This is a genomic window from Aquimarina sp. KJ22-3 (genome assembly GCF_055808215.1).
In genome coordinates this window covers 519,043-576,713 of sequence record NZ_CM147859.1, presented here as the reverse complement: position 1 = coordinate 576,713, position 57,671 = coordinate 519,043, and the positions used below count along the sequence as shown (strand labels likewise).

Annotated in this window: 46 protein-coding genes and 3 pseudogenes (2 of these 49 only partly in view); 17 read left to right on the top strand and 32 right to left on the bottom strand. The window is 38.1% G+C overall.

Annotated elements, in window-relative coordinates; translation table 11 throughout:
* Together AC0L3Q_RS02545 and AC0L3Q_RS02540 are read right to left on the bottom strand one after the other, a co-directional pair.
* Positions 1-162, bottom strand: the 5' portion of a protein-coding gene (locus AC0L3Q_RS02545) for a fumarate reductase/succinate dehydrogenase flavoprotein subunit (protein ID WP_473284834.1). Its footprint begins 1,854 nt before the window's first position; the window shows 162 of its 2,016 coding nt (coding positions 1-162); the start codon lies at positions 160-162; its stop codon lies off the left edge, out of view.
* Positions 163-175: 13 nt separating this feature from the next.
* Entirely contained in the window at positions 176-841 is a 666-nt protein-coding gene (locus AC0L3Q_RS02540) for a succinate dehydrogenase cytochrome b subunit (RefSeq protein WP_073320201.1), read from the bottom strand.
* A 205-nt stretch (positions 842-1,046) separates the two neighbouring features.
* Between AC0L3Q_RS02540 and AC0L3Q_RS02535 the strand changes: the two genes are divergently transcribed.
* Positions 1,047-2,192 carry a methionine aminotransferase gene (locus tag AC0L3Q_RS02535; protein ID WP_473284832.1) on the top strand — a complete coding sequence of 382 codons (1,146 nt, stop codon included), beginning with the start codon at positions 1,047-1,049 and terminating at the stop codon, positions 2,190-2,192.
* Between the two features lies 1 nt (position 2,193).
* On the opposite strand, the gene dinB is transcribed toward AC0L3Q_RS02535, so the two are convergent.
* Positions 2,194-3,300, bottom strand: a complete 1,107-nt coding sequence (dinB, locus tag AC0L3Q_RS02530) for a DNA polymerase IV (protein WP_473284830.1) — start codon at positions 3,298-3,300, stop codon at positions 2,194-2,196.
* A gap of 40 nt (positions 3,301-3,340) precedes the next feature.
* Positions 3,341-4,081, bottom strand: a complete 741-nt coding sequence (locus tag AC0L3Q_RS02525) for a hypothetical protein (protein WP_473284828.1) — start codon at positions 4,079-4,081, stop codon at positions 3,341-3,343.
* A gap of 121 nt (positions 4,082-4,202) precedes the next feature.
* Between AC0L3Q_RS02525 and AC0L3Q_RS02520 the strand changes: the two genes are divergently transcribed.
* The 8 genes and pseudogenes from AC0L3Q_RS02520 to AC0L3Q_RS02485 all read left to right on the top strand — a co-directional run bounded on the left by AC0L3Q_RS02520 (position 4,203) and on the right by AC0L3Q_RS02485 (position 11,000).
* Complete coding sequence (locus tag AC0L3Q_RS02520; RefSeq protein WP_473284826.1) at positions 4,203-4,865, top strand: NAD-dependent epimerase/dehydratase family protein; 663 nt, start codon at positions 4,203-4,205, stop codon at positions 4,863-4,865.
* 108 nt (positions 4,866-4,973) lie between these two features.
* Positions 4,974-5,669 carry a hypothetical protein gene (locus tag AC0L3Q_RS02515; RefSeq protein WP_473284824.1) on the top strand — a complete coding sequence of 232 codons (696 nt, stop codon included), beginning with the start codon at positions 4,974-4,976 and terminating at the stop codon, positions 5,667-5,669.
* A gap of 138 nt (positions 5,670-5,807) precedes the next feature.
* A complete protein-coding gene (locus AC0L3Q_RS02510; protein ID WP_473284822.1) occupies positions 5,808-6,800 on the top strand; it encodes an AraC family transcriptional regulator in 993 nt (330 codons plus the stop codon).
* Positions 6,801-6,820: 20 nt separating this feature from the next.
* Positions 6,821-7,579 carry a DUF2911 domain-containing protein gene (locus AC0L3Q_RS02505; protein ID WP_473284820.1) on the top strand — a complete coding sequence of 253 codons (759 nt, stop codon included), beginning with the start codon at positions 6,821-6,823 and terminating at the stop codon, positions 7,577-7,579.
* 161 nt (positions 7,580-7,740) lie between these two features.
* Positions 7,741-8,208: a CYTH domain-containing protein gene (locus tag AC0L3Q_RS02500; protein WP_473284818.1), complete on the top strand. Its 468-nt coding sequence runs from the start codon at positions 7,741-7,743 to the stop codon at positions 8,206-8,208.
* A gap of 126 nt (positions 8,209-8,334) precedes the next feature.
* Positions 8,335-9,240 (top strand): hypothetical protein, encoded by a 906-nt coding sequence (locus tag AC0L3Q_RS02495; protein ID WP_473284816.1) that lies wholly within the window; start codon positions 8,335-8,337, stop codon positions 9,238-9,240.
* 275 nt (positions 9,241-9,515) lie between these two features.
* Positions 9,516-10,391: a transporter gene (locus tag AC0L3Q_RS02490; RefSeq protein WP_473284814.1), complete on the top strand. Its 876-nt coding sequence runs from the start codon at positions 9,516-9,518 to the stop codon at positions 10,389-10,391.
* 85 nt (positions 10,392-10,476) lie between these two features.
* Positions 10,477-11,000, top strand: a pseudogene (locus AC0L3Q_RS02485) (YciI family protein).
* A 28-nt stretch (positions 11,001-11,028) separates the two neighbouring features.
* Here AC0L3Q_RS02485 and AC0L3Q_RS02480 read toward each other — a convergent pair.
* The 13 genes and pseudogenes from AC0L3Q_RS02480 to pbpC form a co-directional block, all read right to left on the bottom strand.
* Positions 11,029-12,450, bottom strand: a complete 1,422-nt coding sequence (locus tag AC0L3Q_RS02480) for an aldehyde dehydrogenase family protein (RefSeq protein WP_473284812.1) — start codon at positions 12,448-12,450, stop codon at positions 11,029-11,031.
* 18 nt (positions 12,451-12,468) lie between these two features.
* Positions 12,469-13,968: an acyl-CoA dehydrogenase family protein gene (locus AC0L3Q_RS02475; protein WP_473284811.1), complete on the bottom strand. Its 1,500-nt coding sequence runs from the start codon at positions 13,966-13,968 to the stop codon at positions 12,469-12,471.
* Positions 13,969-13,979: 11 nt separating this feature from the next.
* Positions 13,980-15,758, bottom strand: a complete 1,779-nt coding sequence (locus AC0L3Q_RS02470; protein ID WP_473284809.1) for an acyl-CoA dehydrogenase family protein — start codon at positions 15,756-15,758, stop codon at positions 13,980-13,982.
* A gap of 3 nt (positions 15,759-15,761) precedes the next feature.
* Entirely contained in the window at positions 15,762-16,568 is an 807-nt protein-coding gene (locus tag AC0L3Q_RS02465) for an SDR family oxidoreductase (protein ID WP_473284808.1), read from the bottom strand.
* A 2-nt stretch (positions 16,569-16,570) separates the two neighbouring features.
* On the bottom strand, positions 16,571-17,440 hold the full coding sequence (locus AC0L3Q_RS02460) for a beta-keto acid cleavage family enzyme (RefSeq protein ID WP_473284807.1): 870 nt from the start codon (positions 17,438-17,440) through the stop codon (positions 16,571-16,573).
* Positions 17,441-17,462: 22 nt separating this feature from the next.
* Positions 17,463-17,873 (bottom strand): enoyl-CoA hydratase-related protein, encoded by a 411-nt coding sequence (locus AC0L3Q_RS02455; protein ID WP_473284806.1) that lies wholly within the window; start codon positions 17,871-17,873, stop codon positions 17,463-17,465.
* A complete protein-coding gene (locus tag AC0L3Q_RS02450) occupies positions 17,831-18,280 on the bottom strand; it encodes an enoyl-CoA hydratase/isomerase family protein (protein ID WP_473284805.1) in 450 nt (149 codons plus the stop codon). Before AC0L3Q_RS02450 ends, AC0L3Q_RS02455 begins: the two co-directional genes overlap by 43 nt.
* Positions 18,281-18,282: 2 nt before the next feature.
* Positions 18,283-20,262: an acetyl/propionyl/methylcrotonyl-CoA carboxylase subunit alpha gene (locus AC0L3Q_RS02445; RefSeq protein WP_473284803.1), complete on the bottom strand. Its 1,980-nt coding sequence runs from the start codon at positions 20,260-20,262 to the stop codon at positions 18,283-18,285.
* Between the two features lie 21 nt (positions 20,263-20,283).
* Positions 20,284-21,885, bottom strand: coding sequence for an acyl-CoA carboxylase subunit beta (locus AC0L3Q_RS02440; RefSeq protein ID WP_473284801.1), 1,602 nt, complete (start codon positions 21,883-21,885; stop codon positions 20,284-20,286).
* Entirely contained in the window at positions 21,885-22,679 is a 795-nt protein-coding gene (locus AC0L3Q_RS02435; RefSeq protein WP_473284799.1) for an SDR family NAD(P)-dependent oxidoreductase, read from the bottom strand. The genes AC0L3Q_RS02440 and AC0L3Q_RS02435 overlap by 1 nt, the downstream gene beginning before the upstream one ends.
* Positions 22,672-24,360: an AMP-binding protein gene (locus tag AC0L3Q_RS02430; protein ID WP_473284797.1), complete on the bottom strand. Its 1,689-nt coding sequence runs from the start codon at positions 24,358-24,360 to the stop codon at positions 22,672-22,674. Before AC0L3Q_RS02430 ends, AC0L3Q_RS02435 begins: the two co-directional genes overlap by 8 nt.
* 9 nt (positions 24,361-24,369) lie before the next feature.
* Entirely contained in the window at positions 24,370-25,023 is a 654-nt protein-coding gene (locus tag AC0L3Q_RS02425; protein WP_473284796.1) for a TetR/AcrR family transcriptional regulator, read from the bottom strand.
* A gap of 108 nt (positions 25,024-25,131) precedes the next feature.
* Positions 25,132-27,482 (bottom strand): annotated as a pseudogene (pbpC, locus tag AC0L3Q_RS02420) (penicillin-binding protein 1C).
* A 301-nt stretch (positions 27,483-27,783) separates the two neighbouring features.
* Here pbpC and AC0L3Q_RS02415 point away from each other — a divergent pair.
* On the top strand, positions 27,784-28,377 hold the full coding sequence (locus tag AC0L3Q_RS02415; protein ID WP_473284794.1) for a hypothetical protein: 594 nt from the start codon (positions 27,784-27,786) through the stop codon (positions 28,375-28,377).
* Complete coding sequence (locus AC0L3Q_RS02410) at positions 28,269-30,005, top strand: ATP-binding protein (protein ID WP_473284792.1); 1,737 nt, start codon at positions 28,269-28,271, stop codon at positions 30,003-30,005. The genes AC0L3Q_RS02415 and AC0L3Q_RS02410 overlap by 109 nt, the downstream gene beginning before the upstream one ends.
* 12 nt (positions 30,006-30,017) lie before the next feature.
* Here AC0L3Q_RS02410 and AC0L3Q_RS02405 read toward each other — a convergent pair whose 3' ends face one another.
* The 8 genes and pseudogenes from AC0L3Q_RS02405 to AC0L3Q_RS02370 form a co-directional block, all read right to left on the bottom strand.
* Positions 30,018-30,935: a bifunctional metallophosphatase/5'-nucleotidase gene (locus tag AC0L3Q_RS02405; RefSeq protein ID WP_473284790.1), complete on the bottom strand. Its 918-nt coding sequence runs from the start codon at positions 30,933-30,935 to the stop codon at positions 30,018-30,020.
* Positions 30,925-31,689, bottom strand: a complete 765-nt coding sequence (locus AC0L3Q_RS02400; protein WP_473284788.1) for a 5'-nucleotidase C-terminal domain-containing protein — start codon at positions 31,687-31,689, stop codon at positions 30,925-30,927. Before AC0L3Q_RS02400 ends, AC0L3Q_RS02405 begins: the two co-directional genes overlap by 11 nt.
* A 149-nt stretch (positions 31,690-31,838) precedes the next feature.
* The gene (locus tag AC0L3Q_RS02395) at positions 31,839-33,212 is read right to left on the bottom strand and encodes an SH3 domain-containing protein (RefSeq protein ID WP_473284786.1); all 1,374 of its coding nucleotides are present in this window, start codon (positions 33,210-33,212) and stop codon (positions 31,839-31,841) included.
* Positions 33,213-33,265: 53 nt separating this feature from the next.
* Positions 33,266-38,794, bottom strand: coding sequence for an alpha-2-macroglobulin family protein (locus AC0L3Q_RS02390; protein ID WP_473284785.1), 5,529 nt, complete (start codon positions 38,792-38,794; stop codon positions 33,266-33,268).
* Positions 38,795-38,882: 88 nt separating this feature from the next.
* Positions 38,883-39,812, bottom strand: a complete 930-nt coding sequence (locus AC0L3Q_RS02385) for a hypothetical protein (RefSeq protein WP_473284783.1) — start codon at positions 39,810-39,812, stop codon at positions 38,883-38,885.
* Between the two features lie 166 nt (positions 39,813-39,978).
* Positions 39,979-41,048 (bottom strand): annotated as a pseudogene (locus AC0L3Q_RS02380) (isoaspartyl peptidase/L-asparaginase family protein).
* 13 nt (positions 41,049-41,061) lie between these two features.
* The gene (locus AC0L3Q_RS02375) at positions 41,062-41,586 is read right to left on the bottom strand and encodes a hypothetical protein (RefSeq protein ID WP_473284782.1); all 525 of its coding nucleotides are present in this window, start codon (positions 41,584-41,586) and stop codon (positions 41,062-41,064) included.
* 47 nt (positions 41,587-41,633) lie between these two features.
* Positions 41,634-42,044, bottom strand: coding sequence for a toll/interleukin-1 receptor domain-containing protein (locus AC0L3Q_RS02370; protein ID WP_473284780.1), 411 nt, complete (start codon positions 42,042-42,044; stop codon positions 41,634-41,636).
* A 149-nt stretch (positions 42,045-42,193) separates the two neighbouring features.
* On the opposite strand from AC0L3Q_RS02370, the gene AC0L3Q_RS02365 reads away from it, so the two are divergent.
* The 3 genes from AC0L3Q_RS02365 (at position 42,194) to AC0L3Q_RS02355 (ending at position 49,076) form a co-directional block, all read left to right on the top strand.
* Positions 42,194-43,267, top strand: a complete 1,074-nt coding sequence (locus AC0L3Q_RS02365) for a PA0069 family radical SAM protein (protein WP_473284779.1) — start codon at positions 42,194-42,196, stop codon at positions 43,265-43,267.
* A 461-nt stretch (positions 43,268-43,728) separates the two neighbouring features.
* Positions 43,729-45,720, top strand: a complete 1,992-nt coding sequence (locus AC0L3Q_RS02360; protein WP_473284777.1) for a M12 family metallo-peptidase — start codon at positions 43,729-43,731, stop codon at positions 45,718-45,720.
* 74 nt (positions 45,721-45,794) lie between these two features.
* Complete coding sequence (locus AC0L3Q_RS02355) at positions 45,795-49,076, top strand: discoidin domain-containing protein (RefSeq protein ID WP_473284775.1); 3,282 nt, start codon at positions 45,795-45,797, stop codon at positions 49,074-49,076.
* An 82-nt stretch (positions 49,077-49,158) separates the two neighbouring features.
* Here the strand turns inward: AC0L3Q_RS02355 and AC0L3Q_RS02350 are convergent, their stop codons facing one another.
* The 4 genes from AC0L3Q_RS02350 to AC0L3Q_RS02335 all read right to left on the bottom strand — a co-directional run bounded on the left by AC0L3Q_RS02350 (position 49,159) and on the right by AC0L3Q_RS02335 (position 52,159).
* Entirely contained in the window at positions 49,159-49,812 is a 654-nt protein-coding gene (locus AC0L3Q_RS02350) for an HD domain-containing protein (RefSeq protein WP_473284773.1), read from the bottom strand.
* A 12-nt stretch (positions 49,813-49,824) separates the two neighbouring features.
* Positions 49,825-50,820 carry an acyl-ACP desaturase gene (locus AC0L3Q_RS02345; RefSeq protein WP_473284771.1) on the bottom strand — a complete coding sequence of 332 codons (996 nt, stop codon included), beginning with the start codon at positions 50,818-50,820 and terminating at the stop codon, positions 49,825-49,827.
* Positions 50,821-50,833: 13 nt separating this feature from the next.
* Positions 50,834-51,574, bottom strand: a complete 741-nt coding sequence (locus AC0L3Q_RS02340; protein ID WP_473284769.1) for a lysophospholipid acyltransferase family protein — start codon at positions 51,572-51,574, stop codon at positions 50,834-50,836.
* A gap of 174 nt (positions 51,575-51,748) precedes the next feature.
* Positions 51,749-52,159 (bottom strand): BrxA/BrxB family bacilliredoxin, encoded by a 411-nt coding sequence (locus AC0L3Q_RS02335; protein WP_073320105.1) that lies wholly within the window; start codon positions 52,157-52,159, stop codon positions 51,749-51,751.
* A gap of 215 nt (positions 52,160-52,374) precedes the next feature.
* Here AC0L3Q_RS02335 and AC0L3Q_RS02330 point away from each other — a divergent pair, with 215 nt between their 5' ends.
* Complete coding sequence (locus tag AC0L3Q_RS02330; protein WP_473284766.1) at positions 52,375-53,106, top strand: TerB family tellurite resistance protein; 732 nt, start codon at positions 52,375-52,377, stop codon at positions 53,104-53,106.
* Positions 53,107-53,109: 3 nt separating this feature from the next.
* Here the strand turns inward: AC0L3Q_RS02330 and AC0L3Q_RS02325 are convergent, their stop codons facing one another.
* The 3 genes from AC0L3Q_RS02325 to crtD are packed head-to-tail and all read right to left on the bottom strand — an operon-like array spanning position 53,110 to position 56,363.
* On the bottom strand, positions 53,110-54,249 hold the full coding sequence (locus AC0L3Q_RS02325) for a lycopene cyclase family protein (RefSeq protein WP_473284764.1): 1,140 nt from the start codon (positions 54,247-54,249) through the stop codon (positions 53,110-53,112).
* On the bottom strand, positions 54,250-54,885 hold the full coding sequence (locus AC0L3Q_RS02320; RefSeq protein ID WP_473284762.1) for a carotenoid biosynthesis protein: 636 nt from the start codon (positions 54,883-54,885) through the stop codon (positions 54,250-54,252).
* Positions 54,882-56,363, bottom strand: a complete 1,482-nt coding sequence (gene crtD / locus AC0L3Q_RS02315) for a 1-hydroxycarotenoid 3,4-desaturase CrtD (RefSeq protein ID WP_473284760.1) — start codon at positions 56,361-56,363, stop codon at positions 54,882-54,884. Before crtD ends, AC0L3Q_RS02320 begins: the two co-directional genes overlap by 4 nt.
* Positions 56,364-56,460: 97 nt before the next feature.
* Between crtD and AC0L3Q_RS02310 the strand changes: the two genes are divergently transcribed.
* Both AC0L3Q_RS02310 and AC0L3Q_RS02305 read left to right on the top strand, forming a co-directional pair.
* Positions 56,461-56,880, top strand: a complete 420-nt coding sequence (locus tag AC0L3Q_RS02310) for a hypothetical protein (protein WP_473284758.1) — start codon at positions 56,461-56,463, stop codon at positions 56,878-56,880.
* A 45-nt stretch (positions 56,881-56,925) separates the two neighbouring features.
* Positions 56,926-57,671, top strand: partial view of a DMT family transporter gene (locus AC0L3Q_RS02305; RefSeq protein ID WP_473284756.1) — the 5' portion only. The gene runs 181 nt beyond the window's last position; 746 of the gene's 927 nt are visible here — the first part of the coding sequence; its start codon is at positions 56,926-56,928; the stop codon falls past the right edge of the window.

Genomic DNA, 57,671 nt, shown 5'->3' with positions numbered 1-57,671 from the left:
TGCTAAGGTTGCAGCAGCACTACCTCCTGCTAATCCGGTTCCTACTACAATAACATCTATATTACGTTTATTGGCAGGGTTAACCAGGTTGATCGTATTTTTATGTTTTGTCCACTTATCTGCCAGTGGCCCTTCAGGTATTTTAGAATCTAAAATTGACATACTCGTGGTGTTTTTAGTGATTGTGATTAAAATGAAGTACTAATGAAATAATGATAAATCCTAATGGAATCACTATCGCAAAAGCTTTGGCAAATTTGGTCAATCCAACAGAATATTTGTTGTTAAACCCAACAGATTGGAAAGATGAAGCAAATCCGTGCCATAAGTGTAATGCTAAAAACACAAACGAAACTACATATAATCCCGTTCTAACCGGGCTTACAAATTTTTCTAATAACTCATGATAGTATCTTGTTGGATCTTCAGGAGCAAATTCTACATATTTATGAACCATTTCAGGAATCCAAAAATCATAGAAATGCAATCCTAAGAACGCTAAGATCACTAATCCAGAATAAATCATATTTCTAGACATCCAGGAAGCATTAGCGCCTCCATTATATTTTGCATACTTTACCGCTCTTGCGTTTTTATTTTTGATTTCTAACACAAATCCCATCACAAAGTGAAAAACCACTCCAAAAATCAAAACAGGTTGCAATGCGAATTGTACCACCGGATTTGTTCCCATGAAATGTGATAATTCGTTGAATGTATCTGCGCTAAAAATTGAAGTAAAATTGATAGTAAAGTGCTGTAATAAAAAGAAAACTAAGAAAAGTCCCGAAAGTGCCATGGCAACTTTTCTAGCTATTGAAGATTTTATCAATCCACCCATTATGTATAACGTTTAAATAGTTGAGCAACAAAAATAGGGCTCAGGCTTATTTTAGCCAAGCTTTGCCAAGGGTATTTGCTTATTTATAATGAATTTAAAGTAGCTTTTTTTCTTTGTTTACGGTTTCCAACGAAATCGTTTGAAATTTATACTAAACTTTAAACAAAAAAGAAGCTGTTTTTTGTAAATATTATAATTTTAGGGCATGCAAAATATCAATTCCAAACTTCCAAACGTTTCCACAACAATTTTTACGGTGATGAGTCAGATGGCAAATTCTTATAACGCCATTAATCTTTCTCAAGGTTTTCCCAATTTTGAGGCCCATCCCAAATTAATCGAACTCGTTTCACAGGCCATGCAAAAAGGATATAACCAATATGCTCCCATGCCGGGTTTACCATCTTTGAGATCGATCATTGCTGAAAAAACAAGCGCCTTATACGGTTACGATTATCATCCAGAAAGTGAAGTTACCATCACCTCTGGTGCTACCCAGGCGATTTTCACCATCATCTCTGCTTTTGTTGCCCCTGGAGACGAAGTAATTATCTTTAAACCTGCCTATGATTCTTACGAACCTTCTATCGAATTATTTGGAGGAACGGTCATTCCAGTTCAGCTGTCAGCTCCTGACTTTACAGTAAACTGGAAGGAAGTGGCTTCAAAAATATCGAAGAGAACAAAAATGGTGATTATCAACACTCCTCATAATCCGAGTGGTACTGTACTCTCCAAAAACGACATGCTTCAACTAGAGAAGTTATTGAAAGGAACTGATATTATTTTGCTGAGCGACGAGGTTTACGAACATATCATATTCGACCAACAAGAACACGAAAGCGCTTGCAAATATCCCGGATTGGCAGAGCGAGCATTTATTACCGCATCTTTTGGAAAAACCTTTCATACCACCGGTTGGAAAATGGGCTATTGCATGGCTCCCGCAGCTTTGATGCAAGAGTTTCGAAAAGTGCATCAATTCAATGTGTTTTGTAGCAATCATCCCATACAATATGCGCTTGCAGAGTATTTAAAGACCCCGGAGAATTATTTGTCCTTATCTAATTTTTATCAGCAAAAACGAGATTTGTTTTTATCACTCATCAAGGATTCGCGATTTTCATATACTCCCGCTTCTGGCACTTATTTTCAGCTATTGGATTATTCTGACATCACCAACGAAACTGATGTAGATTTTGCAGAACGACTTACCAAAGAACATGGTATCGCATCTATACCCATTTCCGTATTTAATCTAAACCAAAAAGACGATCATGTACTCCGTTTTTGTTTTGCGAAGACTGAGGATACTTTGAAAAGGGCTGCGGAGATTCTATGTAAGGTTTAAACTAAAAATCAAACTTCAACTGAATCACTTCAAATTCCTTTTCTTCTTTCTTTTTGGGTTTGTCTTTTCCAGTATTCAAATTAGATAAAGAAATCCCGAGCAGACGGACAGAGTTTTTCATTTTTTCCTGATACAGTAGTTCCTTTGCTGTTTCAAGTAAAATGGCAGCGTCACTTACATAATACGGCAAGGTTTTGCTTCGGGTTTGCAGGGTAAAGTCGCTATACTTGATTTTTAAGGTCACAGTTCTACCTGCCACCTTACTTCGTTGCAATCGCCGTTGCAACTCTTCGGCAATACTCTCTAAGCGCTCTAACATATAAATTTCAGAAGATATATTTTCGCTAAAGGTCCTTTCTGCTGCCAAGGATTTGCGTTCCCTATTAGGTTTTACCTCACTAAGATGAATTCCTCGTACAATACGGTAATAATGGCGTCCAGACTTGCCAAAATGTTGGGTAAGAAACTCTTCTGATTTTGATTTCAAGTCTTTCCCGGTATAGATGCCCATTTGGTACATCTTGGCTTGGGTAACCTTTCCTACTCCGTAGAACTTTTTCACATCCAGATTTTCCAAAAATTCTATAACTTCTTCAGGATTTACTGTTTTTTGCCCATTGGGTTTATTGTAGTCACTAGCTACTTTGGCTATAAACTTATTAATAGATATGCCCGCAGATGCAGTAAGACCCACCTCGTCAAAAATTCGCTGTCGTATTTCTTGCGCCAGCAATGAGGCACTTGGATTTCCTTTTTTGTTTTGAGTCACATCCAGATAAGCTTCATCCAGAGATAATGGTTCTACCAGATCTGTATACTCAAAAAATATCTTTCTGATTTTGACCGATATTTCTTTGTATCGATCAAACCGGGGTTTCACAAAAATAAGATCCGGGCATAATTTTCGGGCTTTAAAACCAGCCATAGCAGATCGCACACCAAAGACTCGGGCTTCGTAACTGGCCGCACTAACTACTCCTCGTTTTGAGCCTCCACCAACAGCCAATGGTTTCCCCTTTAACTCTGGGTTATCCATTTGCTCTACGGAAGCGTAAAACGCGTCCATATCTACATGAATAATTTTTCTATGCGCAACCAATTCTTCCACAATACAAAAATAGTGGTTATTCTAACGTCTACTGTTATAATTAACGATATGCGGTGTAGATCACAATGATGCCTTCGTTATTAATATCGGTCGGAAGTACATTTTGCCCAGCATTAGTGATATCTCCATTAGTATAGGTAACGTCAATGGTAAAACCGTTGGAAGTGAATGTAGTCACATTTCCCGTAATACTCCCCAAAAAATTGCCATTTTGATCTCCATATCGTAATCCTATGGCATTGGTATTAGATGCAAATCGAGCAATATCGTTAATTGAGTTTCCATGGGCGCCTATGTAGATTACCTGCTGATTAATCGTGGCTCCGTTTTGTCTGGCAAAGCCATTCATACTACCAAAAGAGTTTCGGATTCCCCTATCATTATTTACCGTACCGTTATCACTATTCAGATTAAAACTTTCCACATTTGCATGGGCAACAAAAGCAACTGAAGTAGGTTGAAATGGTACATCGATAACATTTACCGTACCTGCAGCAGATATTTGGAAAGCACCCACAAAAACATTACCCGTCTGTCGTAATTCTTGCCAGCCTGTATTGGTATATACAAATACACTATTTGCATCGGTATCATAGACCAGTGAACCAATTTGTACTCCTGTAATTGCATTTCGTTCTACGGTAGATGCCGTTGGAAGTCCCTGTAATGCATTGGCATCGATTTGGGCAACACTAATCTTATAAAAAAAGGTGAAGAATAGCAGCAAGGATAACATACGAATTGACCAAAAGCAATTCGCAGTTCGTAGTAGTTCTTTCATAGCAGGGGGAGCATTTTGTAAGCTTGTAAAGCCAAAGTATTTTTATTTCATTTTCACTATTAGGGTTTTACATTTTGACGTTTAAATATACTAATTTTGAGAGATTTTTAATCTATGACTTATGAAAACGGCAATAATACTGGGCGCTACAGGACTTACGGGAGGCATTTTACTACAACACCTCATCGAAGATATGAGGTATTCCAAAGTTATTCTTTTCTCTAGGAAAACAACTGGGAATTCACATCCAAAAGTAGAAGAGCATATTATAGATCTACTCGCCCTAGCTGATCATCAAGATAAATTTATTGCCGACGAAGTGTTTTGTTGTATTGGGACCACCAAGGCCAAAACTCCGGATAAAAATCTCTATCACAAAATTGACTATGGCATCCCGGTAAATGCCGCTCAACTTTGCAAAGCGAACAACATCCCTACCTATATTGTGGTATCTGCATTGGGTGCGAACCCAAACAGTAATGTATTTTATAATCGGACAAAAGGAGAAATGGAAAGAGACGTGTTGCAATGTCAAATTCCTAAAACGCATCTCTTACAACCCTCACTTATTGGAGGTCAAAGAACTGAAAAACGTCCTGGAGAATATTTTTTCAAACAACTCATGAAGGTGGTCAATCCCCTACTGATTGGAGGGCTTAAGAAGTACCAAACTATCGTTCCTGAAACGATCGTTCTGGCAATGATTTGGTTAGCTAATCATGAATTTGCCGATCACATTATTATTTCTGATCATATCAAAGAAATCGCACAAAAACAAGAGTAAAAGTAGTGCGTTTACCGTATCCGTATCTTTTGGAGCGCGTTTGTTTACGGGAATCTGAATGCAGTTTCTACATTTGTTTGAAATTAATAATCTCAAAAATCAAAAATCATGAAACTGTTAAAAATTATCATATTACTAGTTATCTTTATAGGTAACACTTCTCTTTTTGCTCAGGCCAATATTAAATCTGTTAACTTAAAGAAAGGAGAAATATTGGATATTCTTATGTTAACTACAAAACCGGAAACCGAAAAGGCTTTTGAAAAATATAAAAAAACAGTTTTCCCCGTAGGCTTCAAACGATCCTATAAACCTCTACCCGGCTTTAGAATTGTAGAAACCACACAAGGAAACATCCAACCTACCAGTTTTATATTCGGGCAGTGGAACGATCTAAACAACCGAGAACAGTTTATCTCAGAAATTGAAACGGTTGTCCCTGATTTTCATGAGCAACGAAGAACGATTTGGTCCATTTTTAATTTGGTGTATTATGAAATGCCCGAAGATCTTTCGTTTAGCATGGACAAAAACAAGTATAATGTAGTAACCGCCTATTGGAAAAAAGACAACTCTTCTTTTGATGCCTTTACCAAACAATGGTTTCAAAAATCTGCTGCCACGGGAGGAAAAACAGTTTTGAAGCTAACCGACGGGAAATCACCTGCAGGATATTATTATAATCCTGATTTGTTAGTGGTAACAGAATGGGAAAGCAAAAAAGAATTCGAATCCTTTATGAAGGATAAGGGTATTCATAAAAATGAAAGTGTATTGCATGTAAATCAATTTGTGATAAACTAGTATATTCAATCAAAAATTTGATAGTAGACCCATGCAAGCACTACTTAATCAGCTGGTACATTTCGCGTATTTTCAGAGTTTGTTTCTGATCTTCATTTATTTCTTTTCCAAAAAAATAGGAATATAAATAAGTACATCGTGATATTAGTCTTCGTTTTAGCCATCGGGTTAACAGGTAGGGTATTCTATATTTCAGGCTTCTTTACTGATAACTATCGCTGGGTGATTTTTTCAGAATTTGCCACCTTATTATTTGGAGCCACGATCTATCTGTTTACCCGGTCCAGCTTGATTAAAAAACCATTTTCAAAGAAAGAGCTTATCCATTACTTGCCTGCACTGGTATATAATACCTTGGCAACCATCTATTTTATTTTGCCTTCAGATGAAGTACTACAAGAAAGAGCCGCCAGCGGACTTACCTCAAAGGTTACCTTAGCATTTATAGCAATTGGGTTATCCTTTAATATTACCTATTGGGTACTCAGCCTTCGGATCTTTTTACAGTTTAAAAAAGATATTCAGCAAGAATTAAGTTATAGTGTTCAATCCAGATTCTTTTTCAGCTTTTTGATAGCTATAGGGATATGTTTACTCTGTTGGTTTACCATGTTCTTGAACTGGGCAGTAGGATACTCTTTTTTCACCAAAATAAACTGGCAAATAATATGGATAAGCATTGCTATCATGACTCTTTTTATTGCTTTTTATAGTATAAAAGAACCACAGCTGTTTAAAATCGACGCTTTTGTCTCTTCCAAGAAATATGCACAATCCAAGTTTTCTAACCAACAGTTGGATACGCTAAAAAAGCAATTAGAACAACTCATGGAAGATAAAAAACCCTATTTGAACAGAAAACTGCTAAAATCAGAATTAGCAGAAATGCTTGGGGTAAGTAATCCCGAAATGGCACGTCTGCTCAATGAGCGTATTGGCATGAATTTCTTTGAATACATTAACTACTATCGAATCAAAGAGTTTATCGCTTTATCCCAAACCGAAAACGCTAAGCATATGACCTTTTTTGGGGTTGCGCAAGAGGCCGGTTTTAATTCCAAAACCACATTCAACAAATCCTTTAAGGATCTTATGGGAGCTACTCCCAAAGAGTATTTCTCAAACTTATAATCTTTCAAAATCAAAACATCATGTTCAAAACATTCATAATTTGTATGCTGTCGGTATGTGCCGTTCAAGCACAGCTTACTATTCCCGCATTAAGTCCGTCTTCAAAAACCATACAGACTATCGGAATCACCGATATAGAGTTAGAATATTCCAGACCTAGTCAAAGAGGAAGAGCTCTTTTTGGTCCAGAAGGCTTACTTCCTTATGGTACTTTTTGGAGAACAGGCGCCAATGCTACTACAAAGATCACGGTGAGTGATGATATTACCATACAAGGAAACGCATTAAAAAAAGGAACGTATGCCATACTCTCCAAACCAAACAGCACCTATTGGAATATCTATTTCTACACGTATGATACTGGAAACTGGAATACCTATACCTCTAGAACCCCCGTATTAAAATTAAAGGCAAACGTAACCAACCAACAAGATACCGTAGAATCATTCTTGATGTATCTGGATCAGATTGAGCTGGATAGTGCAGATTTGGTATTTGCCTGGGGGAATGTAAGAGCTTCCTTACCAATCAAAGTAGAAGTGCATGAAAAAACTATGGCCAATATCAAAAAAGTATTATCTGGACCTACAGATTTCGATTACTTTCTGGCCGCATTATATTTGCATGAAGCAAATACAGATTTGGAACAAGCTCTGCAGTATATCCAAATAGTCACGAAAAGTGAGAAAGCACTATTCTTTCAGGTATATCGGGAAGCTTTAATATTAGGAGATCTGGGAAGAAAAAAGAAGCTCTGGCCGCTGCCAAAAGATCCTTAGTACTTTCGGAAAAGGCGAAAAACGAAGATCTTATCCGACTGAACCAAAAATTGATTCAAGAATGGTCGAAGTAATTCCTACGAAAATATCCCAAAATGTAATACATTAGAGTAAATTTCCCTGGATCGATTATAGATTCAGGGATTGTTTATTACAACAACATGACAGAAATAGAACGAAAATTCCTCGTAACCTCTGAAGCATTCAAAAAAGAATCAACCACGCAATACCGAATCGTACAGGCATTTCTGAATACCCATCCCGAACGAACAGTACGGATTCGCATTAAAGGGCAACAGGCATTCATTACCGTAAAAGGTATTGGAAACGCAACAGGTACTTCCCGGTTTGAATGGGAAAAACCCATTTCTATAGAAGATGCAGAAGCTCTTCTACCCCTTTGCGAACCGGGAATGATCGAAAAAACCCGCTACGAAATAAAATCAGGCAAACACATTATTGAGGTAGACGAGTTTTTTGGACAGAATCAAGGGTTAATTCTTGCTGAAATCGAATTAGAAGAAGAAAATCAACCTTTTTTAAAACCCAATTGGCTGGGAAAAGAAGTAACAGGAGAAAACAGATACTATAACTCACAATTAAGCCAAAATCCATTCATTTTATGGTAAAATCGTAACTCAAAAACGGCTTAATTCTCCTTTTAATTTGGTTAACCAAAAGATAACATATGATCGTGTAAGGTAAGTAATTGCCCGTCGTCTAAGCAGGCCAATTATTAACCAAAATTGAAAATTATGTTACACAATTTCAGAAGATCCCTAATTGGGATCACGACCCTCTTATGCTTTTTTTGTAATGTTTCTGCACAGATCCCTGTCAACGGTTTTTATCCCGAAAAAAACACCATTACCGTTGCTCCAAGTTATTCTTACAAAAGCTATGATCAGTTTTACAGAGGTTCTTCATTATCTGATGGAAATCCCGCTGGATTGGGTGAGATTTCCTCATCAATCGTTTCCTTTTATGGACAATACGCCATTTCAAACTGGTTGTCATCAACCATTACCTTACCCTACATACAGGTAGAAAGTGAAGATGGAGCTCTGGACCCTGTTCAGCAGGTTGCAAAAGTAGATGGTATTCAAGATCTGGGAGTTTTTATGAAAGCAAGGATTTTGGAAAAGCAATTTCAAAACAATTCTAGAATAACTTTGGGTGGTGCTACAGGGGTGACTCTTCCTGTTGGAGATTACGAAGGTGCTGGAGTACTTTCCTTAGGAAATCAAGCCACCACCATCAATGGTTCGGCAATTGTTCAATACTCATTACCCTTCAACATATTCAGTGAAGTGCAATTGGGGTACAGCCAAAGAAGCAGTGATGATTTCGACATCCCAAATGCGATGATGTATAGCGCAAAAATTGGTTTTCATAATGAGCTCTTGTATGTACATGCCAAATTGGATATACAAGACTCTATGTCTGGCCTGGATATAGGAACTCCTGAATTTGGCGAAGCGGGTGGTGCTGCAATTTTACCAGAAACTGAAGTAGATTTCACCAATCTATCTTTCGATTTTTATGTGCCCGTATACCAACAGACTCTTGGCGTATCTGCAAGTTATGGAGCTACTATAAGTGGTAGAAATCACAGTAAAGAATCGGGGCTAGCCTTTGGACTAGTATATACGGCCAGGTAAGATATCTCAATCATATATTTGATCGCCTTCAGGGTATTTTTGAAGGCGATTTTTTTGTCCTCGTATTACAAAAACAGCTCAAAAACCAACCTCTCTTACAATTGAGCATTTTTCAATATAAAAATGCATTTTGTCGGTGATATTTGCTTTTTATAGAATTATTTTCTAATTTACCTACCCCAATCTTAAAATTTTTAACAATATTACCTCAATCCTACCAACGTAAATAAACAACTGCCTATGATATGACAATTACTATTAAAAACCCCAAAATGATGATGCTGATATTATATTTATCGATATCCTCACTATCGGCACAAACCCTTATTAATGGTTTTTTCCCGAAACAAAATGACCTAACCATTGCTTCTTCCTATTCCTATAAAACATTTGATAATTTCTATAGAGGAGAAACCTTGACTGAAGCCAATCCTATGAATATGGGAGAAATCACTTCTTCGATCATAAGTATCTATGGAGAATATGGTTTTTCAAATTGGCTTTCAACTACAGTAACTGTACCCTATGTATCTACCAGTAATGAGATGGGTGTAGATGATCCGATCATTGGTGAGAGCCAGGTAGAAGGTGTACAGGACCTCAGTGTATTTTTGAAAGCTAAAATCTTGGAAACCAAATTTAATAATGCGTCAAAACTAGCTGTTGGTGGAGCAACGGGAGTAACATTACCTGTTGGCGGATATGAAGCTGCGGGAGTATTAGCGCTGGGTAATGGTGCAACTGCCTACGAGGGATGTGGCTTTGTGCAATTTACAGCGTCTGCTAATGTGTTTGTAGAATTACAAGCCGCATATAGTTTAAGAAACAGTTCGGACTTTGAAGTCCCTAACGCTATGATCTATAGCGCAAAATTAGGATACTATAACAAATGGTTTTATGCGCATGCCAAAGTCGGAGTACAAAATTCCTTAAGTGGTTTTGATATCGGATCGCCAGAATTTATTGCAGCTGGTGGTGCAGCAGCTTTACCAGAAACTGAGGTAGATTTTGCAAACTTATATTTGGATCTCTATGTACCCGTATACAAGAACAATTTTGGAATCTCTACTGGTTATGCAGTAACTATGGAGGGCCAGAATTACAATAAAGCATCGTCCTTTTCATTAGGACTTGTTTACAAAACCAATTAATCTGACGTTAAATTGGTTAAGGTAGATTTAAGCAATGCACTTTCAAATGTTTATCTTTGGAAGTGCATTTTATATTATCCACCTTATGAAATCCAATAAACAACCATCCAACATTGCCCTAATTATCGGTCTTTTGCTTTTGCTTGTTACCACAGGGTGTCAAAAACAAAAAGAAGCTATTTCTGATCCGGTCAAAAACAATGAAGAGATCGTGGAAAAACCTTCATTAAAATCCATCAAAGAAAGATTGGAAAAACAAGGATATCAACTCTTTGATTATGTGGATCAGGAAACAGGTGATACTACTATTATGCAACAATACTTCATTGCTTTCTTAAAAGAGGTCCAAACCGTTCCCAAACCAAAGAAGCCGCTGATAGTTTACAAAAATTACATTTACAGCATTTGGGAAGAATGTATAAAGAAGGCTATGCAGATATTTCTGGACCCTTTGGAGATGACGGAGATATTAGAGGAATCACCGTCTATAATACACCTACTCAAAAAATGGCGGATAGTCTTGCCAATATGGATCCAATGGTCAAAGCAGGTCGATTAGTGATTGAAATACATCCCTGGTGGGCTGCAAAAGGATTCCCATTACGATGACCCAAAGTTACTTTCAAACGTCGTACGCTTAGAAATACTTAATCGTCAAATCAATCAATTTTTGTTTGAACGCTGTATAAGGAGGTGTCATCAACTCGATTGCACTAGGTAATCGTTGTTTAAACATCGCACGTTCGTTGGTAAATTCGATAAATCCGTAATGCCCCCTGGATTTACCAATACCACTATTATTTACTCCCCCAAATGGCAAATTAGGATTACCTACATGTACCGAAGACATATTGATACAAGTAGCTCCTGCAGTAGTATTCTCTATAAAATAGTTGATATTCTTTTTATTACTGCTATAAATGTAAAGGGCCAAAGGCTTTTCTTTATTATTCACAAAATCAACTACTTCTTCTTTATTCCGATAGGAAAGTATAGGAAGAATCGGACCAAAAATCTCATGCTTCAACACATCAGAATCCACGGACATATCAGTAACGATGGTAGGTTCTATATAATTTTGAGTTTCATCCATTGTTCCTCCGTAAATTACCTTTGCACCACCAAGTACTGCATTTTCAAGATATCCTTTCAATCTTAAAAAATGCTTTTGATTAATGATACGTAAATAATCTGGAGAATCTATGGGGTCTTTCCCATATTGCTTTTGAATTTGGGCGCTAAGATGCTGTATAAATTCTGCTTTCTTGCTTTCATGTATCAACACATAATCCGGAGCGATACATACCTGCCCTGCATTCACATATTTTGCCCACGCAATCCTTGAAACGATCGTTTTGATATTGGCTGTTTCATCAATAATAGTAGGAGATTTACCGCCTAGCTCAAGGGTTACACTACAAAGATGTTTGGAAGCGGCAGCCATTACAATTTTACCAATTTCGGGTGCTCCGGTAAAGAAAATATGATGGAACTTTTTGGCTAACAAAGCTTTTGATACTTCAACACCTCCTTCTACAATGGCTATTTCATGTTCTTCAAAACAATCTGCAATGATTTGTTTCATTACCTCTACAGTGTTTGAGGTAAACTCTGAAGGTTTAAGCATCACCACATTCCCTGCCGCAATAGCAGAGACCAAAGGAGCAAAGAGCAATTGCATCGGGTAGTTCCAGGGTGCTATAATCAGGCTCATTCCCTTAGGTTCATACCGCACCCAGGAGGATGAGCCTATCATAGGTATTGGATGCGGAACTTTTTTGGGACGCATCCAATCTTTTAGATGTTTGATCGCAAATCGTATTTCAGAAAGTACTGGATAAATCTCAGTAAGATCCACCTCAGCAGCAGGCTTATGAAAATCTTTTTTCATAGCCTCTTGTAAGTCCACTCGAAAACGTAAAATGGTCTTTTCAAGCGCTTTTAGCTTTCGAATTCGCTCTCGTGCAGTTGTCTTTCCTACTTGCCTGTAATTTGCTTTTTGTTGATCATAAATAGCATCAATTACAGCGATATCGGTTTCATTAAATGAAGTAACCATGATTCGCGATGTAAAACATTATGAGAACAGGGATTGGAGTTTCATAGCCACTCCCATGTCACCTTTAATTTTTATTTTTCCACCCATAACAGCCGCCATCGGGTTAAGTTCTCCTTTGATCAACGACATAAAATCATCAAATCCGACATCTACCTGGCAATCTGCATCTTTATCTTCTGCAGTTACCACATTGGTATCTCCCGTACCATCGATATATAGCTGTTCATCTCCAAAGTTGAATTTTAAAGTATTATTTAGGCTATCGGCCTTTGCTGCTCTTTCCTGAATCGTCTGCAGGATACTGTCTATATTACTCATAATATTAGTATTGGTATTATTAATTAAATCATTCTTTTCTGCTTGTTTGTAAGATACGTCGTCGATCACCATTTTTGCAATAATCTCTCTCATAATCTCTGAGGTCCCACCTCCAATTGTTCCTATTCTACTGTCTCTGAACATTCTTGCTATCTTAAACTCTTCCATATATCCGTAACCCCCAAAAGATTGCAAACATTGGGTCATGGTTTTATCAGACAACTCTGTTGCCAAAAGCTTAGCCATAGAACATTCTTTTACGGCGTATTTCTTATCGTTATTTAACCGCGAACAGTACAATACAAACTGCTTACAGGATTCGATTTCTGAAGCCAACTGCGCCATTCGATGCCGCAGTACCTGAAACTTATTAATCGGCCTTCCAAAAGCAGACCTTTCAGACATATATTGCAAGGTATATTGCATTGCAGCCTCACAAGCACCATACCCCATTATCGCACCTACCAGTCGTTCAACCTGTAAGCCACCCATCAGATAATAAAATCCTTGTCCCTCTTCACCAATCAGATTTTCTTTAGGAATTTTTACATTATCAAAGGCCAGTTCTGCGGTATCAGAGGCATGCCATCCCAGTTTTTTGAGCTTTGTTCTACTTACTCCTTCTCTATCCAAATCTACGATCAATAAGCTTACTCCCTCTGGACCAGCTTTGGGATCTGTTTTAACCACACACACCACAAAATCCCCATATACCGCATTTGTAATAAAGGTTTTAGAACCATTCACTACATAGTGATCTCCTTGCAAAATTGCGGTAGTTTTAATATTGGCCACATCAGAGCCTGCAGTAGGTTCTGAAATACCGATACAACTAATTGTTTCTCCCGAAATGATTCCAGGAAGGTATTTTTCTTTTAATCGTTGTGACCCATATTTCAAAATATAAGGCCCCGACATGTATTGTACCACCGCCTGGGTAATCGCAAATCCTCCTGAAAATACTTTTGCAATCTCTTCACAAAAGATCACATCATAAAAGAAATCAAGATTTGCACCTCCAAACTCTTGGGGATAGGATAATCCTAAAAATCCCATGTCTCCCATTTTTTGCCATACTTCTCTGGGAATACGACGATCCTCTTCCCATTGATCGATATTTGGCACTACTTCTTTCTGTAGAAACGCTTTCAGGCTCTCCCGAAACAAAGTATGTCCTTCATCAAAATAATAACTGTTCATGATGTAATGGTTTAGATTTTATATTGATTTTCCTGAATAAAATGAGATGCAATTTTCCTACGTAGGGCTATAATATCAACAACCGGTAACTGCAGTAATTGATCTGTCGCTGCTATTGTTTTTTGCACCATTTCTTTATCTGCAGCTTTATAGGCAACTTCTTTGAGCGCTATCTTAATCTTATCCGCAGCTTCGTTCATAAAAACAACAGATATTGCTTCTTTAATTTCCTGATGTTGTCCATTACCTTTAAGTGTTCTGAGTAACACCGCCTCCATCATATAAATCTGAATAATCATATCGGCAAGTCGGGACAGCACTTCTTGTTCTTCCTGAATTTCTTGCTGAAACTTTTGCATCGCCAATCCACTGATCAGTAAGATTGATTTTTTACAATGTTCGAGAAAACCAATGGCAAATTCTTTTAATGGTAAGTCAGGATCAATAGGAGTATTGTTTCCTGATTGCACCTCTTGAAATGCCTGCATGGCTGCTTGCATCAATGGCAACTTTCCTTTTAAAGCATATTTAAGTATCGTTCCAGGGATTACTAATCGATTGATCTCATTAGTCCCTTCATAAATCCGATTACCACGTATATTTCTATAGTGCATAGAGATTTCACTTTCTCCAGAAAAGCCCATCCCTCCATGAATTTGCAGTGCTTCGTCTACCACAAACTGTTCGATTTCGGATCCAAAGACTTTTATAATGGCACATTCTGCTGCAAACTCCTGTGCAACTTGTTGTTTAGCTTTTAGTGGTGGTGTTCCCGTATCTATAAACTGATTATAGAGCACATCCATATCTCCTCCCAATCGATTCCAACCGGATTCTAACGCATAGATATTAATCCCCATTTTGGCTATTTTTTCCTGAATAGCACCAAACGAAGCGATGGTTTGTTTAAACTGAACACGTTGATTGGCATACTGAACCCCTAGACGAAATGCTCTTTTGGATATGGCAGATCCTGCAACCCCAATCATTAACCGCCCCATATTAAGGGCATTCATGGCTATTTTGAAGCCTTTATTGCGTTCTCCCAATAAATTCTCTACGGGGACTTTTACATTTTCAAAGAAGACCTGTTTAGTAGAAGATCCATGAATTCCTAACTTGTTTTCTTCGACTCCCAATTGTACTCCCCAATCTTTTTCTACCAGCAAACAAGATAGGTTTTCATCATCTTCGATTTTACAGAATACCGAAAACACATCTGCAAAACCCGCATTCGTGATCCACATTTTCTGTCCATTTAGGATGTAGTGTTTTTGGTCATCACTAATTGTGGCATGTGTTTTTCCCGAGTTCGCATCAGACCCGGCATTTGGCTCGGTTAAACAATAGGAACATTTTAATTTTCCGGTTAGAATACCGTCTAGATATTTAGTTTTTTGCTGATCCGTACCATAAAACAAAATGGTATTGACCCCTAACCCTCTTTGTACACCAAGTGTTTGAGAAAAAGAATAGCTATCAGACATGACTTCTGAAGCCGCTAGATCGGTTTTGATATCGCATCCCATACCTCCAGATTCTTCAGGCACCGAAATGGCCAAAAACCCCAATTCACCTAATTTCTCCAGCTTTTCCGGAGCTAATTTTGTTCCTTCTTTGCTATCGAATGCTTCTTTTAAAGGTTCTATTTCCTTATTTATAAAGTCACGAATTGCTTCTCGCAGCATCTGATGTTCTTCAGAATACTCTTCTGGAGTAAAAACCGTTTCAGGTTCGGCTCCCTTGATTAAAAACTCTCCCCCTTTGATCATGGTTACTTTTGATTCCATCGGTTATGAGATAAATGATTTTAAGACATTTGCTAATCCCATCTTATCAAAATTGAGATGCTGCGCACCATCTACATATAATGAGATTCCGGTAATATATTCAGCCATAGGGCTTGATAAAAAGGTCACGGCATTCGACACGTCCTCCACCTTTCCGAAACGTTTTAAAGGGATCGCTTTTTGCGCCTCTTCAAACATATCTTGTATTTGTTTTGGATACGTATCTAATCCACTGGATTCTATAATTCCTGGAGCCACACAATTGATTCTGATGTTAAAATCGCTCCATTCCATAGCAAGAGTTTTGGTCAAATTCTCAACTCCGGCTCTAGCTGCTCCTGTATGCGCCATACCCGGAAATCCACGAAATACATCTACGATAATATTAATAATCACTCCACTTCTTTGAGGAATAAAAAATGCATTTGCCATTTCTCGAATCATAGAGAACGTTCCATTCAGGTTATTGTTGATGACCGCATTCCACCCTTTGTCATTGATATATTCTGCCAGTGCAGGAAACTGCCCTCCTGCATTATTAATCAGGATATCCAATCGCCCATATTTTTCTTTAATCATTTGGGCCAGTTGTTGTATCTCTTCGGTTTTTCGAATATCACAAGCCTGATGAGTAACTTCTCCAAAGTTTGATAATTCTTTGGCTGCCTTTTGTAGCTGTTCTTCTTTACGAGAACAAATGATCACCTTAGCACCCAGTTTTAAAAAGTCCTTTGTAATCTGATAACCAATGCCTGATCTTCCTCCGGTTACCAATACGATTTTATTGTTGAATGTGTCTGATCTAAGCATAATTATGAGTTGATTTTTTTCGGAATGTTCAATAGTTCTCTGGTCTCTTCGATACTGGCGATCTCTCTACCGATCATTTGGGCCAACGTAGCTCCTGCTTCTACCAATTCTCCATTCGATTTGGCCATCTCTCCATTGGGTAAATAAAAATTATCCTCTAATCCAACTCTGAAATTCCCGCCCATAGCAGCTGCAATAGCAGAGAGTTGCCATTGCTTGCGGCTAATCACGATAGATTGCCAAAAAGCACCTTCAGGGATTTGCTTGATTTGATGTATTAAATTCTCTGGGGTTGCAGGAATTCCCCCCATAACTCCCATAACCAAACTATAGCATGCATTATCTGGCAACAAACCCATTTCGCGAAGCGGTTCTGCATTTCGAATATGTCCTGTATCAAAACACTCCATCTCTGGACAGATATTATGTTCGTTCATAGTAGTGACCACTTTGATCATATCATCGAATGAATTTTCGAACACACCATTCCAGATAAACTGCTTATTTCGTTTGGAGAATATAGCGTAGTTCATACTACCCATATTAAAAGCCGCCATATCAGGCTGAGTAGCTGGCAAATGTTTTAATCGATCTTCGATAGACAATCCGATGGCCCCCGTAGAGTAATTGATAATTACATCTGGGCAATGCTTACGTACTTCGGCAGTGATTTCTTCAAATACTTCTGTTCTCCAACTAGGTAGTCCATTATCTTCTCTTGCATGGATGTGTACTATCGCTGCTCCAGCATCAACTGCTCTTTTGGCCTCCAATCCCAACTCTTCGGGAGTATAAGGAATGTGAGAGCAATGAGACCTGTTGGTCGCTGCACCTGTTAGTGCCGCAGAAAGAATCATTTTTTGTAAAGCCATATCTTTTTCATTTCGTTATACGTTATTCTCCGGTCCATTCGGGTTTTCTTTTTTGTCTAAAGGCTAATAACCCTTCCTGACCATCTTTAGAACCTATAGTTTTCTGTAGCATTTCCATCAAATACTGATGCTTAGATTCGTGTTGTGTAATAGTATCCAAAGCTTCCAAACCATGCCGAATTGCAGTTGGAGAATTTTCTTTGATATCATTAATGATGCCATTCGCAATCTGAACTGCAGATTCTTGATTTGCTATATGCGTGATCAAACCATAGTTTTTGGCATCCTGTACACCTAGATTATACCCTCTTATACACCAATCCATGACGATGCGCTTTGGCATGACCTCTAGCAACGAAGCCATTACTTGGAAGGGAAATAATCCTCTCTTTACTTCTGGTAAACCCAATATAACTTCTGGGTTACATACCACATAGTGTGCCCCGGTAAGAAAAAGAAACCTCCGGCCATTACCCTACCTTCTACCAAAGTAATTATGGGTTTATGAGTTTTGGCAAAAAGTTCTCCCAAGAGCACTTCTCCCTTGGCTTCGGGGATTGAGGAATCAAACTCACCCACCATACCCATAAAAGCCTTCAAATCTGCTCCTGAACAAAAGACATCTCCGGCTGCTCGAATCATAACCACCCATATCTCTTTGGTTTGGTTGGCATATTGCAGTGCAAAGGCAATTTCGTGAATCATATGTGGATGCAATGCATTCTTCTTTTCTGGGCGACTCAGTGTTAACGTCATTACATGATCTTCGACCGTTACCAGGATAAATGCAAATTTTTGCGCTAATGCCTTTTCTACGAGTTCCTTTTCAAAAAAATCCATGATTATTCTTCATTAATTTTCAGTAATAAAAATCCAGCTTCTACATTCTGTCCTTCGGCTACATATATCTTTTCTACTTTACCATCCTGATTAGCTACCAAAACATTTTCCATCTTCATCGAAGACAATATGATAAGTGGATCACCTTCTTTGATAACATCTCCTGATTGGATATTAATTTTAACCACTTGAGAAGGAATTGGGGATTCATACCCACCACTTACCTTTTCCTTTTCTTTGATCGGAAATCGATCTTCTTGAGTAATTTTCACATTACCTATGGTAGGTGAATGCACAAAATAATCCTCACCAGCTTGCACCACAGTATATGTCTTTCGCAATCCATCTATATCTATGCACAAGGTGGTTTTATCAATACTTATCATTGATACCTTTCTTTCCTTCTCTTCAAAAAGAAATACAAAACCATCTTCTACATACTGATACTGCAATTGAACAGCCTGTTCACCAATATGAAAAACTTCCCTTTGATATTGGTAGCAATTATTTCTCCATCCAGAAGGAAGGCTTCGAAGTGTCTTCCTGGATTGCTCTCGCTTATTCCAATCATATAGCGTTGCGACTATAGCCACTTCCTGTATATGTTGATCTGATATTTTATTGATCTGAGAAAGGTCTATCTTTTCCTGAACGAAATGCGTATTGTAGTTTCCCTTCTGAAATTCTTCGTGTTGCAACAGTGTTTTCAAGAAAGGTAAATTGGTTACAATACCCTGACATATGAATTGCTGAAGCACATACAACAACTTAGTATGCGCATTGGTTCTATTGGTATCTTTTACAATGATCTTTGCGATCATTGGATCATAGAATATTGATATTTCTGAACCTGACTCAATAGCAGACTCTACCCGTAATCCATCTACACCTGGGAATTGGTAATTGTGAATTTTCCCGGTTACAGGGGCATAATTATTTGCTGCATCTTCTGCATACAATCGCGCTTCAATGGCATAGCCATTTCCTATCACTTCTTCTTGATTGATTTGTAATGGAATTCCTTGTGCAGATTGAATTTGCATTTGCACTAAATCCAGTCCGGTTATAGCTTCGGTAACAGGGTGTTCTACTTGTAATCTGGTATTGACCTCTAAAAAGTAGAATGCTCCAGAGGTATCATCATAAATAAATTCTACAGTTCCTGCATTATCATAATCCATAGCTTGGGCTGCAAGTACAGCAGCATCACCCATAGACTTCCGCAGAGCTTCTGTCATTATCGGAGAAGGGCTTTCTTCGATCACTTTTTGATAACGCCTTTGGATAGAACATTCTCTTTCCAACAGATGAATGACATTCTTATGCTGATCTCCAAAAATCTGAAATTCGATATGTCTTCCAGAGGCAATGTATTTTTCGATGAGTAATTCATCATCTCCAAAGGCATTTTTGGCTTCTCTTTTTGCCGAAGCAATGGCTGTCGTTATTTCTTTTTCTTCATGAACAATTCTCATCCCTTTACCTCCACCTCCTGCGGTGGCTTTCAGTAATACCGGAAATCCTATTTTTAAAGCTTCGGTCTTTAATGTAGCTTCCGATTGATCTTCTCCATCATAACCGGGTACAACAGGTACTCCTGCTCGTTTCATCATTGCTTTAGCCTTGGATTTTGATCCCATTGCTGCTATAGCCTCTGGGTTGGGACCGATAAAAATGATTCCTTCGGTTTTACATAACCTAGCAAAATCTGCATTTTCAGATAAAAAACCGTAACCTGCATGGATGGCATCGGCACCAGTACGTTTTGCAGCAGCAATTATTTTATGTTGATCGAGATAGGATTGTGACGGTTCTGAAGCTCCGATATGTACTGCTAAATCTGCTTGTCTAACGAATGGGGCATTTTTATCGGCATCAGCATAGACCGCTACACTAGTAATTCCCATTTTTTTGCAGGTACGTATCACTCTTGAAGCGATTTCTCCCCGATTAGCAATCAATATGGTGTTTATACTTTTCATATATAATACGTTCCTTTTTTCTTAATGTCTCCAGACACCATAACTATTTGACCCCTTTATTTCTTGGTTGTATAAAACCGCTAGTGAAAACCCTAAATAGTTGCGGGTTTCTTTAGGATTAATAATCCCATCATCCCATAATTCTGAAGTAGAATGCCATGCAGAAGATTTGGCTTCGGCTTCTGCGATTAACATATTTTCGATCATTTTAGCTTGCTCTTCGTCATAGGGTATTCCTTTGGCTTTTGCCGATGCTTTTTGAATGATCCGCATTACCCCAGCTAATTGTTGCGAACCCATGACTCCTATTTTTGCATTGGGATAAGAAAAGAGAAAATTAGGCTCATAGGATCTTCCGTTCATCCCATAATTACCTGCTCCAAATGAAGACCCGATCATTAAGGTTATAGATGGTACTTTGCTATTAGAAACTGCATTAATCAGCTTAGCCCCATTTTTAATGATTCCTCCTTCTTCATAAGCTTTACCCACCATATATCCAGTGGTATTCTGCAAGAACAATAAGGGTATGTTTTTTTGGTTGGATAGTTGTATAAATTGTGCCGCTTTGTTGGCCGACTCTGAAAAAATAACACCGTTATTGCCTAAAATCCCCACGGGGTATCCATGAATTTTTGTCCACCCACAGACCATTGTATTTCCGTACTCAGATTTGAACTCTGCAAATTCGGATCCATCTGTAATTCGCATGATCAATTCTCTTACATCAAATGGTGTTTTACTATCTTCAGGCACTATACCCAAAATCTCATCGGCATCAAAAAGCGGTGCTTTGACGGGCAATTCTGGGATCATATGAGGATTGGATGCTGGTATAAATTCCATAATCTCTCTGGCGATTCGGATAGCATCTTTTTCATCTTCGGCCAGATAATCTGAAACTCCAGATACTCTGCTGTGCATTTCGGCACCACCTAGTTCTTCGTCAGTTGCAATCTCATTGGTTGCCATTTTTACTAGTGGAGGTCCCGCCAAGAATACTTTTGCTGCTTGCTTTTGGAAAATGGCATAGTCGGACATCCCTGGCACATACGCTCCCCCTGCCGTAGCGTTACCAAATACTACGGATATGGTTGGAATGCCCATTTCAGATCGTCTGGTAATCTCTCTGAAGGCTTCACCTCCATAATTGAATATTTTGGCCTGATCTGGCAGATTGGCTCCTCCACTTTCTACCAGATTAATCGAAGGCAATCTACATTCTCTGGTAATTTTTGCGATGCGGAAACCCTTAAAAACAGTTGCATAGTCTACAGATCCTCCTTTACGCGTTCCTACATTGGCATTGATCATACACAATTTACCTTGTACCAACCCGATTCCTGAAACGTTGGTTCCACCAGCCCCAAAACCATTCTTATTTTGCATGCCCGCTAGTGGTAATAATTCGAGAAAGGGACTATCTTTATCCAAAAGCAATTCGATACGTTCTCGTGCGAGTAACTTGCCTCTACTTCTAGCTTTATCAATGGATTTTTCTTTCCCTTGAAATCGACTTTCTTCAAGATGCCGTTCTAATTTGTCAACCAAATCGAGCATGGCCTTCTTATTCTTTTGGAAAGCTTCACTTGTCGTATTAATTGTAGATGATAAGGGCCTCATTATGCTATTTCTTTAATTTCTTTTCTGACTAAAAACTGTTGAAATCTATAGGGAAGTAATCCTGATATTTGGTATAACATTCTCATCTTTCTACCGCTTATGATAAAATCTTTTCCGCTGTTAAACCCTTTCCAGATATCACTGGCCACCTCTTCGACAGTTGTTGCTGCGATACCCTGAAATGTTCTTACCTTTTCCATATTTCCCGATTTCTTGAAATTGGTATTCTCGATGGCCGCCGGACATACGCAAATTACTTTTACCTTCGATTGCTGCATTTTCAATTCTTCATTTACACTACGGCTGAAATGAGTAACAAATGCTTTTGTGGCTCCATAAGTGCTTAATTTGGGAGTGGGCTGAAAAGAGCTATTCGAACTAATGTTGATAATAGTCCCCTTGTTTTTGTTAGTCATATCTTTCAAAAACAACTTGGTCATTTCATACACACATACCACATGGAGATGAACCATCTTTAGTTCTTTTCCTGGAGGTGTATTGTTCAAATATCCATAGGTACCAAATCCTGCATTATTCACCAGAACATCAATATCCCATTCGTTTTTAGTAACCCATTGATGTACGTTATGTGCTGCATTTGCTACTGATAAATCTTCTACAAGGGTATGTATCGTACATCCTTCGATTTCTTGCAATAGTTTTTTCTTCGACGCTTCAATTTCCTCTTTCAAAAGAGAAACCCAAAGAAGGGTGTATCCCGCTTTTGCAAAATATCTGGACAAGGAATACCCAATACCGCTAGAACCTCCTGATATCAGCACCATTTTACTCATACCATACTATATTTTCATTACGATCATGCCACTCCAAAAAGTATTTGCTATATCGCCTATCGATCTCTCCTCTTCTGATTTTTAATGTTGGAGTAAGGAATGCATTTTCCATATTCCAGGTATTCTGATCGATAACAATGGTGGATACTCTTGTATAATTTGCCAAAGTATCATTCAATTTGGAAAGCGTTTGATCCAGTGCTACCTCAACTTCTTCTTTTGGAGTATCATGTGCAACTTCAGAAAGATTCACAATCGCAATAGGTTGAGGAATGCCTAAACCAGCAATGCATACCTGTTCTACCAATACATTTTTCTCTATTTCTTCTTCGAGAGGATTGGGTGTAATGTATTTTCCTTTGCTTGTTTTGAACGCATCAGAAACCCTACCTATAATTTTCAGGAAACCATTTTCATCAAAACTACCTTTATCACCGCTATGGAGCCATCCATTCTTGAGCACTTTTGCGGTCATTTCTGGATCTTTGTAGTACCCTTTCATCATATAGGGAGATTTCATTAACACCTCTTGTGTATCCTTTGCGATTTTGATCTCACAACCGGGAATGGGTTTTCCTACGGAATCTTTAGGTGCATCTAACATGGGGGTATTGGTAATCGAACCACAAACTTCGGTCATCCCATAGGCTTCGATAAGATGAATCCCCAGATCGGCATACCATTCTTTGAGATAGGTAGGTGTAATCGCAGATCCTGTAGCTACTATTTTGGCTTTCGATAATCCTAAACCGTATCGTATTTTCCTTTTCAGAATCCCAGAAATGATCGGAATGCTAAACAGCAGCTCCTGTTTTCTTAAAGATATTTTGTTGGCAACTGCCAGATAAAATTTGGTCCAAATTCTGGGCACTGCAAAAAAGATAGTAGGCTGAGTATCTTGTAAATTTTTAGCAAAAGTATCGATGCTCTCTCCAAAAGAAACAGTCCCGCCAAGCATGAGTGCTACGGCATATACCCCTATTTTTTCGGCAACATGATTTAGCGGTAAATACGATAATAAATTAGGTGTTGGATGTTTGGCGATCCCTACCCAATCATTCTTACTGTCGTCCTTAATAATCTGGACTGGGGTACTATGAATATGCATTACTCCTTTTGGCGTACCTGTGGTACCAGAGGTAAACAAAATGGTCCATAGCTCTTCTGGATCCGGAACATGAACTTCTGGTAATAGTTCATTACTATTCACCAAATCATCCCACAAAACACCTTGGGTTACTTCTGCATTGCCTTGATAATGCGGAAAACGTATAATTTGAACATCATTGGGTACGTGTTCTGGATGAGCCAACCATTGATCGAGCTTACCTATAAAAACTGCTTTTGCATCCGCCAACTGTAGTACCGTCGAAAGTTGGTTTGCAGAAAGGTTGTGATATAAGGGTACCGAAACCATTCCGCCCATCATGATGGCCAAATCTGCCAGAATCCAATGGTAACAGTTTTTGGAATAAATGGCCACATGATCTCCTTTTTTTAAACCCATAGAAACCAAAGCATTTGCCATTTTTGAAGCCTGCTCGTAGGCTTCACCAAAAGTTATTATTTTCCAATGTGTTCCTTTTGGTTGTTTTAAGAAGGTAGCATGAGGTTTTTCCTGCACCCAATGATAAAAGTACTCTGGGAGTGAATCATGATCTGGAATACCGATGCTAGCCATATCTGAAGTTTAAAAGTTGATATACGATTCCATAGTTTGATCAAATCCTTCACCCAAGCTATCCAAATAAGCATCTCCAAAGAATTTTTTGAATGAAGCCAATCCCTTTTCAGTAAGATGAGGCAGTAACAAACTCCAAATTACCTTCTCTCCATCTTCCTTTGTTTTATCTCCTCGAATCATTTGCTGTGATGACCAAAAAAACATCATCATCCAGGATGTTAATGCTAGGTTTTTATACACCCCTGGTACTGGTTCTGTTTGCATATTTCCTAATTGAATAGAAAATGCAATTGCTGTTTCGATATCCTTTATCGTTTTATCACAAAGGGATTTCATTTTCGGTGCGATTAGTTTGTGTTTCAACACCTGATTATCATGAAATATAAAAGAGTATTCTTTTTGCAGCTTGTAATACAATTGCGCATCATGATGCAAGTTCTGAAATGAGGGAATCCCCTTTGCCACTCGTCCGCTGGTTAGTTTTTCCCACAATTGGTCCATCAGTGCTTTCAATAGAGCTTCTTTATCTTTAAAGTGATAAGTCATATTACCTCTGCTCATCTCCAAAGATTTTGCAAGTTCGAATAGATTTACCGCACCGTATCCTGATTTATTAAAAGCCTTAAGCGCCTGACTGAGTATCCTTTGTTTCGTTTCCACGTATTCCTTTTTACTCAAATATAGAAATAAATTTTATATAATTAACAATATTTTTAGTCGTTTATGACTAATTTAAGAAAATGAAAGCACCAAAACAGCAAAAGAATACTATTCCTTCACTTCCATAACGCGTTTTAATTCATTTCCATTTTCATCCAGAATGGTAATCAGATGTTTCCCTGGTTCGGGTAGGATTGGCATTTCATGAAATTGCCGGGTTGCCCCAACAAACTGCTCATCGACGTACCAGAATACTTGTACCTCTGGATTGGTATGTGCAATTTTAAGAACAACTTCGTTGGTTTTACCATCAAAACCTTTAGGCAAGTAGACACTACTATTGGCTTTGGGAAAAATAAAATCCATTCGATCTTCATCTGCACTACTACAACCAGGGCGAAACGAAGGCAATTCATGATAATCTGCATTGTTATTCTTAAAGTAATAAGCCTGTAATGAAGGTAATACAAACCAGGACTCATGAATCATATTATCTACAGATTCGCAAGAGGAATTTACCTGATACCTACGCTCTTTGTCCAAATGAATTAATCGATGATAAGTACAAGGTTCTGTTTTGGTTCCAGAAAGCGAAATATTAATAGTTTTTTTAGGACAATACTCACCAGCTATATGACCGCTTTGAGCACATACTGTTGTCGTAACCAAATCGTCGTATGGAGTTGCAAACCATTTTGTATCCGGAACAATATTAAACACATCAAAGAGCACAGGTGCTGCTGCAGTTAATCCCGTAACTTGTGGGCGACCTTCTCCATCGGCATTTCCGATCCATACTCCAACCACATATTTTGAAGTAGCACCTATTGCCCAGGCGTCACGATTACCATAACTGGTTCCTGTTTTCCAAGCAATTTCCTTGGAGGAATCATAGAACTCCCAGGCATCATCTCCTTCGGGGCGGTTTACTTGTTTCATGGCTTCAAAAGTGAGCCAAATACTTCCTGCCCCAAAAATCAATTTTTCTTTGATGGGCTTTCCAAAATCAACCTTCTTATTCTTTTCAAGGATGGGTTCTGCAAATTCATTGGTAAAATATTCACTCGAAGACTCCAAAAAATGGTTCAGCGTTCCTGCCATACCCGCATAGGTTTTACACAGGTCCCAAAGGTTAGCTTCTGCACCTCCAACTATCAGAGACAATCCATAATGATCTGCACTATATTGAATATCTTTAATATGAAACGCATTCAATTCATCTCGAAAACGCTGTAATCCATATTGCTGCAATAATCGTACGGCGGGCACATTAAGAGATCTTGCCAATGCTCTATTTGCCGGTACGGCTCCACTATAGGTTTCATCAAAGTTTTTGGGATTATACCCTGCTATTACTGTTGGGATATCGGATACCAATTGTTCTGGCAACAATTCTCCTTTATCCATCATCGCTGCATACAATAATGGTTTTAAAGTACTCCCTGTGCTTCGAGCTGCTTGAATAATATCTACATCTTTTTGATGCGTCTTGTCTGTGGGAGTGTTCCCAACATAACTCAATACATTTCTGGTCTCTACATCCAAGACCAAAACCGCCATGTTGTACACCTCATTTTGACGAAGCTGATCATAATGCTTTTTGACAATGTCATTGACTTGTTTTTGAAGTGCCAATCGGAGTGTAGTTTGCACTCTTTCTCCTTTATGTTCTTTTGCGATGTTATCCACCAAATGCGGAGCAATTTGCGGCAATCTGTATGGCCTTTGCGGTAAAGTTTCTTGAATGGAAAGCGTATAGGTCAATGAATCAATAGTCTGCTGTTCTAGTAATGTTTTTAATAATCGATTCCTTTTCTTCAGTAACCGCTCTTGGTTTTTCCCAGGATAAATCAATGAAGGTGCATTGGGTAAAACAGCCAAGGTTGCACTTTCTGCCCAGGAAAGCTGATGCGCAGGCAATCCAAAGTAACGCCATGCTGCCATATCGACCCCAACAACGTTTCCTCCAAAAGGAGCATGAGAAGCGTATAGTTTGAGGATATCCGACTTTGATTTACGGAATTCCAATCGTGTAGCTAAAATGAGTTCCTTTAGTTTTTCAAAGTATGTTCTTTTTTTCCCTTCCTGGATAGTCGAATCACCTGTTGTGTTAAGGTACTTCCTCCTCTTACAATTTTACCTGCTTTACTATTATCAATCATAGCATCTACAATAGCAATAGGATTGAATCCGGGATGGTTGTAAAACTGCTGATCTTCAAACGCAATAATACACTTTGCAAACTTCGTGGGTACACTGTCTGTTTCCGGAAAACGCCATTGTCCGTCCTTAGCTATTTTGGCTCCAATTAACTCACCATCTACAGATTCTACCACTGTTGCTGTTGGATCTTTAAATAGTGTAGTAGGAAGAGAAAAATAATACCATATCAACAAAACGGCTATCGTTATAATACGTTTAGGATGCTTTTTGATGTATGTCTTTATTCTCTGAAACACAAATATGCTTTGTTTATAGTAATCGCTTTCTAAGCTCTCAAGTTTAGAAATTAAAATTAGCGTAAATGCAGGTATTTATTCTTCAAAACTATTAGAATTCATTAAAGTACCACTATCATTATTCGAATAAATCCCAGATTTTCATTAAATTTAAGAACCTCTTAAAACAAGAAAATGCTTTTTTTCTTCAGTTCGGTTGAGAAAATTAAGGGACTCAAACGTAAAAATACAATTGGTCGGTCATTGATATAATGGGTATACCCCTACGCAATCCGTGTATTTTTATTAAAATTGTTGTGTGTTGAAAAAAGTTACCATCGTCATTCTCCTCTGGCTTATGCCCGCGGTTCTGCTTTCTCAAAACGATAAAGGTTATGAGAAAATAGATAGTCTTGATGTGCTTATCCAGCAATCTCAAGAACTAAGATTGGAGAATAATATGTATGAAGCCTTAGAACTTGCCTTCAAGGCGGTCACCTATGCTAACGAGCTCAATCACAATCATTACTTGTCCCATTCTTATTTTATGATGGGTACCATTCAATATGAAATTATTGATTATGACAATGCCAAAATTAATCTCTTAAAAGCATTAGATCATAGTGAGAAAACCACTTCAAAAATACTATTACCTTATATACTGCATAGCTTAGGAAACATTTACTACGATGATAACGAAGATTATGAAAACGCATTAATTTACTACAAAAAGGGGTTAAGCTCAGTAAAAAAATCAATCCAGCTAATAACTATCAAATCCCCTTACATAACCTTATTTGGACTTTTATGGATTTGGATAGGTACGAAGAAGCCGCTCCTTATCTTAAGGAAGCTGATAGTTTGGATCTTATCATCCCAGATAGTATTCAACTCGGCAAAAGCACCCTGTACCTAATACGCGCAAGAAACTATGCACATCAGAAAGATTTCGAAAGTGCAGAAGAAAACTATGATAAAACCTTCAACCTGTTGGAGACCGAAGACAAATACTGGCTGAAAGGTAAAAGCTATTTTTATCAATATCGATCAGAGATGTATCAGGCTATGGGTGATTATCCCAAAGCCATACAAGATCTAAATAGTATGCAGAGGAATGAGTTTGAAGTTTTTAAAAACGCCCGTAATAAAAATGAAGAAATTGCAAAAATCCGGTTCAAAGTAGATGAATATGAACGAAAATTAAGCGCTTCAGAAAGAGAAAAAGAACTATTACAAAACATCGATAGAAGTAATAAAACTATTATTACTATTTCTTTGGCAGCACTTGTTTTACTCATTTTTGTAGTTTTCTTTTATTACCGGGGATATATATCAAAGAAGAAAGCAAGTGAAATTCTTGAAGCTAAAAATGCCGAACTGAATCAAGCCAAGCTTCAGGCCGAGAAATTGAGCAATATCAAATCCCAGTTTATTTCTACGGTAAGTCATGAACTTAGAACTCCGCTATATGGGGTGATTGGTATTTCGTCTCTTTTGATAGAAAACAACAAACAGTCTGACAACGACAAAAAACTACTCAATTCCTTAAAGTTTTCTGCAGACCATTTGTTAAACCTGGTCAACAAGGTCTTAAAAATTAGCAAAATCGATTCAGAAAAGACAGATCTTACGCAAACCCCTACCAATCTGGCTTCACTGACAAAAAACATATTGCAGTCCTTCGAATTTCAATCTGGAGAAAAAGGAAATGAGTTAATTTTTGAATATAATCACTCCATTCCTAATTCGTTGTTGATTGATCCCTTAAGAATCTCCGAGATCCTAATCAATTTGATCAACAATGCCATAAAATTTACTGTTGATGGAAAGATTTGGCTTCGGGTCAAACCAATTACAACCTCTGCCGATAGGGTTACTCTACGATTTGAAGTGGAAGATACTGGAATAGGAATTCCAGAAGATCAGAAAGAATATATTTTTGAAGAATTCTCTCAAATCGGAAGTATTTATAGCAACAAACAAGGAACAGGGTTAGGATTGGCTATCGTAAAACGATTGTTAGGATTGATGAACAGCAGGATTCAATTTGAAAGTAACAAAAAACAAGGAACTCGCTTTTATTTTGATCTCGATTTACAAATTGCAGATCAACTAAACGGTACTTCTGGACTGCCTACAGATATGGAAGTTAGTCATACAATTTCTGCTCACATCTTGATTGCCGAAGACAACAAAATCAATCAGATGGTAACCAAAAAATTGCTTACTCAAATTGGTTGCCAATCAACTATTGTAGAAAACGGAGAAGAAGTGCTCGAAATTTTGAAAAAAGAAAATTTCGACCTGGTCTTAATGGATATTAATATGCCTGTACTGGACGGTATGCAAGCCACTTTGAAAATTCGCGAGTTTGATACTATTATACCTATTATCGCCCTTACTGCATCAGAATTAAGCGAAGTAGAAGAAGAATGCAGAAAAGCAGGCATGAATGATTTACTCAACAAACCCCTACTTAAAATGGATTTACGCAATGCTATATTCAAGCATCTTGTAAAAAGAAAACATCAACCTGACTCTTAAGATTGCTATAAATTACACTGCAATGGATCTTCCTTTTGATGTTTTATTCCCTTTGTTATCCAAATAAAAATCAATTTGCCCCATATAAACACCACTATTACCACATTGATTGATTAAAACCTTTTCTTCAGCGGCATTGTCTACTACAGTAGGTTTGGGTAATAAGGTATGGGTATGCCCTCCAATAATTAAATCAATATCCTTGGTTTTTTTGGCCAAATTAAGGTCTGATATCCGGTCTGGTGATTTTTTGTAATCATACCCAATATGCGATAAACAGATAATTATATCACACTTTTCTTCTTGTTTTAGTGCCTGTGTCATATCCTGGGCAATCTCTACAGGATCCAAATACTTTGTTTCTTTGTATAGGTTTTTGTTTACCAACCCTTCTAGTTGAACTCCAAGCCCAAAAACTCCAATCCGGATGCCATCTCTTACCAATACTTTATAAGGCTTTACATGAGTGTCCAAAACGGTATTTTTGAAATCATAATTAGCCGACACAAAATCAAAAGTAGCATTAGGCAACTGTCCAAATAATCCATCAATTCCGTTATCAAAATCGTGATTTCCAATCGTAGCCAGGTCATAATTCAGCTTCGACATGAGTTTAAATTCAATTTCACCCCCATAATAATTGAAGTATGGTGTTCCTTGAAATATATCGCCAGCGTCCAATAAAATTGTGTTTGGGTTCTCTTTTCTGATTGCTTCGATGATCGAAGCTCGTCGTGCAAAACCTCCTAATCCTGGATATCGGTAGTGGTTCTCAGGAAGAGGATCTATTTGACTATGTACATCATTGGTGTGTAATACCGTAATTTTCTTTGAGACTGGTTGGGTACACGAAGTTAAACTTAATCCTCCCAGGCTTGCAAAGGCTGTAGCCGAAGCCATTTGCTGAATAAACACTCTTCTACTTTGCATAACTCATTCTTTTATCTAGTGAAACATGAAGTGTATCTGTCTTTTTGAAATAATCAATCAAAGCATTCCTAAGCTTATAATCTGTTTTATAAAGATGTACTGGATCCTTAAAGAAATCCATACGATCGCCACCTTGTTGTAAATAATCTGTAGTCAACACCAAGTAGGTTCTTCCTTCTTCCAAAGGTTGACCATCGATTAGTACTTTTTCTGCTTGTTTGGTTTCCTTATTAATGCTCAACTCCAGATTGCTTATCGGATGTGCACGAAGTCTTGCAGTCAAATAGGAAATTAATTCTTTTGTCTTTTCAGAAGTCAATTCGGCAACTACCAGTTCATTTTCAAAAGGCATTACTTCGAAAGCAGTCCTTGCTGTAACGTTTCCTTTCAGGATTGGAGCTCTTAATCCACCATGATTTAGCAATACCAAATCGATATTCTTATTGTGTCTTTTGGTAAAAATTGAAGCCGTTTGTTCTAAAGATATATCCGCTACCAGATTTCCTAAGGTACTTTCTAATTCACCATCTCCTTTGGTAAGGTTCTTTGTTGCAAAACTAATTGGAGCATCTAGTGTTTCATTTAAATGCTTGCGAAATGGTGCGATAAAATCATCTACTTCTTTATCATCAGCAATCGACGCATCGATCTTTTGCGGACTCGAGGTTATCTTTTCTACTGTAAATGGTTGTTGTTTGCAGGAAGAGCATAACATCAAAAAAATGACTACAAAAAAGTGGATAAAATACTTCATACTATTGATAAATTACCTTTTTTACAATGGTACTAAAAAAATAGCACAACTGAGTTTATGTTTTGGTTAAAAAATCATATTCGCTTTAAGGGTTAAATCAACCAACAGTAATTGTGATAAAAAATAAAATTCTAACCCTAGAATTTTTACTATGCACTGCAATCACAGTCATCAATAACTACTAGCCACCAATGATTATCCGCTGCAATAAAATAAAGTGTTTTAATGATCCTCTTGTTATATAATACAACGGCTTTCATTTTCATTCCTCTATTATATTTGTTAGATATCTCAATTTTCTTGCTAGCGTATTCTCCATCAAAAAAAACATAAGAAGGAAACTCATTTACTACAGTGAAGTAAACTCCATCAGAACTTTTACTTTCTTCACAAAATCCGTTTACTGGCATTTTATTTTCGAAGTAAGTAACCTCCGGTATTTCAGGGTATTTCTTCTTACGATAACTACTTGAATTTTCATAGGATTCTATGTTACATGTTGTGCCAGAGTTGTATAAACGGAAATAGCCAATATCCTTATGTTTTAATGGTTTTACCACTGAATTATGCATGCTTACGTCAAAGCTCTTCCCAAAAAAGTATGTATCTAACACTTCTGTTAAGTAGGTTTCAAATCTTGCAATAGTGCTTTCTTGTCTAATCGATGTTTGAGACCCAAAAACCCAACCTTTTTTATTTTCAAAAACAATTTGATACCAATAATCGGTAGTTAAACCTATAGTTTGTTGTACTCCCCTTTTTATAACGCGACAAACATCTCCTTCATTAAGAGTGAACACTACCTCTCCTGAGATAGGTTCTGATCGAACCCAAATGCGATTTCCGAATATGGTAAGCCGATCATTTAATCTTTCATTAAAAGTATTACTATTCTGCCCTTCTTTCTTTAAAAGAGGTACTATCCTGTAGTATGGACCATCATCACAACCATCAGCGAGATGCCATAAACCAGATTCCGCTAATAATACGCTGTGCTTTTTACTTAACCAAACATTATGCAAACCTTGATCAATAGTACAATTTTCTTGGCTATCATAATCTCCAGTGCAGCAAAATCCGTGAAGTTTCGATTGTGGTAAATTAAAACTCTCGCTTATAAAAGATTGGCCTTGTAGTTTAGCCATTACAACTAATGCGTTGGTCTCTTCATCCTCAATTAGTTCGGGTTTCTCTATTTTTGTTAAAGAGTGATACTTTGTTTCATTCAACATGTTCTCTACTTCTTTAAAAATCATCATTTTCTTTTTTGTAGAGAATTGTACGTTCTCAGTTTCATCAGGTGACAAAACAATTTCTTTAATAATTTCTCCGGTACCGGTGCTGCGCTTTTGTAAAATGTTTCCAAGATCCACACAACATGAATATTGATTATAAACAATTAAATAATGTGAACCATCCTCTGAGATTGCAGGGAAATTTTTCCAAGATAAGTACGAATCCTCAAAATGAATAGATGGACCAACAAATTCTTGAGCTGACGAAGTAGTAGTTATAAGTAACAAAAAAATATAAACTTAAAATTCATCAGTTACATTTTATCCTTTTCCTTCTCGAACTATTTTACTACTTCAATCCACCTTCCTTTTGTTCTTACCAAATAGTCATTGTCATACATTGCTTCACACTGAATACCTGGCAAATAATATTTCCCTAAGTAAGAAGCGTTAAGCAATAAGGTCACTTTTTTGCTTTCTCTCGGTTTCAGATCAAAATAGAAATTAACACGATCATCTCTGATATCGGTATGAGTCACTTTATTGGCTTTAAAAGAACCAAAATCCGTAAATCGGGTATTCACCACTTCCCAGCCTGAGGGGAATAGTTCGGTAAGCGCAATATCCTTCACTTTAGATCCTGTAGTATTGGTAATGGTAACTTCCGCAACAAAATCGGTTCCTTGGGTCAATTTTGTAGGGTCAATGATTCTACCATCTCTATTTTTATAATCTACGATCGCCTTAAAATTACTCTGAATTACTTTCTCTTCTCCAACCGGTAAAATCCCACTAGTTGCAATTTGTACAAAAATGGTATTGTCCCTATTATTTTTCAGAATCAGCGTATTGTTTTTGGTAATACTTAACTCTCCTGAGGTCGCCAATGTTTTCTCTGTATTTGCTGTTGTTGATCTTCCATTGAGACTGTATCCCACGTTTACTCCTTTACCACCTACATAATCCGCATATTTGGCCATAGCTACCAAGGCATACGCTGTGGTTTGTGTACTCATCCAGCTATTAGAAGATAGTTCCTTTGCCAAGGCAACAGCTACTTCTTGTGCTTTTTCTTTACGATCTAGCGACACATAAGTTTCGATGGCCATGGCTCTATTTCGATTGGTAGAACCATAGGTGTAATAGCTATTTTTTGTTACGCTATAATCGATATTAGCCGAATTCAACAATTGGTTGGCTGCGCTCTTTTGTCCTGCCAATCCATAAGCAGCAGCTAATCTAAGTTTGGCATTATTAGACAAATTCGAGGACTCTCTCAATCTATTCATGGATGATAAATCAGGACTTCCGGCCAACGCCAAAGTATATAATCTGTACGCCTGAGCCAAATCATTGTTTCCACCCCTCCATCGTTTGGCTTGCTGTTGCTGATAATTAATCCAGTTACTCTTGAAACCTATTGGCAGCACATACCCTTTCTTATTCGCCTCTAACAAGAAATGACCCGCATAGGTCGTTCCCCAATCATTAGGATTCGTATATCCTGGCCAATACGACATCCCTCCATTGGGTTGTATAAAACGTTTTAATCTTCGGATAGCCGCTTCAATATTTTTCTGAATTTTATCTTTCTTTTCTGAAGAAAGGTTGAATACATCTCCTAAATACAACTGCGGGAATGCGGCCGAGGTAGTTTGTTCAACACATCCATGCGGATAGCGTATCAAATAGCTTAATCGGCCTTCAAAATTCATCGGTGGCAACGAAGAAAACTCGATTGTAGCACCATTGCTTCCATCAATCCCAAATGCCTCAAAATTAACTGTTTGTTCGCTATTGGGTTCAAGTACCACCGAAGTGATTTCGGTAGTCATCGGATTTGGATTGAGAATATCGATAGGTACACTATATGAGGCTTTCTCACCATTACCACTAGCTACAACTTCAATATCGGTAATCGACGCACCTTCTAATACCTCAATATCAAAATAAGCCATTTTCTCATCCGGTTGTGCAAATGTGAGCTGCTGTTGTGCTTCTCCAACAACAGTAAACCCTTTGTTTGGCTTCAAACTAACGGTCACATTTTTCACTTTCTTTTCCATCGCAAAAACAGTAACGGGTATGGTCACTTTTTCTCCCGGAGTAATTTTTCTAGGAATCGAAGTCAGTACCATTAATGGTTTGCGAACTGGTGTTGTTTTATCTGTACTTCCGTAGGCTGCTTTTTCTGCATCCGACGCCACAACCATTGTACGTACAGAGCCTACATATTTCGGAATTTTAATTTTATGCGCTCTGGTTTCTCCTTGTTTTAATTCAAACGGCCCTTCATAAACCACCATGGGCTTAAAGCGATTTGCCTTCTTGGATTTGCTTCCTCCTGCTTCGGCATCCCCACCAATACTAAACACCTGATTAATACTACCACCATACGCACCAATCACCTCATCATAAATATCCCAGGTTTTTACTCCTAATGCTTCTCGTGCATAAAAACTAGTCCACGGATTTGGCGTTTTAAAACGGGTAAGATCCAATAGCCCTTCATCTACTATAGCAATAGAATAAGTCATTGCCTTCCCTTTGGTTTCGCCCACTTTTACCGTAATCGTCTCTTCAGGTCGCAACACATCTGGCATAGTCAGTTTTGGTTCGATCTTCGTATTAGGATCTTCAACAGATATCGGCACCACCCCATACAATCGTATGGGTAGGTCGTTTTTAGTTGAAGAATGTGGTTGTAACAGGGTAATATGGATATATACATTGGGCGTATACAATTCTTCTATTGGGATTTCGAACTTGGTCTCGTCCTTTTGAGGAGTCACCCACTGGGATAATAATACCTCTGTACCGTTCTCTACAGTAACCAAAGCACGACCTCCTTCGCTAGATGGGAAGGTTACTGTGGCTTTTTCTCCTACGTTATAGGTGTTCTTATCGGTAGAAAACAATAACATCGTAGCTGCCGAAGGGTCATTTTTTCTTGATTTTCCTGCCCAACCCGGCCAATCGATATAAATGGTTTTTCCGGTAGCATGTCCTCCTGAAGGATCTACAACTCTTACCAGATATCTCCCCCATTCTGGATACTTCAGCTCAAAATTGAAATCAGCTTTTCCATTGCTCCCAGTACTCACTTTGGTTTTGAATACTTCATCTCGGTATGAACCTCGGTTATACGACGACAGGTTATCTTCAGAGGTGTCCCACCACCATCTCCAATTTACTTTATACACAAAGACCTCTAGATTGTTGACCGATTTTGGATTTCCTTTTTCGTCTACCGTAACCACTTCAAAATTGTGTTGGGTATCAGTAAGTAACATCCCTCTGGCCTTATCTCCTTTTGGAGTATTGAGACCCACATAAGTTTGATATGGAGAATAGGTTTTGGACATTACATCGGTACTAAAATCCCCTCCGTTCTCATACACTTTGGTGATAAATGCTGCTCTTAGCATTCCTGGAGCCTTATTCTCTAAATTAGGTGTAAGGTTAAAACTTGCTTTCCCTTGGTCAGAAATTTTGCCATTAAAGACCTCTTGCTCTTCGGTTCCAAATCTTCTGGTAGGATCATCAAAAATATAGCCTGGGAATGTTGTGAAGCTGGTTTTTGTTGGGCTGAATCGAGTATTGATATCAGCCTGCAGATTTTTGGCAATAGCCCCGTGCAACCATAGCACTTCTAGATCACCTTTTATGGCTTTATTCGCTCCAAGAATCTCATCTTCAAAGGTTGTTTTTATTTTTAATCGATTAGGTTTGATCGTTTCGATTTTCAGGGTTTTGCTAAAGCTAGCCCCACCAACATTTACTTTTGCCTGCCAATTTCCTGTGGGTGCCTCGTCTGAAGTTGCTACTGTAAATCGATAAAAGTTATTTACTCCTTGAGTTTTCGTTTCTTGATACGTTACCTTGCCGTAAGGGTCCTTCAACTCGAATTTTACAGGATGTCCCTGTGGGAGTCTATTCGCATTATCATTAAGCATAAAGGACAAGAACAAGGTATCTCCTGGTCGCCAAACACCTCGTTCACCATACAAATACCCTTTGATTCCTTTTTGCAGTCGAACACCAGCCACATCGAATTTACTTACTGATAATGCATTACCATCGTTCAGCTTTACATAGGTTTGTTGTTTTCCTGACTTGGCAATTGCAAAGTATGCTGGTCGATCAGCATCAAAACCTGTAATCCCTTCGGCATCGGTAGTCGCCTCACCCATCTCTTGCTGCTGATAGTTATAGAAAGTGACCTTGGCATTGGATACTGGGTTGGTGGTTACGATATCATTTACACTAACCATATAGGAATGGTTCAATCCCTTTTTGACCACTACACCCAAATTGGAAGCGAGAATATTAGCGCTTAGCTTTCTGTCCCTATAGTACGAATTGTCGCAAGGGTTGTCTCTCTCGTTCCAATTATAACCATAATAACTTTCATAATAATATTGAGACGTATCCCAGAAACTCGACTCTGCTTCTTCTTCATCATAATTTTCAGCAAGTTCTTCGATAGAAGTATCATCTCCCGCTTCTCCATCGCAACGATATAGTGAGTATGCCTTTTTGTAGTTTAACTCTACTCGGTAAATAGCTCCAGGATCGGGAGTGATTAAGTCTTTAAGGTCTATCGCAAAGGCATTCCATTTACTGAGGTTCAAAGAAGCATTTTCCTGAAGGTTGATCAGTTTTTTTGCAATTGGCCTTGCTACGCTTCTCAAGTTACTTGAGCCTGATAGATTATTATTCTGCAAGAATTGCAATACATTATCTTCAAATACTTTGATCACCTGCACCTCTACTGCACGAAGGTTAATTGCTTCGAAATTGAATTTCAGATTGTCTGAGGTTGGGAGAATCACTCCACTCTGTAACAACCGAATTTCTGGTTTGGGTTGCTGAAACGAAATGTTCTCGGTATGGGTGTTTTTCAACCGATAATCATCTGTACTTTTAATTCCTTCATGAATAGTAACCAATTGTGTCCCTTTCAATTCTTTTTTGGGATATGCTTTTAATACATTTCCATTCACTACATATCGTAAATTGCCTTCATTCCCTACGGTTACCAATCCTCTAAAATCCTGATTTTTACGTAACGGGTCAGAGAAGTTAACCTCGATATATTGATCATCTACGTTAGCTACCGATACACTGATTACAGAAAAATTGTTCTTACCGGGTATAGACAGCACTCCCTCTCCCTCGGTATCAATATCCAAAGATTTGCCAGACCACTTTATCTCTACTTCAGAATCGTCTTCAAAACGCTGTATACTATCTATTCTGAAACTGAATTGTCGACTTTTACCACCCGACTCACTAAATTTTACAGATACCTTTTTTCCTTTTTGTGTAGCTGTTACCAATTGCTTTGCGATCTCAAAAGTCATTTGATCACTAGAAGTTAGCGTACCATCAATGTATTGCCAATTCTTACTATAGGACTGTAAATTATTAGTCAATACAGAAAATTGTTGTTTCAGCGTTTTAACTCCAAATACAAACTCATCATCAAGACCATCTTTAAGATCTTCAACCAAATCTTCCAGGTCCAAAGTAAATGTATATTGCGTATCTTCTTTAAATTGAGTTTCAGGTTGAAAGGATATTGTTCTGTTGTTCACAGCAATTACCTTACCTTTTACTCTGGGAGATACCGACAATAAATCACTTGGTAACTCTTGATTATCACTCCATCCTTCTATCGGGGTTTGTAAGACTACATACACCTGATCATGTACTGAAATTACTCCAGAAGAGATGTCTGAAATATACTCATGATATTTACTAAGTTCTGAGGCGTTGGATCTTGCCATTTCGGCCTCATCCTTTTTCTTACAGGAAAAAATAAGTGTTACGAATAGTAATCCCCAAAGAATTCTAGAATACTGCATACAGATTGGATTTAGTTGACTTTATAAATGTAGTGTTTTTTGCTTTTCTATATGGTATCCCAATGTTTATAAATTAAGAACTTATATCCTAATCACATTTTTCAATAAAAATCGATTCCTTATCAATCTCTATCGCAGATATGTTTACAATATTTGGATTACATCTACGGTAAGCATAAATTATCGACATATCGTCATAATCATATTCATCTGGGATAAATTCCTGATCTTCTTGATAACTATCGGGATCTAAATAAGCTCCTTTCTCTTCGTTAAACACATAAAACGATGGGATTGGATCTTGAAAAAGATGATATTGCGGATTACAATATTTCACTTTTTCAATGTGATCTATAGTATTTGCCAATTCCCTGGCATATTGTATATCTTCTCCTTCCTCAGGTAAATCACTCCGTGTTATACCTGAGTTTTCATCAAAAAATAATTTGTTTTCCTTAAAAACTGCATAAAAAGAATCGACTGGTTGTGACCCAACGTAGTAAGCAATAAAATCATTGTATGCTTTGATATCAAAAGCTACAGTTTCTACACCTCCTAACTCCTGTTGCGCTGCAAAACGAATTTCCTTGGTATTTGTATCAAAAACTTCGACATGAAGTGGACCAAAACAGTTGGCATCGTCATTAAAAACTTTTTTGAATGAATCCTTTCTTGATGTATCTATCCCCAGGAGAGTAGGTCCATTTTCAAAACCCAAAAAAGCAATTCTAATTTTGCTATTTAAGTCACTATCTTTTCTCCCATACACTTGAAAACTGCTTTCTTCCTGATGAGGAGTAAACACCACATTATCATCTCCAACATTTTTCCAACGCCCTATCTGTGCTCCTCCAAAATAGAAAATAATGTATTTCCCATTTTCCAAGGCAACCAGGGTGCTTCCTCCCTCTGGGTTACCCGACGGCATCCTATATATTCCTGTAATATCTTGTGCTATCATATTGGTAGTGGTAACGATAAACAAAAAGCACATCAATCCGTTCAACACTGTTTTCACGAAACAAATTTTAGTCCCCAAATTACTTCTAAATTGTTATTCAAAAGTACTAGGATTTTTTCACCCATTTTACCCTGAAAACAGTGATTATAAGGTATAAATGTACCGTTAAGAACACAAAAAAGCCTCCATTTCTGGAGGCTTTATAATTTTGTTTGTATACGTATTACTTTTTATAAATACCTATAGTGAGTTCACCTTTTGCATTCATTGTAGCTCTATACATTCCTTCTGTATTAAACTCCATAGACACATTACCTTCATGATCTATCGCAACGATACCTCCGGTTCCTCCAAGCTCGGTAAGCTTCTTTTGAATTACCTCTTTGGAGGCTTCTTCAAGGGATAATCCTTTATATTCCATCAATGCAGAGATATCATGAGCCACCATAGCCCGAATAAAATACTCTCCCCAACCTGTACTAGACACTGCACAAGTTGCATTGTTGGCGTAGGTTCCTGCTCCAATAATAGGAGAATCTCCTATACGATTCCATTTCTTGTTGGTCATACCTCCCGTAGACGTCCCTGCGGCCAGATTCCCATGTTTATCCAACGCAGCGCATCCTACTGTTCCATATTTTGAATTTTTGATGACCGGATCATAAAAAGCAGTGGTTTTATTAGCTTCTTTTTCTTTCATTTTTTCCTTTACACGCTCCAAAGCTTTCATACGACTTTCCGTAAAGAAATAAGAAGGGTCCACAATCTCTAAATCTCTTTCTTTGGCAAAGACTTCAGCACCAGCACCCGATAGTAATACATGCGGTGAGTTTTGCATTACTTCTCTGGCTAGGTTGATAGGATTTTTTACCGTCTTTACCCCAGCAACAGCACCTGCATTGAGCGTGCTTCCATCCATAATTGATGCATCCAATTCGTTAGTTGCGTCAGCCGTGAACACAGCTCCTTTTCCTGCATTAAACAGCGGAGAATCTTCCAAAACATTAATGGTCTTTTCTACAGCTTCCAGACTAGTACCCCCGTTTTTAAGAATGGTGTGCCCAACTTTTATAGCCTCTTCCAATTTGGCTTTGTACGCTGCTTCTTTTTCCGGGGTCATATTTTTTTCAGAATAGTCCCCGCACCTCCATGAATAACAAGCCCAAAAGATTCTTCCGGGGTCTTGGTATTCACTTCTGAAGTATTAGCCACTAACGTTTCGGCAGTTTCCTTAGGCTGTTCTTTACAAGCCCAAAGCATAGCCAAACTTAATAAGACGATGATCTTTTTCATAATGAGTTAAATGTTAGAATAGTTTGTGTACACAGTAATCTACTAAAGCGATTCTTCCTTGAAAAAATCTAAAGGTTAAATGTATAATATTTCCTGCATTATCCTCAAGGCTTAAGGATTTATTTAACTCAAAATCACAGGGCTGTGGTATTCCTCCTTCAATGGCAATGTTATCTGCATACAATGTATACTTTTTGTCGCTGGTTAAAATAGGTTCTATTTTTCCGGCCATCATTGGCAATTGGCCGGACTTATTAATCACTAAGGATCCAAATCCTTCTGTTTTCTCAATAGTAACCTCAATATCCTCTTTGGGATTCATATTCGGGAACAGCACAGCAGGATACTCTGGATGAGCAATCAAAACCGTATATAGTTTTCGGGTTCTAACCAATACATGTGCGATTCCGTTCTCGTCTGAGTTGCCCTCCAAATAAGTGGAATTACCCGCCACCAATACCACTTTTGCATTCTTGACCGGGATTCCTGACTTGTCGGCGATCTTTATCGAAAAGATAAAAGGCTTTGGACTGATCATGGTAGAGAGTTTCGACCATCTTCTCCTAAAAAAAGTTTGATCCTTTTTTATTTTTTTTCGATAAGAATGGCTAATTCCTCCGGAGTTTTGGACTGAAGACTTACGTAGCCCACTGTTTTCAAAATGCCGGGAATTTCGGTATCATCAAACCTGGCTGGTAAGATGTACTCTCGACTCTCCTGAAACGCACGTGCTTGCATCGAAACCCTCTCATGATTGGTCCATAGTTTTTCGTTATAAAAATTGGAAATAAACATCACCGTATATCTCGCTTTATTTTGATAAATATCTGAGAGGTACTCATATAAATTTTTACCCCACAGACTTGCCTCTTCAAAAGCATCATAAAACACTTTGATTCCTTTCTCTTTCAGGCTATTTGCAACTTCATCTACATATACCCTATTCTCTCCCGCAAAAGAGAGTGCCACATCATACTCATAGCTTTTATTCTTCATCACTGACTATTTTTTTAAACCTAAACCTATCCGTTTTTTTATCAAAAACCTTCTATACAAAATTACTTTCTTTATTTGGAATATTTCCAATTTTACTAGGAAAAATTCCAACAAAAGTTTTACTTTTAAACCGTAAAAAAACCATACTCATGAAACCAAAAAAACACATCAAAGGACGAGGCGCTCAAGAAAAAGTACACAATCGATTTTCTGAAAATCACTATGAAATACGAGATGACTTTCTTAATTACTGCATTACTCAAGGAGAACCTGTAAACAAGTTTACTACAACTTATATTGAAACTTTTCCAAAAACAATCGTGAACAAAGTAACCAGTCCCGATGTTGGGATGGCCTATTCTTTGAACCCTTATCAGGGATGCGAACATGGGTGTGTTTATTGCTATGCACGAAACAGTCATGAATATTGGGGATATGGCGCTGGAATTGATTTTGAAAGTAAAATTCTAGTCAAAAAAAATGCTCCACAGCTTCTGGAACGAAAACTGAAAAGCAAACGCTGGGACGCTTGCCCTATCTCCCTTTCTGGAAATACCGATTGCTATCAACCCGTTGAGAAAAAATTAAAGATCACTAGGCAATTGTTGCAACTGTTTCTTAAATACAAACACCCAGTGGGTATCATCACCAAAAATGCACTTATCCAAAGGGATATGGATATCTTGTCTGAACTTGCCAAGGACAATCTAGTGGTGGTATTTTTATCTATCACTTCTTTACAAGAAGAAACCCAAAGAATATTAGAACCTCGTACAGCTAGCATAAAAAAACGATTGGAAACTCTTGAAAAACTAACTGCTATCGGCGTTCCTACCAATGTCATGATGGCTCCTATCATTCCTTCGATCAACAGTCATGAAATTCTACCACTTACTCGGGAAATCGCAAAAAGAGGTGCAAAGAGCGTTGGATATACGGTTGTTCGGCTCAATGGAGCCATTGGTCAGATATTTACCTCGTGGCTGGAGAACACTTTACCTGATCGAAAAGACAAGATTTTACATCAAATCATGCAGTGTCATGAAGGGAATTTAAATGACAGTCAATTTGGAAGAAGGATGTCTGGAAGCGGTAAAATAGCAGATCAAATCCATCAACTTTTTGCACTGGCACGAAAAAAGTACTTCCCAAAAAATGAAAGAATTCAATTGAATTGTGATTTGCACGCTCATCATAAAGATGGGCAACTAAAATTATTCTAGAGTAATTTTTTATCTATGTTTTTGACTTATAAATACATACAGTTTTCATTTTACATTTTCTTTATTTTCTATTGGACGATAGTATGAAATTTTTGTATTTTTGGGCAACCAATTTAACAAAACACAAATAATTCATTTCCCAACCAAAACAACAACAATGAAAAGGAATTCAGTACCCCAAAAAATGACTTCTTAAGCACTCGATATTTCGAATTCTTATTGCATTCATGCACCAAGTAATTGTTAAACGTTAACATTATTACTTGAATTTACGATCTATACTCACGGATTTTTTCCGTAGAATTTCAATAGCTATTTCTTCCCCTACAAATAGGTAAAGACCTTGTTTTTACCCAAAAAATATTGATTTAAGAATCAGTTCGTACTGATTCTTGAGCAATAACCCCTGTTGGCGTAAACTACCAACAACCAAAAACTAAATAATCTTAAAACCTAAACACATGAAACGTATTTTTACATTTCTTGTCATTTCATTTTTGACAATCCCTTTTTTTGCCCAAACACAAAAACACAAACCAAATCAACAAGTCCTTCATGCCAAAGCCCTTGGTAAAGAGTTCAAAGAAATTTCTCTTTTTGAAGTAATTACAGGAAAAACAAAAACCAACCTACCCAAAGAATTCAAAAATTTTTCCATCCTTACGTTGAAGTCTGAGTCCATGAAAAGCTTTGAAAAATCGACACCAGATGCTATTCACTTTTCCTTACCCAGTAAAAATTCTTCTATGCTTTTAGAATTGGTGAAGGTAGAACTAACTACAGATGATTTTTCTATCATTGAAATGCCATCAGGTAAAGTCATCAAACCTAATACAACACTTGTTCATTATCGAGGTATTGTAAAGAACAGTCCAAATTCTATTGCCGCAATAACCATTAGTAATGGTGAAATTTCTGGAATCATTAGTTTAGAAGATGAAGTTGGGAATTTAGTTCTTGGAAAATTGGATTATAGTAAAGCACATATTCTTTATGAAGACAAGGATATTAGTCATTTGAATGACTTTGCTTGTCAAACTAAAGATGTTCAACACAAATCCCCAGAGGATGATCACACAAAACAAGAACCATCGGCTAATCGCACTAAATGTCCTGAGATTTTCTTTGATATTGCCAATGATATTGTTCGGGATAAAGGAGGATCCCAAGGGGCCTCTAATTACATTCAGTCTATTTTTAATCAAGTAGCCATTCTGTATAACAATGAGGACGTCAACCTAAAAATCTCGGGGATCAGAGCTTGGACTTCTGCAGCACCTTTCAATAATCTTGATAATTACCGCAGTTATCGCAACCAAAATGGATTTAACGGCGATCTAGGCCATTTCGTAACCTACAACTACTCTGGAGGAGTAGCTTGGTTAAATGCTTTATGCGGATCGTATCGCTACGGGTTATCCGGGATTAACCGAAGCTATGATAACGTTCCTAGATATTCCTGGACCGTATCTGTAATCGCACACGAACTAGGGCATAATTTTGGGTCAAATCACACGCACTCTTGTGTATGGAATGGTAATAACACCGCTATCGATGGTTGTTACAACACCGAAGGAAGTTGTAGTCGACCTGGGGTGCCTTCGAACGGAGGAACAATCATGAGTTATTGTCATTTAACGAGTGTTGGTACTAACCTCAACAAAGGCTTTGGATCACAACCTGGTAATGTCATTCGTAGAACCATAAGCAGAGCCAGTTGTGTAGGGACTTGCGAAGGTGGAGGTAGTGATGAAGTAAGCTGTGCTGGGGTCGAAGAATGGTCTGGCAATGTCAATTACACTGCCGGAGATAAAGTAACATACCAAGGTCGACTATTTGAGAGAACAGCAAACAACAGCTGGAATGACTTAGGGCAATGTAGTGATGATCCCTGTTTTGAAGTACCACAGTGGTCCTCGAATACCACATATAACCCAGGGGATTTGGTGGTCTATCAAGGCAATCTGTTTAGAAGAAATAATAACAACGGTTGGGATAGCTTGGGTTCTTGTGAGAATAACAACGATCCTTGTTTTGGGGTAGCCCCATGGTCTGAGAGCACCAACTACGGCGCAGGGGATCAGGTCGTTTATCAAGGTAATCTTTTTGAATGGAATGGAAGCGAATGGATAGAACTTGCTACATGTGCGGGATCTTTGGCATCATTACCCGGAGCAGTATCTTTCATCGAAGATCAGGATGACATTATCATTTATCCGAATCCTGCCAAGGAATACATTCATATAGAACTACAAAATGTAAACCATCCCAATGCGCTGGTAATCATCAAAAACCTTCAGGGTAACGATGTCCTTCACAAAAAAATAAACACTGTTTTTCCTGTTAAAAGAATTAAAGAAACCCTGTCGTTACAATCACTTTCCAGCGGAATTTACTTCGTAAAAGTGATGTACGGCAATAACCAATTTACCAAGAAAATTACCGTAAACTAAATCACCAATAATTGCACTACAAGGGCATGTTTGGTAATACATGCCCTTTGTATTGCTTTCAAACACACATCAACATGACACAACTCAAAACACCAATTCTAGAGCACAGAAAAGTGCTGCTGCTGATCATTTTTTTGATCAATTCGATCAACTATCAAGGGTATTCTCAAGAACTATTTGAACTCATGCAGAAGGAAGATATCAAAGTGAATAGACTTGAACGCTTAGGAAATAAATATTACAAAAACCGGGACAAAGGAAAAGGTAGCGGTTATAAACTTTATATGCGAAACTTATATTGGGCCAAGAGAAATCAAAATGCCAATGGCCGTATCATTAGCAATCGAAAAGTGGTAGACGAGTCCAATAAATTTCGAAAACTCTGGAGCCAAAATGCTAAACCTGATCTAAAAAACAACTCCAAAAACAACGGATGGCAAGAGCTTGGTCCTTTCAGCTGGACACGTACAAGAAGTTGGTCGCCCGGATTAGGAAGAATCGTATCGATAGCAGTCGAACCTGCTAACCAACAAATCATTTATGCTGGATCTCCTGGTGGTGGTATCTGGAAATCGGTAGACGCAGGGCAAAGTTGGGAACCCAAGGGTGATCAAATGGTCAATATGTCTATCTGGGCCATTGCTATTGATCCCAACAATACCAATGTGGTATACCTCGGTAACGGAGCCGGACAAATTATGAAATCTACAAATGCCGGAAACTCTTGGTCAGAGATTTATCGGGTAAACGGAGTACCGCGTACGATTCTTATCAGTCCCGCAAGTAGTCGTATTTTTATTGGAACGACCAAATCTTTATACCGCTCAACTAATGGGGGAAGTTCCTTTAGCCGAGTACTGAATGACCGGGCAGAAGATGTAAAGTTCAAACCAGGAAATACCAATGTTGTGTACTCTTGTGGGACCAGTTTTTATCGATCTACCAATGGAGGAGGTTCGTTCAGCAGAATAACAAGTGGAATCGTTTCTTCAGAACGAATGAAAATGGCGGTCACTCCTGCCAATCCTAATGCCATCTATTTGGTACAAAAAAGAAGAAGTAGCTTTGGGTATTTGTACAGATCTCTGGACGGAGGATCTAATTTTAGTATACGATCAAGCTACAATACAGTTTCTACAGATCAGGTATACTTCACACAGGCATCCAGAGATATGGCAATTGCGGTATCAGATACCAATGCAAACGAAGTACATGTGGGTGGTATGAACTATTCTCGTTCATTGAATGGAGGTTCTAGCTTCACTACCCTTGCTGCCTGGAATCAGCCAAATGACAGATCTTATGTACATGCCGATATTGAAGTCATCGACTATATCAACGGAATCCTATACATAGGAACCGATGGTGGAATTTTTAGAAGTCGAGATCGGGGTAATAATACTACGGATTTGACCCAGGGAGGACTAGCTGTACGACAATATTACCGAATCGGAAATTCGGTTACTGATCCCAACATGATTGTTGGAGGAGCCCAGGACAATGGGACTAATATCATGAGTGGATCTAATCGGCAATTTAAAGAATGGCTAGGAGCCGATGGGATGGAATGTTTTGTAGATCATAAAAATAGTAACGTGGTGTACGGTACCACCCAATTCGGAAACCTATACAAGAGTACCGACAAAGGGAACAGTATCGGAAGCATCAGCAAGCCGGGAGACTTTAACGGAGAATGGGTTACCCCTTTTATGAACGATCCTATTGACAATAAAAAGATTTATGTAGGCTATCGAAATTTATATCGAAGTAATGATGGTGGAAGAAGAGGCAGTTGGAGAAATATAACCAGCAATATCAATCTACCAGGCAATTTGGATGAAATGGCTATCGCTGCTTCAAACAACAACTACATCTATATCGCTGAAGAAGGGCGCGTATGGAGAACCAAAAACGGTCAAAGCAACACACCAACATGGACAGAAGTAAGCAATTTCAGAGGAGATGTTAATTTTATCACAGTAGACCCTAACAATCCTGAACGTGTAGCTATTGCCGCCACAGGATCAAGAGTATATGTATCCAATAATGCAGGAAATTCCTGGACCAATATCCGAGGAAATCTACCCAACATTTCTGCCCAATGCCTGGTGTTTGATGATACTTCGGCCAACGGGTTGTATGTAGGTATGCAATCTGGTGTGTATTATACCAATGATAATCTGAGCTCCTGGGTGCCTTTCTCCACCAATTTACCAGGAGTGCAAACGACCGATCTTGAAATCCACTATCCAACTAGAAAACTACGTTTGGCAACCTACGGTCGTGGGATATGGGAGTCTGATCTATATGATGAGCAAACCAATCCCGACGACATCAACCCACCAAGTGATCTAACTGCAGAAATTGCTGAAAAGGACGTTACCTTGACCTGGAAAGACAATTCTACCAACGAAAATGGATTTACTATCCAAAGAAATGATGGATCAGGTTTTGAACGTGTTGATTTTGTGGGTAGAGGAGTACAAACCTATGAGGATAAAAACCTTGAAAACGGTAATTATTCTTACCGGGTTAGAGCCTATGACAGTGATAGCTATTCTGATTTTTCCAATACTACCGAAGTAGTAATTGGTGACACCAACCCTCCTAATGTCTTGGATAACTGTACAGGGTGCACAGTATACGATACCAATAGTGAAGAAACAGGAAATGCGGATCACGCCAAACAAAGAGCTGCCGATGGTGATCCTAATACCTATTGGCACACCAACTGGTATGACGACAACAGCTCACACCCTCACTTTATTGCCATCGATTTTGGAGAACAAAGAGAACTGGTAGGATTTTCTTATTTAGGTCGCCAGCAAGGCACTACAGGAATGGTCAAAGACTATATCTTATTTGGATGGGATGGCTCCAGCTGGCAACAACTCTCTACAGGATCTTTTCAAAAATCTACGTTGAAGCAAAGTGTAGAGCTCAATAATTTCAGTTGTCGTTATGTTTACTTTAGAGCCCTTTCTGAAGTCGACGGAAAACGATGGGCATCGGTTGCAGAATTAAGTTTCAAATATTTGGCTCCATCCATTAGGTATTCTGTTGCCAACAAGCAATCTGAAAACACTCCGCCTCCTGTTGTCAATCTACAAGACTTCGATGGGATTATCGTATATCCTGTTCCTTTCAGAGATCACCTTACCGTGAAAGGAATTACTTCAAAAAAAGAAGTACGTTCGATACAATTGATCGGAAGCAATGGCGTTGTACAACCGATTAAAGTAGAGGTCACAGCACAAGGCATACAACTAGACGCGCACGCACTCTCTAAAGGGTTCTATATTCTAAGAATCCAAAAAGACGGAGTAGAAAAAAGTGTAAAAGTCTTTAAACAATAAACTTAACCAACTTCGCTATATTAGACTGAAGCAAAAAGCCGGAAGATATTGGTTCTTCCGGCTTTTGTATTGGATATGTATTTTAAGCTTTGCCTTCCCATTCCTGGTAGAACTGAGTAAGATATTGCTCCATAAAGGCGTGGCGTTGTTCTGCTATTCTTTTTCCTGCCTTAGTATTCATTCGATCTTTGAGTAAAAGTAGCTTTTCATAAAAATGATTGATAGTGGGTGCTGTAGAGTTCTTATACTCTTCTTTGGTCATATTCAAATTGGGCTCGATTTCGGGATCATAAAGCGCCCTATTCTTGAATCCACCGTAATTAAAACATCTTGCAATTCCTACGGCTCCAATGGCATCTAATCGGTCTGCATCTTGCACAACCGCTAACTCTGGAGAACTGAACTTTTGCGATGTATTTCCACCTTTAAAAGAAATGTTTTCGATAATCGCTACAACATGGTCTACTACATCTTGGGCAACTCCTAATTCAAAAAGAAACTCACTTGCGACTTTGGGTCCAACAGTTTCATCTCCATTATGAAATTTAGAATCGGCAATATCATGCAGCAATGCTCCTAAAGCAACAACAAAAGTATCAACATCTTCTTCTTTAGAAATCAACAGCGCATTTTTATACACTCGTTCTATGTGAAACCAATCGTGCCCTCCTTCTGCTCCTGCAAGCGTATCTTTTACAAAAATGATGGTTTTTGAAACAATTTCTTCATTAGTCATTGCGACTTCCATTTATTTCACCACTGCAGGTTCTACCCATTTGAATTGAAAGACATCTTGTGGGATTACCAATCGCTCATTAATTCGCTGCATTCTGGCAGGTAATTTCATTACAAAATCACGAGCTCTCTCAGCCTCATCAGTAAGATCTAATAACTTATCGATCTCCCATTTATCAATGAGTCGTTGCATGATATCTATATAATCCTGAGAAGTGTATACTCCCAATCGTTGAGCCGCATAAGAAAATTCTTCAAAAGCAGATCCTATGCTCTCTCCTGATTCTCTAAGAAAATGCGCTGGCATGACAATCTTCTTTTTCATCATGTCACTAAAAGCAAGCATCATCTGACTCGGATCTACTTCAAAAATATTCTTTACAAACTCACTGTAAGCGTTAAAATGCCTCATTTCATCTCCGGCAATAATCTTACACATTTTTGCCAAAGACTTGTTTGAATATTGTTTAGCCATTTTTGCCACACGGTTGTGGGAAATATATGTTGCCAATTCCTGAAAACTGGTATACACAAAATTCTTGTAGGGATCCTGATCGGTTCCGATATCAAAACCATCATTGATCAAATGTTGTGTAGTACGCTCTACTTCTCTCATGTTCACTCGTCCTGACAGGTACAAATACTTGTTTAAGGTATCCCCATGACGATTCTCTTCACTGGTCCAAAAGCGTGTCCATCGCGACCATCCGTTTCCTCCTTCTTGCTGATTGATACCTTCTACGTCCATCAACCAGGATTCGTAGGTAGGTAATGCTTCTTCGGTAATGGTATCTCCTACCAGTACTACCCAAAAATCATAAGGAAGTTCTTTGGCCAATTCTCTTAGTTCTTTTACCTCCTCAAAAAAGGTATCCTCATTTTGAGAATCCGGTAAAAAATCGGTGGGTTGCCACACCTTATCTATCGGGATCAGGAATTTTTCGATAAATGCATCTATCTTCTTTTCCAACAGTTGCATTACTTCTAGTCTAATATTGTCTAAAGCCATTACATTAAGTGTATTATGTTCTTACTCCTTGGGTTACTCGTTCTTCTACAGTTGCAATCACCTCTGCAACATTTTTGCGATCTACTGGGAGGGGTTCATGAACATCCAGGGTTAGGTGAATGCCAACTCCCATGGGGAAATTTCCGAATCGTACCAGTTTCCAGCTGTTGTTGATCGTTACAGGAACCACCAACGCCTCTGGTGCATATTTGAATAACATCTTGAGTCCGGTTTCTGCAAACTTCTTTGGTTTCCCAGTTCTACTGCGGGTTCCTTCAGGAAAAATAACCGCAGCAAACTTATTTTCTGCCACAAACTTGGCAAATCTTGTCAACTCTGGAATCGATTGTTTTGGATTTTTTCTATCGATCAACGCATTACCCCCATGACGAAGGTTAAATGAAATACTTGGGATTCCTTTGCCTAATTCTATCTTAGAAATGAACTTGGTTTTGTGTGCTCGCATAAACCAGATGATCAAAGGAATGTCGAACATGCTTTGATGATTCGAAACAATGATTTTTTCTTTATCCTTGGGTAGGTTTTGCTTGTTACGATAGCTAAATCTCACTCCCAAAATCATCAAACAACCTAAAAGGCATAAATTCATGAGGTTTACCATTCTTCGGTGAGCTCTAGGACCAATACGAACGGCAATCCATTGCAGTGGATGAAACACCACCAAAGTAAGCCCGAAAAATAGGTAAAACAATACGCTTAACGGATAAGACAGTATCTTTTTGATCAATTCCATTTTTATTATTGTGTGAATGCCTAAAGACCATTACTTGTATCTGTTAGGACGGTGCAATGTCTGATATTATTTTTAGTTGAGCAACTGTTTAACAGACTAAATTATTGTGCTCAAAAAATAAAAAAACCGCCCTACATGACAGAGCGGTTTTTAATCTTATTTTGCACGGTATTTTTAGCAATGCTCGTTGTATGCGTCCATTAAGTTTTCTGCAATCATTTCTGCAGGTCTTCCTTCGATATGGTGACGCTCTAACATGTGCACCAATTCTCCATTTTTAAATAATGCCATAGAAGGAGAAGATGGTGGAAATGGAACCATAAACCCTCTGGCTTTGTCTGTTGCCTCTCTGTCTACACCGGCAAATACGGTTACCAGATTATCTGGTTTTTTATCATTATTTAAAGAAGCTTTTGCTCCCGGACGCGCATTTGCAGCAGCACAACCACAAACAGAGTTTACAACTACCAATGTTGTCCCTTCTTTTGCCATTGCTGTCTCTACCGCCTCTACTGTGTGTAATTCTTCAAAACCAATATTGGTCAAATCTTCGCGCATTGGTTTTACTAAATCTGCTGGATACATATTTCTTTTTATTTTTTTGTTTACATTTCTATACAAAGGTACAAATTATGTACCACATATGGTTACCTGACATGTAGTCGGTAATTGATCAATTCCTCAACAATATTCCTTGATAATGAGTAACAAAAAATCATAAGTGTGGACCAATATTGTAATAGAATAAATCAGGTTTTAGATAATTAGGATTATCTTTACCGCTCAAAAATTGCAACGGAATGATCAAATGGCTTGCCACCTTATTAGGGTATATATTTTTTAGGTTTCCCGGAGCCGTTCTTGGGTTTATATTAGGAAGCCTTTTGGATACTACCTCTATTGGTAAAGGTGATTTCAAAACGGTTTTTTCTGATCAACCTAAAGTCACACCCGCCGATTTCGAATTGAATCTTTTATCACTCTCTTCTATCGTGATTAAGGCAGACGGAAGAGTCAATCAAACCGAATTGGATTATGTGCGCCGCTATTTTGTAAGTGCCTATGGGAAAGAACGAGCCAATGCCACCTTTAGAACATTTAATGAAATCATTAAAAAAAGGGAGGTGTCCGCTCCACGAATATGCATGTATATTAATCAGCATACTCGCTATCCTTCGCGATTACAAATTCTTCATTTTTTATTTGGGATTGCCAATGCCGATGGCAGCATCAGTTCGTCTGAAGCTTCAGAAATACAGAAAATAGCTGGTTTCTTAAGAATCAATGTTCGGGATTTTGAAAGTATTAAAGCGATGTTTTTCAAAACAGGAGATCATGCGTACAAGATTCTTGAAATCGAAAAAACAGCTACTGATTCTGAAGTAAAAAAGGCCTATAGAACCATGGCAAAAAAGTATCATCCCGACAAATTGCAGCATATGGATGAAGTGTATAAGAAAGGGGCCGAAGAAAAGTTCAGAGAGGTTCAAAAAGCTTATGACGCCATCAAAAAAGAACGTGGTATTAGTTAGATTTTAAAACAATCTTCTCCATAGGGCTTTCAAAAACAATAGATTTGGCAAACTGGTGGTAATTTTGATTTCTTCCCAAAAGGTAGTTTCCTCATCCAGAAATTTTAGAATTTTACGACTGTCATTTTTCTTAAATAATATGGAGAACAATCGGTGTCCTAACCCATTATTTTTGTGCAACACATCCAAAAACAACAGGTCATAATACCAAAATCGAGTTCTTTTTTCAAATTTTGATAGGTCTGTATTGCTTTTGATATAGGCTACCAATCGTTTCGTCTTTTTTGAAGAAATCGCAAAGGTGTATCCTGTACTTGCCTTGGTCCATCCTCCAGCGGTGCCCATATGGATGATATTAATGCTATTGGATTTCTTGAATTCATACGAAGTCATCGGGATGCAGCCCTTTTCTTTGTCTACAATTTGATAGTTCTTTATTCCTTTGCTATCTAAATAGCTTATGATAGCTTCTTCGTACTCTTTTTCTTCTAACAAATCTTCAGAAAACAAGGTATACTCAAACAAAGCTTCTCGTTTTGAAGTAGGCAGTACATACATAAATCGGGTATTCCCTTTTTGATCTACCGTAAAGTCCATAAAAGTGGCTTCCTGATCATCAAAAATATCTGTTTCGGTTTTAATAAACCAACCCAAAAAATGCTGATTCAATAAGGGAAACTGCTTTTGCTTTTTATATGCATCAGATAGAATAACGCTATTGAATACTTTACCTGCCTGATAGGTGGCCTGATCAGTAACAACTTCTGCATAAGATCCTTTTTCATTCAATGCAACAAGGGTCTCTTTGACAATACTTACATTGGCTTTTGAAGCTACTTTTTTTAAGATAAAATCATAGAAATCCTTCCCTTGGATCATCTTGTATTGATATGGCAAAATAGCTGTGTGTTCTTTGTAGGTAGTACTTCCGAAATAGATATTATCCCACCTTTTGTGCAATATAGCATCCCAATCTCCATCCTTGAGGTCCCAATAACACCAGGTACGATCATTTTGATCTTTGGAAACTTTATCGATTAGTAATATGGAATGATCATCAAAATAAGGTTCAGACACTAACCTATAGGCAAACATAAGGCCAGATGCTCCCATACCCGTGATGATGTAATCATATTTTTGCATTCAGAACAATATGAAAATGGAAAAGAAGACCAATATAGCAATAAAAATATGTACCGAGATCGTGAAACGAAACATGTTCACCATTTTTTGAAATAAGAACTGAACAATACATGCCGTTACCAACCAACCCACATAATTTTGAAATGGAGCAATTCCTCCTTCAAATTCCCAAAAATCAAATCTAGGCGCCGAGAACTCCATGACCACATCCAGCAACACCATGATTACAGTCCCTAATATTGACGAAACCAAAATAGGATCAACTATTTTTTTTGCCAAAGCGGCACAACAATACGTTAAGATAGCCCAATTAACCCCTATCATCCAAGGTACACCATACACTTTTGGGCCTAGGTTTTTACCATACTCGTATACTCCGAAAATCAATCCGGTATTGACACCAATAATTTCGGCAATCATACCAATACCAAAAGGAATACACAACGCATATATCAATTTCAGATTAAAATCAGCATTCCAAAGAATTAAAAAAAGGTATATCGACAAATGCAGCCAGGTCAGCGATAAAAACCATGTTTCATACCCCATAAGAATTCCTAAAATCCCGGAGATAGTAAATAACCAAACAACAACGATGGAATATCTAAGTTTTCTATTTGGGGCTATTCTTATCATTTTTTAGTGTCTTTTGAAATGAGTTCTGCGACTATCTTTCCGGATAACAGGCATAAGGGGATCCCTCCTCCTGGGTGTACACTCCCACCACAGAAATACAGTTTCTTGATCTGTTGAGAAAAGTTAGGATGCCTTAAAAAAGCTGCGTATTTGTTATTACTAGACGAGCCGTACAAAGACCCTTGATAGGATTGTGTTCTTTCTTCGATAGCACGTGGATCCAAAATAGACTCGGTCTCGATGATTTGCTCAATATCTCTCTGCAAAATTCTGGAGAGTTTCTGCAAAATATTCTTTTTGGCCGTTGTGATGATACCATCCCAATCTTGTCCCTCATTGCCAGGAACATTAATCATTACAAACCAATTTTCGCACCCCTCTGGTGCATCATTGGGCTCATTTTTTGAAGTTATATTAATGTATACCGTCGGATCGTCACCAACTTCTTTCCTGGTAAAAATACAATCGAACTCTTCCTTGTAATTTTCGCTAAAAAATATATTGTGAAGATCCAATTCTGGGAATGTTCCTTTGATTCCCCAATAAAATATTAATGCCGAACTCGATCGTGGTTGTTGTAATGTTTTTTCTGGAGCTTTACAATCAGGAAGTAACTTTCGATATGTAGGAACTATATCCATATTAGAAACTACCACATCAGCATCAATACGTTTCTCCCCAACATAAACTCCTTCTGCACTATTATTTGCAACAGCTATTTGCGTAACTTTTGTATTGAAATTAAACACCACTCCCAAGTCTTGAGCCAGACGATATAGACTATGAGCTATGCTATACATTCCTCCTTCTGGGAAAAAGGTACCATAGTATTGTTCCAAATGCGGGATCATAGACATGATTCCGGGAGTTTTGTATGGATTAGACCCATTGTAGGTGGCAAAACGATCAAAAAACTGAACCAATCTCCGATCCCTAAATCTTTTTGAATTCACTTTATGCAACGTTGCACCTATTTCCAGCTGTCCAACATGAGTTATTGCCTTTATCGTATCTGCTGACAAATAGGTATCTAATTTATGGAGGGATTTCTCAAGAAATAAAGAAGACGTTAGATCAAATTTCTTTTTACTACGATCAAAATAATCTTTGATAGTTTGAGCTTCGACCTCAAAAGCTTCGGCAGCAGACGTTGCAAATTTATTAATATCGGCATGTGCCGTAAATCGGGTATCATCCTCATAGAAGTAGTTACAAACGGTCTCTTTTTTTACATAAGAGAAATATGCCGACATGGGTTTGCTGGATACCGTAAATAATTCTTCTATAAACTGAGGCATTGTAAACAAGGACGGACCACAATCAAAACGATAACCTTTTTCTCGAATTTCTGCCAATTTACCTCCTGCACTTGGATTGGTTTCGAAAACCTCGACATCAAAATTTGCACTTTGCAGTCGAATTGCTGTTGCCAAACCAGCAATGCCAGCACCTATTATTATCGCTTTTTCTCTTTCCATAAATTTATGACGATCACTCAAAATTCCGTAATATTAGGGTCTTTTACCGCATAGGCATTTCATTTTTTATATATCTTTAACACGTGTTGTAGCTGTTATGATCAAATCCATTATTTTTCCGTTAATAATCCTACTATTTCAGGTATCGTTATCCGCACAAGATTCGACTAACACTGAGTCTCCAAAAATCATTAGTAAACTGAAGTTAGGATCCTTGATTGAATTCGACTCAAAGAGCATCAAATTTGTAGAAGTTATGGAGGATTCAAGATGCCCAACAGGAGTATCTTGTATGTGGGAAGGGCAGGCAAAAGTGCAGATTGAAATCTATGAAAATGGAAAGCTACTAGAAACGAAGGAATTGATTTTTGGCAAGATGAACATCAATCCCAAAAAACAAGAGGTAGTTATGACCCATGAAGATAAAACGGTTTATGCATATACAATTAATCCATACCCTGCCAATCAACAACCCATCCCCAAAGAAAACTATTATCTAGAATTGATCATCAAATAAACAGCTAAACAATAATGTCGTCAACCCTTTTATTATTCGCACTGTATGATTTCTAATACTGGAAAGGCTCATATTGCCTTATTAAGTGTAAATATTGTTTATGGTGCCAATTATTTAATCGCCAAAGGGTTGATGCCTAATAAAATGGAAGCCTCTGCATTGGTATTTCTTCGTATAGCGGGAGCTGGACTTTTATTTTTTATTCTGAAAGCATTTATCAAGGAATCGGTCGATCGAAAAGATATTCCTAGATTGGCATTATGTGGTTTTTTGGGAGTGGCCACCAATCAGTACTTTTCGATGAATGGTTTAAGTCTTACCTCTCCGGTAGACGCTGCCATTATCATAACCGCTATGCCTATTTACACAGTGATTATAAGCCGTTTTTTACTAAAAGAGCCTTTTACCTCGAGACGCGTGCTCGGGATTACTATAGGAGGATTGGGTGCTATATTACTTATCTACTTAGGAAATTCTGGGTTGGGTACGGGATCGATTAAAGGAAATATTTTTATTGCCATCAACGCCCTGGCTTTTGCTTTTTATCTGGTGATTGTAAAACCCATGATGTCCAAATACAAACCAGTTACCGTGATCATTTGGACCTTTTTGTTTGGGTTTATATTCATGTTCCCGTTGTGCATTTCTCCCTTACTAAACACTAACTTTGCTGCTTTTGAATTTACCAATTGGATATCACTGATCTATGTTGTGGTTGGCCCCACCTTTCTTGCTTACTTGCTCAACATGTTTGCTTTGCAGTACGTAAAACCAACGGTATCTAGTAGTTA

Coding starts and splice junctions, on each gene's coding strand:
- AC0L3Q_RS02540 (WP_073320201.1), bottom strand. CDS start 841: ATGGGTGGATTGATAAAATCTTCAATAGCTAGAAAAGTTGCCATGGCA.
- AC0L3Q_RS02535 (WP_473284832.1), top strand. CDS start 1,047: ATGCAAAATATCAATTCCAAACTTCCAAACGTTTCCACAACAATTTTT.
- AC0L3Q_RS02525 (WP_473284828.1), bottom strand. CDS start 4,081: ATGAAAGAACTACTACGAACTGCGAATTGCTTTTGGTCAATTCGTATG.
- AC0L3Q_RS02520 (WP_473284826.1), top strand. CDS start 4,203: ATGAAAACGGCAATAATACTGGGCGCTACAGGACTTACGGGAGGCATT.
- AC0L3Q_RS02515 (WP_473284824.1), top strand. CDS start 4,974: ATGAAACTGTTAAAAATTATCATATTACTAGTTATCTTTATAGGTAAC.
- AC0L3Q_RS02505 (WP_473284820.1), top strand. CDS start 6,821: ATGTTCAAAACATTCATAATTTGTATGCTGTCGGTATGTGCCGTTCAA.
- AC0L3Q_RS02500 (WP_473284818.1), top strand. CDS start 7,741: ATGACAGAAATAGAACGAAAATTCCTCGTAACCTCTGAAGCATTCAAA.
- AC0L3Q_RS02495 (WP_473284816.1), top strand. CDS start 8,335: ATGTTACACAATTTCAGAAGATCCCTAATTGGGATCACGACCCTCTTA.
- AC0L3Q_RS02490 (WP_473284814.1), top strand. CDS start 9,516: ATGATGCTGATATTATATTTATCGATATCCTCACTATCGGCACAAACC.
- AC0L3Q_RS02480 (WP_473284812.1), bottom strand. CDS start 12,450: ATGGTTACTTCATTTAATGAAACCGATATCGCTGTAATTGATGCTATT.
- AC0L3Q_RS02475 (WP_473284811.1), bottom strand. CDS start 13,968: ATGAACAGTTATTATTTTGATGAAGGACATACTTTGTTTCGGGAGAGC.
- AC0L3Q_RS02470 (WP_473284809.1), bottom strand. CDS start 15,758: ATGGAATCAAAAGTAACCATGATCAAAGGGGGAGAGTTTTTAATCAAG.
- AC0L3Q_RS02465 (WP_473284808.1), bottom strand. CDS start 16,568: ATGCTTAGATCAGACACATTCAACAATAAAATCGTATTGGTAACCGGA.
- AC0L3Q_RS02460 (WP_473284807.1), bottom strand. CDS start 17,440: ATGGCTTTACAAAAAATGATTCTTTCTGCGGCACTAACAGGTGCAGCG.
- AC0L3Q_RS02450 (WP_473284805.1), bottom strand. CDS start 18,280: ATGGATTTTTTTGAAAAGGAACTCGTAGAAAAGGCATTAGCGCAAAAA.
- AC0L3Q_RS02445 (WP_473284803.1), bottom strand. CDS start 20,262: ATGAAAAGTATAAACACCATATTGATTGCTAATCGGGGAGAAATCGCT.
- AC0L3Q_RS02440 (WP_473284801.1), bottom strand. CDS start 21,885: ATGAGGCCCTTATCATCTACAATTAATACGACAAGTGAAGCTTTCCAA.
- AC0L3Q_RS02435 (WP_473284799.1), bottom strand. CDS start 22,679: ATGAGTAAAATGGTGCTGATATCAGGAGGTTCTAGCGGTATTGGGTAT.
- AC0L3Q_RS02430 (WP_473284797.1), bottom strand. CDS start 24,360: ATGGCTAGCATCGGTATTCCAGATCATGATTCACTCCCAGAGTACTTT.
- AC0L3Q_RS02410 (WP_473284792.1), top strand. CDS start 28,269: ATGGATTTGGATAGGTACGAAGAAGCCGCTCCTTATCTTAAGGAAGCT.
- AC0L3Q_RS02405 (WP_473284790.1), bottom strand. CDS start 30,935: ATGCAAAGTAGAAGAGTGTTTATTCAGCAAATGGCTTCGGCTACAGCC.
- AC0L3Q_RS02400 (WP_473284788.1), bottom strand. CDS start 31,689: ATGAAGTATTTTATCCACTTTTTTGTAGTCATTTTTTTGATGTTATGC.
- AC0L3Q_RS02390 (WP_473284785.1), bottom strand. CDS start 38,794: ATGCAGTATTCTAGAATTCTTTGGGGATTACTATTCGTAACACTTATT.
- AC0L3Q_RS02375 (WP_473284782.1), bottom strand. CDS start 41,586: ATGATCAGTCCAAAGCCTTTTATCTTTTCGATAAAGATCGCCGACAAG.
- AC0L3Q_RS02370 (WP_473284780.1), bottom strand. CDS start 42,044: ATGAAGAATAAAAGCTATGAGTATGATGTGGCACTCTCTTTTGCGGGA.
- AC0L3Q_RS02365 (WP_473284779.1), top strand. CDS start 42,194: ATGAAACCAAAAAAACACATCAAAGGACGAGGCGCTCAAGAAAAAGTA.
- AC0L3Q_RS02360 (WP_473284777.1), top strand. CDS start 43,729: ATGAAACGTATTTTTACATTTCTTGTCATTTCATTTTTGACAATCCCT.
- AC0L3Q_RS02355 (WP_473284775.1), top strand. CDS start 45,795: ATGACACAACTCAAAACACCAATTCTAGAGCACAGAAAAGTGCTGCTG.
- AC0L3Q_RS02350 (WP_473284773.1), bottom strand. CDS start 49,812: ATGACTAATGAAGAAATTGTTTCAAAAACCATCATTTTTGTAAAAGAT.
- AC0L3Q_RS02345 (WP_473284771.1), bottom strand. CDS start 50,820: ATGGCTTTAGACAATATTAGACTAGAAGTAATGCAACTGTTGGAAAAG.
- AC0L3Q_RS02340 (WP_473284769.1), bottom strand. CDS start 51,574: ATGGAATTGATCAAAAAGATACTGTCTTATCCGTTAAGCGTATTGTTT.
- AC0L3Q_RS02335 (WP_073320105.1), bottom strand. CDS start 52,159: ATGTATCCAGCAGATTTAGTAAAACCAATGCGCGAAGATTTGACCAAT.
- AC0L3Q_RS02330 (WP_473284766.1), top strand. CDS start 52,375: ATGATCAAATGGCTTGCCACCTTATTAGGGTATATATTTTTTAGGTTT.
- AC0L3Q_RS02325 (WP_473284764.1), bottom strand. CDS start 54,249: ATGCAAAAATATGATTACATCATCACGGGTATGGGAGCATCTGGCCTT.
- AC0L3Q_RS02320 (WP_473284762.1), bottom strand. CDS start 54,885: ATGATAAGAATAGCCCCAAATAGAAAACTTAGATATTCCATCGTTGTT.
- crtD (WP_473284760.1), bottom strand. CDS start 56,363: ATGGAAAGAGAAAAAGCGATAATAATAGGTGCTGGCATTGCTGGTTTG.
- AC0L3Q_RS02310 (WP_473284758.1), top strand. CDS start 56,461: ATGATCAAATCCATTATTTTTCCGTTAATAATCCTACTATTTCAGGTA.